A 55,594-nucleotide genomic window follows, 5' to 3' on the forward strand; every position below is an offset into this window, starting at 1 on the left:
TGATGAAGGCGATCGTCGCGGGCAATGTGAGAAAGAGAGCCAACTCCACGCCGCGATTTTGCGTTTCCATGGCCACCTGCTCCTGCCCCGTCGACAGAAGCCGGGAAATGGTCGGCAGCAATATGGTGCCAAGGCCGATCCCGATCAGTCCAAGCGGCAGTTGGTTCAACCGATCGGCGTAGTAGATATAGGTGATCGACCCGGAGGCTAGCAGCCAACCGGACAAGGCAGTGGAAATAAGCAGGTTGATCTGCGAAGCGCCAGCACCGGCGGCAGCTGGCACGATAAGACGCAGCAATTCACGCACGTCACCGTCAAGACGGGGGCGTTTGATCTTCATCGATACGCCCGCGCGACGGCAGGCCCAGACCAGCCATAAGAGTTGCAACGCTCCGCCCACAGTGACCGACATGGCCTGGACACGAGCCGTTTCATATTCGTCCGCCCCGTGAAAAAGCCACAGCCCGCCGATCATTGCGATATTAAGCAATATCGGCGCGGCGGCATTCACCCAGAATTTATCGAGCGAATTCAATATGCCGCCCAGCAACGAAGCAAGGCTTATCAGCGCGAGATAGGGCAGGGTGATGCGCGACAACAGCACCGCGAAGGCAAACTGCTCCGGCGTCGGGTTTTGGCGCGAGAAACCGCCAGACAACAGCCAGGTGATGGGGTAGGCCGCAGCAATCAGGATGACGGTGAAAAGAATAAGCACCGGCAGCAGGACGGCAAGCGCACGTTCTGCGAAATGGTAACCGTCCGCGACACCGCCCGGCCCTGCCGCCTTGCGGTTGAACATCGGAATGAAGGCTGCGGAAAAGGCGCCCTCCGCAAACAGGGCGCGAAACATGTTGGGCAGGCGAAAAGCTACGCCATTGAAGGCGTCCGACGCAAAGCCTGCACCGACATAGCGCGCGGCCAATGAGTCACGGACCAGCGCGAGCACCCTGCTGGCGAGCGTCAGCCCGCCTACCGAGCCAAGCGCCTTGACCAACTTCATGGGGTTATCTCTCCCGCCGAGCGAGGTTGGGCTGGTCCGTTCTGCCTACGGCCGAAGCGCAGGGCAGACCGCTTACTCCGCTTACCGCAAGCTTGGCGAGCCCAGCGGGAGCGGAGTGCGGCCTCATATGTGCTTCAGGCGTGACCAGCCGGTTCGCCTGCGGTTTGTGCGATCGCCTGAGCCTGCTGCTCGTAAAGTCCACCGAAATCGATCGGGTCCAGCAACAGCGGCGGGAAACCGCCATCGCGGATCGCATCGGCCAGAACGCGGCGGGCGAAGGGAAAGAGCAGGCGCGGCGCTTCTGCCAGCATGAAAGGCTGAAGCTGTTCGTCCGGCACATTGCGCATGCCGAAGAGCGCGGCGTACAGCAGTTCGACCGCAAATGCCGTGCCCTGCGGAGCGAGCGCCTTCACCTCGATTTTCAACGAAACTTCCACGACTTCATCACCGACCTTGTCAGCTCCGATGTTGAACTGAACATCGATTTGTGGCTGGTCCGGCCACTGATAGACGGCAGGCGAATTAGGGTTCTCGAACGAGAGATCCTTCACATATTGGCTGATGAGCGCGATCTGTGGGCTCGTGTCGGCGCCGTTACCCGCGCTGGTCTGGATCGTATCGGCTTCGTCGGCCATTTGAGTTCCCTGAATTTCCTGTTGGTCCGGGGGCAACCGGCCCCAAGACGTTGGCCCGTGCGCTTAGCAGGGGCGGCGGGGCAGGGCAATGCCGCCGCCGAAAGGCGCCATTTGAATATGGGCGGAAACATGCCTATGTTGATTGCGTTGTCGTTTTCAGATCTAGTCTAAAGGGTTCTTTGCCCCGTGTATGTAATCGTGATCCTCGCCCTCATCGCCGGTTTTCTGGCGTTGCGGCTCTACTCCGTACTGGGAAAGCGGACGGGGCATGAGCAGGAACCTGCGTTGCGTTCGGCTGAGGACAGGGCGAAGGTAACTGTTCTTCAGCCTCGCACGATGACGGACATGGCCGGTGATTCGGTGCGGTTGGCCGATGGCTTGATTGCCCAAGGTGGCGAAGCTGGCGTGCGTGCATTGATCGCGGCCGACCGGAATTTCGATGTCCCGCAATTTGTCGAGGGTGCAAAAGCAGCCTACAAGATGGTGCTGGAGGCATTCTGGCGGGGCGATCGTTCGGAACTGGAATGGCTGTGCGATGCAGAAGTGCTGACCTCTTTTGAGGAAGCGATCGCACAGCGTGAGGCGGCTGGTCATGTGCTCGACAACCGGCTTGTTCGCATCGAAAAGGCGCAGATCGTGGGGGCCAGCGTCGATGGACGTGTTGCCGAAGTTTCGCTTCGTTTCGAGGCCGATATTGCAGCGGTGACCAGGGACAAGGACGGCAATGTCGTCGCTGGTTCGTTGACCGATGCGGTGAGCACCAACGATATCTGGACATTCACGCGCGACCTGCGCAGCACCGATCCCAACTGGAAGCTTAGCGAAACCGACGAGGCGGCATGAACTTCAGGCAGCCGTGGGCAGCGCTGTCGGCTGCGCTGCTCTTGTCGGCATGCGCGGGCGGTGTCATCCCACCCGGAGCGACAGGTCCTGCCCCTTCGAGACCAGTGCGCGGGTCCAAGGCCCCGGTCAGCGCAGTTCCCGCGACGCCGCGCCCCGCTTTACCGTCCGCGACGCCATCGACCGAGGCTGCCGACAATTTAACTGCGGTCGCCGCCGGAGTTACGCGTGGTCCCGACATTGCGCCACTGATCCAAGCGGGAGAGCGTTCACGCAAGGCGCTGGAGGCATTTCGTCTTTCCTGCCCGTCGCTGATGAAGCGCATCGATCAGAGCGGCCTTACAAGAGGATCGGACTGGAACAATGCCTGCGCTGCCGCGTCCAGCTGGCCTGAAGCCAGCGCCAATGAATTTTTCGCCCGCTATTTCGAGGCGGTGCAGGTCGGTCCCGGCACAGCGTTCGTCACGGGATATTATGAGCCTGAAATCTCCGGGTCGCGAAATGAGCAAGCAGGCTACCAGATCCCGATCTATCGCCGTCCGCCCGAGCTGATCGACGTCAGTCTTGGCTTGTTCAGTGACAGTCTCAAGGGCAAGACCATCCGCGGCAAGGTGCAAGGGAGCAATTTCGTCCCCTTTGACGAGCGTTCCCAAATCGTCGCTGGAGCGCTGGCTGGTCGCGGACTCGAACTTGCGTGGGCGGCGGACCCGGTCGAATTCTTCTTTCTTCAGGTGCAGGGCAGTGGACGTCTGCTGCTGCCCGGTGGCGATGTCATGCGGATCGGCTATGACGGGCAGAATGGCCGCGATTATGCTGGCATCGGCAAGCTGATGAAGGATCGCGGACTGATCCAGGCGGGATCGATGCAGGATATCATGGCATGGTTGCGCGCCAACCCGGTGGAGGGCGCGCAGATCATGAATGAAAACAAGAGCTTCGTGTTTTTTCGCGAACTGGCAGGGCCGGGGCCGATTGGCGCCATGGGGGTGCCGGTGACGGCTGAGGCGACCGTCGCCGCTGATCCGCGATATGTCCCGATGGGCGCGCCGGTGCTGCTTTCGCTTGATCGCGCGGAGCCCAATGGCGTCTGGATTGCCCAGGATACGGGCGGTGCCATCAAGGGCGCCAATCGGTTCGACAGTTTCTGGGGTGCAGGTAGCCGAGCACGGTCGATCGCCGGGGGCATGTCGGCACGCGGTAGCGCGCTGATCTTGCTGCCCGTTGGATCGGCGGCGCGGCTGACGTCACAATAATTGCGGCTGGCGATGGCCCGTCGGCATCTTTCCTCTGACGAACAGGCGCTTTGGAGCGCTCTTACTCGATCCGTTCGCCCACTGCGGCCTAGTGGGCATAAAGTCGATATGACTGAGCCTGTCGCAACGGTGCCAGGCAGCCGAGCTTTGCCGCCTGTTCCTTCGCGGCCTATGGAAACACGTCCATCCCGCTCCCCGGCAGCTATTCTCGATAATGGATGGGAGCGCCGTATCCGTGGCGGGACACTGGCACCGGACGTGGCAATCGACCTCCACGGTCACACCCTCTCGAGCGCGTATGCAATGCTGAATCAGGCGCTTTCGTCCGCATTGGCCCGTGATTTGCGCATCCTGCTCGTGATTACAGGGAAGCCTCCCAAAGCTGCTGTTCCAAACCGAGAATCTCGGCGGGGCGCAATCCGGGGTGAGATCGGTCACTGGCTTGAAACCAGCCCCTTTGCAGACCGGATCGCAAGCGTCAGACAGGCCCATCCCCGCCATGGCGGCGACGGAGCTATCTACATCATATTGCGGCGCAAAAAATAGCCGTGCGAAGGTCTGCCACTGACCTTTTCTTAACCAGCATCCTCCATAAGCATCCCGATCCGTGGCTCATTATCGAGCTACGCTCTGGGCAGGAGGCACATGCAGGGCGTGACATTGAAAAGCCGCGCCACCGCCTTCGCCTGCGCCGCGGGAGCGCTGGTGTTCATCCTGTCGCTTGTGCTTGGGCAGGATCAGGCCAATGATATCCTGGGTATCGGCAGATCGCTGATCGTCGCGATCCTTTGCGGCACATTGAGTTGGGCTTCAGCGCGCCAGACGGTCGCCACGACCGCGAGCGCCATTGATGTCGCAACCGAAAGGCTGATCGCCGCTGCCCATGGTGATCTGCAATCGTCCGTACCGCCCGAGATCGCCGTCGAATTGCCCGATTTGTCGGTGGCGATGACCAGCCTGTTCAGTCAGGTCCGCACCAACCTCGACCATGTGCAAACGCTCGCATTGTTTGACCAGGTGACGGGCCTTGCCAACCGAACCAGCTTTTGCCGACAGGTTGAAAGGTTACTTGCCGAGCGGGAAGAGACCTGTGCAGCGGCGCTGTTCTTTATCGATCTCGATGGCTTCAAGGGGGTGAATGACACGCTGGGCCATGCTGCGGGCGACCAACTGCTCGCTCGTGTCGCCGGACGTCTCCGCGAAGTCGTGATGGCGCAGGTCAGTGCAGGCATGAACGATGCGGTCATCGGTCGGCTCGCGGGTGATGAGTTCACGATGTTCTTCCCCCAGTTGCCCGGACCCGAGGCTGCGAGCCGGATCGCGCGCGCTATTCAATTCGCCCTGAGCGAGCGCTTCGATCTGGGCAGCCAGCATATCGAGTTGGGCGCATCGATCGGCATCGCCTGTTACCCCGATCACGGCGATACCCTCTCTGCCCTGCTGCGATCCGCCGATATCGCCATGTATCATGCCAAGCACCGGGGCCGGAACCGGGCCGAGATGTTCACTGCCGAACTGGCGCTGGAAGCCGCCGACCGCGCTGAACTGGAGCGGGATTTGTTGCTGGCGCTGCAACGGGACGAATTTATTCTGGAGTTCCAGCCGCAGGTGGAGGCTGTGAGTGGCCGGGTCGTCACGGCCGAAGCCTTGATCCGCTGGGCACACCCCGAACGTGACATGGTCATGCCGGGCTTCTTCGTACCTGTCGCGGAGGAAAGCGGCGCCATCGTGGCGTTGGGCGATTGGGTAATGAGCCGCGTTTGCGAAACGGCGGCGCGTTGGTCGAAGGCCGAGATCGGGCAGCGCATCGCGGTCAACATCTCGTCACGGGAACTGTCCCAAGCGGATTTCTTCCTGCGGCTGCGGCACGCCATGGCGGCGCATAAGACCCCGCCGCACATGCTGGAGCTGGAAATTTCCGAATCGCTGGCGATGGGAATGGACGAGCGGGTGCGTGCGCAGTTGAAAGCGCTGCGTGAGGAAGGCGTGCGGATCGCCATCGATGATTTCGGTACTGGCTATTCCAACCTGTCCCGCCTTAAGGAGCTGCCCGTCGATCGGGTCAAGATCGACCGGAGTTTGGTGCGCGACATCGCCGTATCAGCCGAGGCACGTACGATTTGCAGTGCCGTTGTCGGCCTCATCCAGGGGCTGGGGATGGAGGTTGTGGTGGAGGGTGTCGAATCGGAAGCGCAAATGGAAATGCTGCGCGTTATCGGTTGCACGCTGTTCCAGGGATATCATTTTGCCCGACCCACCAGCGAGCAGGATTATCTGGCCCGCTTTGCACCAAAGCAGGCCATCCAGCGCCGAATGGTTTGAAGATCAGGCCGCTAGGGCCCGGCGGACAATAAGCGCGTATATGCGCGTCAGATCTTGCAGGTCCTGCACGGCCACTGCCTCATCCAGCTTGTGCATCGTCGCATTATTCAAGCCGAATTCGACTACTGGGCAGAGGCGCGACAGGAAACGCGCGTCCGAAGTGCCACCAGTAGTGGAAAGCTCCGCTTCCACCCCGGTCACTTCTCTGATCGCTCCTGCGACAAGACTGGACAAGGCTCCGGGTTCGGTCAGAAATGGTTCGCCGCTGATCTTTGCGGTGACGGTGCCGCCCTCCGCTGCGGCGATCGCGTTGATCCGTTCAATCAACTGCGCGCCACTATGTCGATCATTGAAGCGGATGGAGATGCGCGCATTCGCTGCGGCTGGAATGACATTGGTTGCGGAGTTGCCGACTTCCAGGTCGGTGATCTCGATATTGCTTGGCTGAAACCAGTCGGTGCCTTCGTCCAGCACCACGGCATCTATGGCGGCAAGAATGCGAACGAGCCGTGGCACGGGATTGTCGGCCAGATGCGGATAGGCGACATGCCCCTGCACTCCGTCAACCCGGATCCACATGTTCACCGAACCGCGTCGGCCCACTTTGATGACGTCTCCGAGCCGCTGGGATGACGTGGGTTCACCAACCAGGCAGAGATCGGGCCGTAGTCCATGCGCGGCCATGCGATCCATGAGCGCCAGCGTGCCGAAAACCGCAGGGCCTTCTTCGTCGCCAGTGATGATGAGGCTGACCGTACCCGGCAGGTCTTCCGGAATGCTGGCAAGCGCGGCGACGAATGCAGCTATCGACCCCTTCATATCGACCGCGCCGCGACCGTAGAGCAGGTCGCCGCGAAGCTCGGGCGTGAATGGGTCGCTTGTCCAGCCATCCCCGGGCGGCACTACGTCCAGATGCCCGGCGAAGGCGAAGTGCGGACCCGCTCCGGTCGTCCGCCAGGCGAGCAGATTTTCGACCGGACCGTCAGGCTCCTCCCCCACAACAAAGCGGTCTACCGTGAAGCCGAGCGGGACCAGCATCGCCTCCAGCACGGCGAAAACCTCACCCCGCGCAGGCGTTACCGAAGGACATGCAATCAGCTTTCGTGCTATGTCCACTGTGTCGGCATTGGTGCTGGTCATGCTCATGGGGCTGCGTTAGCGAAACCCGAGCGCCTTTGCCAGCGGAGGAAGAGATCATGCCCAAGATCGATCTTGCAGCCATAGAGCAGAACAACAGGACCGGTTATCCGGCACCTTATTCTGGGGCAGTCGATGGACGCTGGGTGCGAAAGCTCGGCCATGGTTGCGGGCTCGCCGATTTTGGCATCAGTCATGTGATATTGAAACCAGGCGCGGCTTCATCGCAGCGGCACTGGCATGAGGACGAAGATGAATTCGTCGTCATGCTGAGCGGGCAGGCCGTGCTGATCGAAGAAGAAGGCCGCTTTTCTATGCAGGCAGGTGACATGGCAGCTTTTCCAAAGGGAGAGCCGAATGGGCACCAGCTTATCAATGAAAGTGAGGGCGATTGCGAGTTCCTGGCTTTCGGGCGAGTGCCGCAGGGGGACGCGCATTATCCTGACATCGATCTTAGATGGTCGATGGGAGGCTATCGGCGCAAGGATGGGAGCGCTTTTTGAGCGGCTATCCGGGCTTCGACAGGCGGATGATGCTGGCGGGCATGGGGACCGCCCTGTTGGCCGCCAAGGCACCTGTTCCAACCCTCATCAAGCCGCCACGTTTGCGTCCGGGCGATGTCGTGGGGCTTGTTGAGCCTGCGGGCTTTACGGATGATATGTTCGATCTGGCTGTCGTGCGGGAAACGATATTGGCGATGGGGTTGAAGCCCAAGCCGGCCCGGCATCTGGTCGAACGACATGGCTATCTGGCGGGCAAGGACGAGGACCGGGCCGCCGATGTGAACGCGATGTTTGCCGATCCGGAGGTCCGGGCCGTGTTTGCTGTTCGAGGCGGATGGGGATGCGCGCGCATCCTGCCTCATCTGGACTTTGCAACGATTCGCGCGAACCCCAAACTGCTGATCGGATTCAGCGACATAACAGCGTTACACATGGCCTTTGCGGCGCGAGCGGGTTTTACGACGATCCATGGACCCAATGCCGCAAGCAGCTGGCCGCAATTCAGCTGGGACGCCTTTCGCGCGATTGCCTTTGAAGGTGCCACACCGACCTTGATCAACCCGCAGCCCAAGGAGGACCGGCTGGTTCCATTGGGCGGACGCATCCGGACCTTTGGCGCAGGACGTGCCAGCGGGCGATTGCTGGGCGGTAACCTGACCGTGCTGGCGGCCATGATGGGCACGGGCTGGCTGCCAGACTTTGCGGGTGCCATCCTGTTTCTGGAGGATGTGGATGAGGCACCCTACCGGATCGACCGGATGCTGACCCAGCTGTCGCAGGCAGGCATTCTCGGCAAGGTAGCGGGCGTGGTGTTTGGTCAGTGCACGAGCTGTAGCGCGCGCGAGCCGTCCTATGGCGGTTTCACCTTGTCCGAAGTGCTACAGCAGCATTTCGGCCCCCTTAGCGTTCCAGCATTTCAAGGCGCTGCCATAGGTCATGTCGCGAGCCAGTTCAGCCTGCCGTTGGGCGTGCGCGCTGAAATTGATGCTGATGCGGGGAGCATCCGTTTGCTGGAGGCGGCGGTTAGCTGAGGATTTCAGTCCGCTTCGTCTGAGGGACGGATGTACGCTCCGCGTCCATCGGGCGGGATCAGTTCGTTGCCCCGGATGGTTAGTGTCAACGTATTGAAACCGGGCTGCGGCACGTCTTTCGTCGGTTCGGCCAGCAGCCGGACGGTGTCATCCACCTCCTGCCAGCGTCCTTCGGCGAAAAGATCAAGAGCGCCGTAGACGAGATACCATTGAAACCGCCCGTCCGGCCGGAGCATGAGTTCAGATCCGGTTTCCATGACACCACGAAGATAATAATGGCCCGCACACTGAGTGGGCGAAGGCTCTGCCAAGGCTGGCGTGGCGAAGAAGGCCGCCAGCGGTAGGAATGGTGCGATCAGCCGCATGCGGGCCAAGATAACAGATTTTGGCGACGAAAACCTGTCTTACGACTAGGCCCGGCTGAAGGGGAGTAGCTCTTCATAGACATGCAGCGGCGGCTTGCCCTCCACGCGTGCGCCTTTCCGCATCAGAAACGCATGGCGGACGATCTCCGCCTGTTGTTCAAGTCCATACCCCCCGAAAGGCCGACCCTGCACAATGTCGTAACCATAGCGGCAGAAGGGATGGCGCATCAGCGGCAGATACCATTTGCCGCCCCTCTGAGCTTGCCAGACATGGGTCATCTCGTGGATGAAATGACCCTGCAAGTGCAGCCCCTGGTCGCAGAAATCCGCGCAGAAGAGGCCGCTTTTTGGATTGAACCAGAGATGGCCGTCCGGCGACATCGTCACGCGGGCGGGCTGAAATGGCCACCATTTACGATTGTGAGCCCGCACCTGATCATAGAGTATCGCATCGCCGAAGACCGAGCGGGCAAGCATGATTTCTCCCTGTGTAAGGGCGCGGCTGCTCAATGCTTGCTGGACTCCTCGGCCTTGGGCGTCGGCGCGCCAGGCTTCTGGATCGCGGCATCGACCAGCAGGCGGTCGCCATTGGCGAGGAGGAAGGTCAGCGTCATCTTGCCCCGGCTGATAGCCGTATCATTGACTCCCCAGATCATCAGATGCTTGCCGCCCGGCGCGAAGGCGACCTTCGTCTTAGCGGGAATGTCGACTGAATCGATCTTCTGCATCATCATTATGCCGTCATGATCCATGCTCTCATGCATCTCTACCTTGAGCGCGTAATCGGTAAGCACGCCGCGTAGTTGCGTCGCTGCGTCACCGCCATGCACCACGAAATATCCAGCCGATGGCGTATCCTTGTTGGGGCTCAGGCGGACCCAGGCCTGGTCGATATAGGTCGGTGCAGGATCGCCGCATGCCGCAAGCGTGAAAGGAGCGGCAAGGGCAAAGAGGCTGAAGAGTGCGCGCATCAGGAGGCTTTCGTGACTGTCTCGTTTCCGGTCGGTTGTTACGGTAATCGCCCGCGCTTCTTGTGCCAAGAAAGATCACGCCTATATCCCATCCGCAAACGGCCTTGCCTTGGCGCTTTCGTGAGGTATGGGGCCGTCAACCGCTGAATGAAATTGGGGTTTAAGAGGACAAGATGGGAAAAGTAATCGGCATTGACCTTGGCACCACCAACAGCTGCGTGGCTGTGATGGATGGCGGCAAGCCCAAGGTGATCGAAAATGCGGAAGGCGCGCGCACCACGCCGTCGATCGTGGCCTTCACCAAGGATGGCGAGCGCCTGATCGGCCAGCCTGCCAAGCGCCAGGCCGTCACCAATCCAGACAACACGATTTTCGCGGTGAAGCGCCTGATTGGCCGACGCTTCGACGATCCGACCACCAAGAAGGACATGGAGCTGGTCCCCTATCACATCGTGAAGGGCGGCAATGGCGACGCATGGGTTCAGGCGGGCGGCAAGGATTATTCGCCTTCGCAGATTTCTGCCTTCACGCTTCAAAAGATGAAGGAAACCGCCGAGAGCTACCTCGGCGAGACGGTCACGCAGGCGGTCATCACCGTTCCCGCTTACTTCAACGACGCCCAGCGTCAGGCGACCAAGGACGCCGGCCAGATCGCTGGCCTGGAAGTGCTGCGCATCATCAACGAGCCGACCGCTGCTGCACTCGCCTACGGGCTTGAGAAGCAGGACGGCAAGACGATCGCGGTTTATGACCTTGGCGGCGGCACCTTCGACATCTCGATTCTCGAAATCGGCGATGGCGTGTTTGAGGTGAAGTCGACCAACGGCGACACCTTCCTTGGCGGTGAAGATTTCGACGCCAAGCTGGTCGAATATCTGGCCGAAGGCTTCAAGAAGGATGAGGGCATCGACCTCACCAAGGACAAGCTGGCCCTTCAGCGTCTAAAGGAAGCGGCCGAGAAGGCGAAGATCGAACTGTCCTCGGCGCAGTCGACCGAAGTCAACCTGCCTTTCATCACCGCTGACCAGAATGGCCCCAAGCATCTGGTGAAGAACATCACCCGCGCCGATCTGGAGCGTCTGGTGACGGACCTCATCAAGCGCACCATGGAGCCTTGCAAGAAGGCTATGGCCGACGCTGGCATTTCCGCGAGCGAGATCAGCGAAGTCGTCCTCGTCGGCGGCATGACCCGCATGCCCAAGGTGCGCGAGGCCGTGAAGGAATTCTTCGGTAAGGAACCGCACACCGGCGTCAACCCGGACGAAGTCGTCGCCATGGGCGCGGCCATCCAGGCGGGCGTGTTGCAGGGCGACGTCAAGGATGTGCTGTTGCTCGACGTCACCCCGCTGTCGCTCGGCATCGAGACGCTGGGCGGCGTGTTCACCCGCATGATCGACCGCAACACCACCATCCCGGCCAAGAAGTCGCAGGTTTACTCGACCGCTGACGACAATCAGCAGGCGGTGACGATCCGCGTGTTCCAGGGCGAGCGTGAAATGGCGGCGGACAACAAGCTGCTCGGCCAATTCGATCTGGTGGGCATCCCGCCCGCGCCGCGCGGTGTGCCGCAGATCGAGGTCACCTTCGACATCGACGCCAACGGCCTCGTCAACGTCCATGCCAAGGACAAGGGCACGGGCAAGGAACAGCAGATCCGCATCCAGGCTTCGGGCGGCCTCAGCGACGCCGACATCGACCAGATGGTCAAGGACGCCGAACGCTTCGCCGAAGAGGACAAGAAGCGGCGTGAAGGCGCAGAGGCCAAGAACAATGCCGAAAGCCTGATCCACACCACCGAGCAGCAGCTTTCCGAACATGGCGACAAGGTGGAAGCGGCCCTTAAGTCCGAGATCGAAACCGCGATTGCCGCGACCAAATCCGCTGTCGAAGGCGGCGACGCCGAAGCGATGAAGGCCAAAGCGCAGGAACTCGCCCAGGTTGCGATGAAACTCGGCCAGGCGATCTACGAGAAGGAACAGGCTCAGGCCTCGGCTCCGGGCGCTGAAGCTCCGAAGGCTGATGACGATGTCGTGGACGCCGAATTTTCGGAAGTAGACGACAACAAGGCATAAGGCCCGATGAAACGGTTCTCGACTTCGCTCGAACCGAACGGTTATGGTAGCCGTTCGTGCCGGGCGAAGCCGAGGGACGTGCGCGCGCCGGGGGCGAGATGAGTAGCGAATTGGACTATTACGAATTGCTCGAGGTCGAGCGCACCGCCGACGCGGGCGTGATCAAGAGCGCCTATCGCAAGCTGGCGATGAAATATCACCCGGACAAGACCGGGGGATGCAGCGACGGCGAAGCGAGGTTCAAGGCGGTTTCCGAAGCCTATGAGTGCCTGAAGGACCCGCAGAAGCGCGCGGCCTACGATCGCTACGGTCACGCTGCCTATACCAATGCCCAGAATGGCGGCGGTGGCGGCTTCAACGGGCGCGGAGGCGCGGGCGGCTTTTCCGACCTCGGCGATATTTTCGAGACGATCTTCGGCCAGAGCGGCTTCGGCGGTAATGGCGGGCGTCAGGCGCAGCGGCGCGGGGCGGACCTGCGCTACGACATGGAGATCACGCTCGATGAAGCCTATCACGGCAAGAAGACCGAGATAGAAATCGAGGTCTCGGCCTCCTGCGAAAGCTGCGACGGTTCGGGCGCGCAGCCCGGCACCGGCGTCAAGGCCTGCGGCACCTGCGGCGGTCATGGCCAGGTACGGGCGCAGCAGGGTTTCTTCGTCGTCGAGCGCACTTGCCCCGGCTGTCACGGCGCGGGGCAGGTGATCGAAAGCCCCTGCCGCACCTGCCGCGGCGAAGGCCGGGTGGACAAGCCCAAGACGCTGTCCGTCAACATCCCCGCCGGCGTCGATGAAGGTACCCGCATCCGCCTCTCCGGTGAAGGCGAAGCGGGCGCACGCGGCGCACCTGCGGGCGACCTCTACATCTTCCTGCATGTGAAGCGGCATACGCTCTTTGAACGGGACGGCACGACCCTGTTCTGCCGCGCGCCGGTCAGCTTCACCACGGCGGCGCTCGGCGGTTGCATCGAAGTGCCCGGCCTCGACGGCCAGCGTCACGAGATCAAGATCCCGAGCGGCATCCAGTCCGGCAAGCAGATCCGCCAGCGCGGCGCGGGCATGCCGGTGCTGAACGGCCGGGGACAAGGCGACCTTGTGATACAGGTCGATGTCGAAACCCCGACCCGCCTCTCCGCCAAGCAGAAGGAACTGCTTGAGGCTTTCCGTGATACGGAAACCGGTGAGGAATGCCCACAGTCGACGGGCTTCTTCAGCAAGCTCAAGGAATTGTGGGGCGACTAAGCGCGCGCCGTCTCAGACCTGAAAATCAGAAGGCCGGGCGCAGCATCATCTGCCCCGGCCTTTTTGCATCAGCTGGGCAGAACTCGTTTCTCTCCCCGGTGAACGTTCGTTTCGTCGCCCGACGGTCAACCACCAATGCCAGACAGGCGGTTATTGTTGTGGTATGCTTAAGCGTTGTTCTACCATAGACAAAAATCGCTTCAGGCGCTCTTCTGCGCCCCTGTAGTGCGGGCATGGAAGCCCGATGGCGATGATATCTTCGTTGTTCAGATATTCAGTGCCGTGGCTCGCTACGATTGCGGCCCTTATCCGGTCTTGGCGTGCTTTATACTGCTGATTGTAGAGGCGTTTCGTGCGCTCAGCAGACATGCCTTTGCAGCGCATCTCGTTGAATGCGTCGTGCGACAATGCATTTCGGAAAACATCGAAATTTTGAAAAGGCGGGGCATCGACGACGGCGGGAGAAGCCAGCGAGGTCAGCAGATACATCCAACTCATGCCCGACTAATATCACGCCGCCGGAGACGGGCAACGTCCGCCAACCACCCATTTCCTGTCATCCAGCGTAAGCTGGGATCTCATGAGGCTAAGCTGTGCCCTGTCGTGAGAGATGCCAGCTTGCGCTGGCATGACGGAAGGATATCCGCTCACGACCCAATCAGAAATGCCTTTCCGCACATGAAAGGGGTAGCGGAGGGGGCCAGCGACCCGCTGCAAAGCAAGGCGAATGTCACGAAAGCCCACCCCCGGCCCCTCCGGCCAGCGGGAGGGGGGTGGCAACAAACCCAGCCATTTCGTCATCCCCACCTGTAAAGAATGAGAGTGCCTCGTTCAGGCCGCCAAAAACATGTCGGGATCGATCGCCATCAGGCTCTCGGCGCCACCCTCGATCTTCCGCCGCAGCGCGCCCGCATCCGGCATCACCCGCTCAGCAAAAAAGCGCGCCGTGACCAGCTTCGCCTCCAGATAGCGCGCATCCCCTTCGCCCGCTTCCAGCAGCGCAGCAGCTGCCTTCGCCATGCGCAGCCACATAAGGCCGGTCGAAACGATGCCCAGGATATGCATATAATGTACCGCGCCAGCCCCTGCATTATTAGGGTTCTGCATCGCATTCTGCATCAGCCACATGGTCGCCGCGCCCAGCTGCCCGCTTGCCTTCTCCAGCGCCTCGGCCACGCCAGCCAGCTTCTCATTACCCTTCGCCTGCGCGACCTCGTCCGCGACGATTTTCAGGAAAGCCTGCAGAGCCCGGCCGCCATTCATCGGCAGCTTGCGGCCGACCAGGTCCATCGCCTGCACGCCGTTGGTGCCTTCGTAGATTTGGGCAATACGGGCGTCGCGTACATATTGTTCGGCGCCATTTTCCCAGATGTAGCCATGACCGCCGAACACCTGCTGGCACATGACCGCAACGTCGAAGCCCTTGTCGGTGCCATAGCCTTTCAGCACCGGGGTCAGCAGCTGGACGAGATCGTCGGCGGCCTGCCGTTCCTCCTCCGTCGCGGCGTGCTGCGCCAGATCGACCTGCATAGTGCCCCACAACATCAGCGCGCGCAGCCCCTCGGTCAGCGCCTTCGCCTCCATCAGCATGCGCCGCACATCCGGGTGGACGAACAGCGTATCGGCTTTTTCGTCTTTGTCTTGTGGGCCGGTCAGTGCGCGGCCTTGCCGCCGGTCGCGCGCATAATGGACCGCGTTCTGGAACGCGATTTCCGCCTGGCCGAGGCCCTGCATGCCTACCCACATGCGCGCGGCGTTCATCATGATGAACATGGCGGCGAGGCCCTTATTCTCCTCGCCCACGATCCATCCCTTGGCGCCATCATAATTCATGACGCAGGTGGCGTTGCCGTGGATGCCCATTTTGTGTTCGAGCGATCCGCACGATACCGCGTTGCGCTCACCCAGTGAACCATCGTCATTCACCAACAGCTTGGGCACGACAAAGAGGGAGATGCCCTTGCTGCCTTCGGGCGCGTCCGGAGTCTTGGCGAGCACCAGGTGGATGATATTCTCGGTAAGGTCCTGCTCGCCGGAAGAAATGAAGATCTTCGTGCCGGTGATCAAATAGCTGCCGTCACCCTGCCTCACCGCCTTGGTCTTGATGAGGCCAAGGTCCGTGCCCGCATGGGGCTCGGTCAGGTTCATCGTGCCCGTCCATTTGCCAGACACCATGTTGGGGAGATATTTCTGCTTCTGCTCTTCGCTGCCCTTGGCGAGCAGAGCGGACACGGCCCCGCTGGTCAGGCCATGATACATTTCGAAGCTGTGATTGGCCGACAGCACATATTCGCCAACAGCAGACGCGACAATATTGGGCAGGCCTTGTCCACCATATTCGACCGGCGCGTGCAGCGTGGTCCATCCACCTTCCACATAGGTGTCGAATGCCTGCTTGAAGCCCGGCGGCGTCGTGACGCTGCCATCCGGGTTTCGAACGCAGCCTTCCTTGTCGCCGACGGCATTCAGCGGAAAGAGTACTTCCTCAGCAATCTTCGCGCCCTCTGTGAGGATGGCATCCACCAGATCCGGCGTCGCGCTCTCAAAGCCGGGCAGATTGGTGTAGCGATCAAGGCCCACCACATGGTCGAGTATGAAGCGGGTTTCGCGAATCGGGGCGGAATAGCTGGGCATCAATCTTCTCCGGTTATCTTTTTAGTCGCGAATGTTCAGGGCTTGTCGAGAGCTGCGACAAAGCCCGAAAGTTCCGCGATGGCAGCATCTATGTCGCTTTTCTGGCGGGTGAGCAGTTCGATGCGAGCCTTGCATTTGGCGACTGTGACGCGCCGCTGCTCCTCATGTTCCTCATCCGCATCGTAAAGGTCGATCATTTCGCGGATCTCGGCGAGGCTGAAGCCGACCCTTTTGCCACGCAGGATCCAGGCAAGCCGAGCGCGGTCACGGCGCGAATAAATGCGGGCGAGGCCGTGGCGTTCCGGTGCGATCAGCCCTTCATCCTCATAGAAACGCAGGGCGCGGGCCGTGACGCCAAACTCCTCCGACAGGTCGGTGATGGTGTAGCTTTGCCGTTCTTTGTTGTCGGGCAATTCGATGCCCGCGATGCCGCTGCGCTGATCCATGGCGTCTTAGCTAGGAAAGCTTTACGTTAACGTCAAGTGCGATCTGCGGCAATTTGCCCTGATGACAGTCGGGCCTTGGGAGGTTAAGCGGCGCCTTATGACGGGGGCAATCAGACGATCGGAAGTCGCGCGGGGCTTGCTGGCCGCGTTGGCGCTGCTTGTCCTGGCCATCCAGTTGATTACGCCTGCCGGTTTCATGCCGGTTCGTACGGATCGGGGCGTGATGGTGACGCTCTGTACGGGGCAGGGCGCGGTCAGCGTCCTGGTCGATCGCGATCAAGCGCCGGGGAAAGAACATCATTCGCAGGATGACGGCGTCCCGGTTCAACAACATTGCTCCTTCGCCGCCTCGGTTCAGCCGGTGGTTCCGCCGCTGATTTTGGCCGATCTGCCGTTGCCAGCGTGGCAGACTGTTTTCGGGCCTATCGCATTCGCGCTCAAGACGGGACTGATCGCCCGACTTGCCGCACCCCCCCCGCCATCATCCGGTCCTCCTCTGTCCTCCTGAAGCTGTCGGTTATCCTGCGCTGAGCGCGGCACGATTTTCTTGAGGATGAATTCATGTCTACATTTACCGCTTTGCGCAGCGTGTCGCTGTGCGCTCTTGCCTGTTCGCTGCTTTCCACGCCAGCTTTCGCTGATGAAGCTGGTGACCAGGGCCGTATCATCGTAACCGCCAGTCCTACAGTAGAAGATGCCGTTACCCATATAAGCCGGACGGCGGGCGGCGCCGATGTCGTTGCTGCCAAGGATTTCGAAGACAAGTTGGCCGTATCGCTGCGCGACGCGCTGGCCTTCTCCGCAGGTGTCTACACGCAACCGCGCTTTGGCCAGGAGGTGCGCATTTCGATACGCGGTTCCGGACTGTCGCGGAGCTTCCATATGCGGGGCCTGACGCTGTTGCAGGATGGCATCCCGATCAACATGGCCGACGACAACGGAGACTTTCAGGAACTGGATCCGCAGGTGTTCCAGCATCTGGAGGTCTATCGCGGCGGCAATGCGCTGCGACTTGGCGGATCGACTTTGGGTGGCGCCATAAATGCGGTGACACCGACCGGACGGACGATGCCGGGCGCGGAATTGCGCATAGATGGCGGCTCGTTCGATACGCTGCGTGCGAAGGCGGCCTATGGTTATGCCGATGCTCGTGGTGACGCTTGGGCATCCATTACCGCCGACAGGTCCGATGGGGACCGCGCTCACGGAGAGAGACGCGCTTTGCGTTTCAACGGCAATGTTGGGATCAAGCTGAACGATCGGGTGGAAACCCGTTTCTATGTCAGCGCCCAAACGATCCGGCAGAAGCTGTCGGGAGCGCTGACCGAAGCGGATGCGCTGAATGACCCGGCCAAGGGCAACTTTGCAGGTGATCAGGCGCGCAACATCGATTCCATCCGGTTTCAAAACCGTACCACGGTTGAACTGGACGGCGGTCAATTGGCCTTCGGCGCCTATTTCAATGCGAAGGCTCTAAATCATCCCATTTATCAGGTGGTCGATCAGAAATCAGAGGATCGTGGACTGTTCGCCAGCCTTGACCTTTCGGGAGAGGTGCGGGGGCTTCCGGTCGAACTAACGCTGGGGACGCAGGCACGTTTTGGCCATGGTGATTTCCGGCAGTTTGTTAATATCGACGGCAAAGCGGGCGCTCTCACGTCCATGCAAAAGGCGCGGGCGCAGACGATCAACAGCTATGTGGAGGCCAGGATCGCTCCGGTTCAGGGCTTATGGCTGATCGCAGGTGGCATCTATACGCATGGTGAGCGGCGGCTGGACAATCGCCTCGTGCCTTCACGCAGCGGCGAGGCGAAATTCGATAGCTTCGCGCCTAAAGTCGGGCTTCTGTATGCACCCTCTCAGGCGGTGCAGGTCTACGCAAATTACAGCCGGTCTGTGGAGTTGCCTGGCTTCATCGAACTGGGCCAGATTGCCGCTGGACCAAGTGGGCCACTACCCGGTTTCACGCCACTCGATGCGCAGCGGGCCTGGACGGCGGAAATTGGCACGCGTGGCAGCATGGGGCCAGCCCGTTGGGACATAAGCCTCTATCGCGCGGACCTGAAAGGCGAGTTGCTGCAATATAATGTCCAGCCGGGCATCATCCCGGCCGCGACATTCAACGCGGGCCGGACGCGGCACCAGGGCATCGAAGCTGCGCTGGACCTAACCCTCGCGCCGTGGGCGACGTTGCGCCAGGTCTACCAGTATAGCGACTTCCGTTTTCGTAATGACGCGCAATTTGGCGACAACCGCCTCCCCGTCGTGCCACGTCATTTCTACCGGGCGGAAGTTAAGCTGGGAACCGATCGCGCCAGCATCGCTCCGGCTGTGGAATGGGTGCCGCAGGGTGCTTGGGTCGATTATAGCAATAGCAAGCGGGTTGATGGCTATGCGACGTTCAACATCGGGGCGCAGGCGCAGTTGACGAAGGGCGTCAGCCTGTTCGTCGATGCACGCAATCTGACGGGTAAGCGAGCGATAGGCGATATCGGAGCGCTCGTAAGCTACAAACCGGACGATCCATCGATCCCTGGGAACCAGGCCAGTGCGGCCTTCTATCCCATCGAACGTCGGGCGGTTTACGCGGGCCTGCGCGCGCGTCTCTGAAAAGGCAGCGGCCTATCCTCATGAGGGGGTGGAGCGGGGCGGTAAATGCGGCTAGAGGCGGCGCCATGTTGCGTCTCTCCGGCCTCAAGCTGCCCCTCGACCACCCGGCCGATGCGATGCCTGCCGCCATTTGCGAGCGGCTGGGAATTGAGGCATCGGACCTCGTCCGTCACGTCATCGTGCGCCGGGGCAATGATGCCCGGCGGAAGAGTGCAATCCAGCTGGTTTATACTGTCGATGTCGAGCTGGTGGACGAGGCCGCGGTGCTTGAACGGCTTGGGGATGACCACGACGTGCGCCGTCGCCCGGACACCGACTACCGCTTCGTCACGCATGCGCCACAGGGCTGGTCGGGGAAACGCCCGGTCGTGGTGGGCGCAGGCCCATGTGGACTTTTCGCGGGACTGATCCTCGCGCAGATGGGCTTCCGGCCCATAATCCTCGACCGTGGCAAGGTTGTGCGGGAGAGGACCAAGGATACCTGGGGTCTTTGGCGGCGAGCCGAACTGAATCCCGACAGCAATGTCCAGTTCGGGGAAGGCGGCGCGGGCACCTTTTCGGATGGCAAGCTCTATTGCCGCGTGAAGGACCCGCGATTCCTGGGCCGCAAGGTGCTGGAGGAATTTGTCGCTGCGGGCGCGCCTGAAGATATTTTGACCGAAGCGCATCCCCATATTGGGACGTTTCGCCTCGTCAGCATGGTCGAAAGCCTGCGCCGCCAGATCGAGCAACTGGGCGGCGAATATCGCTGGCAGCACAAGGTCGATGAACTGGAGATGGAGCGGCAAGGCGACGGAACGCAGCGCCTGCGCGGACTGCACCTTTCCAACGGCAGCTTTATAGAGGCCGACCATGTTGTGCTTGCCGTCGGACACAGCGCCCGCCCGACTTTCGAGATGTTGCACCGGCGCGGCGTTCATATCGAAGCCAAGCCATTTTCAATCGGGGTGCGGATCGAGCATCCACAAAGCTGGATCGATCGAGCCCGCTACGGCAATTGCGCGGGTCACCCGGTACTTGGAGCGGCGGCCTACAGCCTTGCGCATCATTGCGAGAATGGCCGCACCGTTTACAGCTTCTGTATGTGTCCCGGCGGGCGCGTGGTCGCTGCCACGTCTGAAGAAGGACGTGTCGTCACCAACGGCATGAGCCAATATAGCCGTGCGGAATTCAACGCCAATTCAGGCCTGGTGGTTGGCGTAGAGCCGGAGCGGGATTTTCCGGGAGGGCCTTTGGCGGGCATCGACCTTCAGCGGCATTGGGAAAGCCAGGCCTTTGTCGCAGGCGGCTCTTCCTACTGGGCTCCAGGCCAAAAGGTCGGCGATTTCATGGCGCGGCGTCCCTCAGAAGCGCTCGGGGAGGTCATCCCTTCCTACAAGCCGGGCGTCACCATGACCGATCTGTCCCTTTGCCTGCCTGACTTTGCAATCGACGCCTTTCGCGAGGCGCTGCCCGCATTTGGCCGACAGATTGCCAATTATGATCACCCTGATGCGGTCATGACCGGTGTCGAAACCCGAACCTCATCCCCCATCCGCATCACACGAGGCAAGGATTTTCAGAGCCTGAATGTGGCCGGACTTTACCCCGCTGGCGAAGGCGCGGGCTATGCAGGCGGCATATTGTCGGCGGCCATTGATGGCATCAAGGTTGGGGAAGCCGTCGGCTTGGCGATTTCCGCCTGAGTCGTGCGGCGTTGCCGTAAGGTAAATCCATCAAAATCCAATGAGGGTAGCGGTTTAACGCTGTCTTTTGCCAAGCTAAAACAAGTTAAGCGGGTAAATTACTTTCGATCGATAAATTAAGCTCCGATGAAATAATTCTTATGCCCATGACTTCATTGGCGATAATTTGTTACCCGGCCACGCGGCTTTGCAATATATAAGCAGCCGCTGCTCTCGGCTGGTCCGACGCTGCCGCAGCGGCCTTTCAGTAAAAATTGCTAGAGAAACAGAGGAGGCCTCTATGTATGCCAAGCCTGTGATGGCGGCGCTTTGCGTCTGCTTGGCTGTGCCGATGGCGGCAGATGCTAGGCAGGGATCTGGGCAACTGACGGTGGTAGCACCCGATAAAAGCGCAATAAGCTATGAAAAGTGGACGGATCGGACAGCATCAAGATTGTCGCGGAGCATCCGCCAGGCAACTTCCCTTTATCGTGATGGAGCATCGATCGGATATTCCCGCGTGCAGTTCCGTCTGGGAGAACAAGGGCGGCCGGAGAATATTTCTCTGGCGGGCTCTTCGGCATCCCGCAGTGTCGATCGCATATCGATGCGCGCTATCCGATCGATGGGATCGCTTTACCCCTTACCGCAGGAGGTGCGCCCTGGGTCGAAGTTCGAGGCATGGGTGATTGTGGCGAATGATGCGACGGACAGGGACAACATGCTGAGCAGTTTGCGCGCTCAACACTTTGCGCAGGCGGCGGCCGATCGGCCGATCCTCCTCGCGGCGCGTTAAATAGCAGAAAAGTCGGCTCCAAGCGCGCGGCATGAAGTGTGCGTCTTGAGCTGCGTGAAACTTACCGTCAAAGGCGGCGTTCCCCATGCCATGCGCCGCCTTCATTTCGATCTTCACAATGGCACCGGCTTTACCCGCGATGACGAGGGGCGGGAGTTGGCCGAAGAGGCTGATGCCCGCGCTCTTGCCGTAAGCAGCATACGCTCGATCCTGAGCGAGGAAGTGCTGATGGGCGTCGTCGATCTGACGGGCTGGATCGACATAAGGAGTGATTCTGGCGTACAGATGGGACGAGTGTCCTTCAGCGAGGCTGTGTGTCTCCGGCTCGCCCCAGGAGACCGCGATGGTAGAGGCTCATCTCGCCAAACTTAGATTCCGTCACCCGTTATCTCCGGAAGAGGAAGAGGCCATCCGGGCGATCACGCCGCCGGGCCGTCATGTGCCTCGCAACAGCATTATCGTGCATGAGGGCGAACCTCTTGAGGCCAGCACATTGCTGCTCGAAGGGGTGATGTGCCGCTTCAAGGATTTGGCGGATGGCAAGCGGCAGATCACGCAAATCCACCTAGCGGGCGACTTTGTCGACATTCATGGCTTCACGCTGAAACGGCTGGAGCATGATGTCATGACGCTGACGGATTGCGTCGTGACCCTGGTGCCCCATGAGCAAATCCGCCAGTTGATCGAGCAGTGGCCGCGTATCGGCCGTCTGTACTGGTTCAGCACAAACCTGGATGCGTGCATGAGCCGCGAATGGGAATTGTCGCTCGGTCAGCGTTCGGCGGCGGGCCGGATGGCGGCTCTTTTTTGCGAACTATATGTCCGTCTACAGGTGATCGATCAGGCGAGCGACCGGTTCTATATCGGGATGAGCCAATCTCAGCTCGCCGACAGCCTTGGTATGACTTCGGTCCATGTAAACCGCACGCTCAGATTGCTCCGCGACCGGGGGCTTTTGAAATATCAGCGGGGCGAAGCGCAGATCCTTGATCTTGAGGGTTTGAAGGCCCTCGCGGAGTTCGACGCGCGCTATCTCTACCTCGATCCTGATCCGCTTTGACATTGCTTCTCAAGGAAGGTGTTGATTTCGTTGCAGTTAAGGTGTCGATTGGTGCCGTGATCATAAGCGGGACTTGAGGACCGATGCCAACGATGCAGGAGCGGCAGCCCAAGGATGCCCAAGGCATGAAGCCTCCCATTCCGGGGGACGAGGCCGATCGGTTGCGAGCGCTGGAACATTACCGGCTTGGCGGCATCGGTCGGGAACGCCCGTTCGACCATATAACCCAGTTCGCAGCTGACCTGTTCGATGTGCCCATGTCGCTGGTGTCGATCGTGGGATCAGACACGCAATGTTTTCGCGGCGCGTGCGGGATAGATGAAACCCATACCTCGCGGGATGTCGCCTTTTGCGCCTTCGCGATCCTGCAACCGGAGGTCATGGTGGTGCCGGATGCGACGAAGGATCCGAGGTTTAGCGGCAACCCATTGGTCACAGGGCCGCCGCACGTCCGCTTCTACGCCGGTGCGCCCTTGCGGGTGGCCAATGGCCAGCCGCTTGGGACCTTGTGCATCGTCGATTACAAGCCGCGTGATTTCAGCGAGGCACATCGGCAGCGGCTCGCCCAGCTGGCACGGACGGTGATCGACCTCATCGAATTGCGGGTCGAAGGATTTGCGGCTGACGAACATCGGCGCAAGCTTGATGACGAACGCCAGTTGCTGAAGCTAACAGTGGAAAACGTCAGTGGCGGCGTCGCGGTGGTGGATCGGGACCTGCGGCTGATGCTGTGGAACCAAGCCTTTGTCGATCTGTTCGATTATGATCCCGATAGCGTGACGGGCGGAAGGGACGCACGTGAGCTTATCCGCCTGACCGCACAGCGCGGCGAACTGGGCCCCGGTGACCCGGATCAGATCGTCGCGGGCTTCGTCGATTCTATCCGCACCAGCGACAGTCGTCGGTTGGAGATTCAGCGCCGGAACGGTCGCATCCTCGATATCCGCCGGGAATCGATCCGTGGGGGGCGGTTCATCATGACGGCGCGGGATGTGACGCAGGAACGGCAGATCAGCCGCCTGAAGGACGAACTGGTATCGACCGTCAGTCATGAATTGCGGACGCCGTTGACCGCTATCTCCGGTGCATTGGGACTAATGGCGGGTGGCGCCGCTGGCGAATTGCCTGACAGGGCCAAACAACTGGTCGCGATCGGCAGCAAGAATGCGGAGCGGCTGATCCATCTGGTCAATGACCTGCTGGACATGGACAAACTTCAGTCGGGGAAGCTGGTCTTCCATTTCGACGGGCGGGAATTGGGCTTGCTGCTGATCGAGGCGATCGAGCAGATTGAGCCATATGCCGAGCGCTTCAGTGTTAAGCTTGAATTCGACCGCCCGGCCGAAGCGGTCGTTGCGAAGGTTGATGGCAATCGCCTGTGTCAGGTGATGACCAACCTACTGTCCAACGCTTGCAAATTTTCGCCCTCGGGTGGGACGGTGCGTGTTTCCCTTGAGCGGGCGGGGGACGTCGCCCGGATCAGCGTTGCTGACAAGGGGCCGGGGATTTCGCCGGAGTTTCGCGCGCGGCTGTTCAAGCGTTTTGAGCAGGAGGACGGTGCGCATCAGCACGGCCATGCGGGCACAGGTCTCGGCCTCGCAATCAGCAAAGGCATCGTAGAGGCGCATGGCGGAAGCATCGCGATGGATTCCGCGGCGGAAACAGGGGCGACGTTTATTGTCGAATTGCCACTGTGATGCCGAATTGACAGAAAGGCCCGAGTTGACCCGCATTCTTTATGTCGATGATGAGGCAGACCTGCGGGAGATCGCGGCCATGTCGCTTGAGCTGGACCCGGAGTTCGAGGTGCGAACGGCGGCCTCGGGTGCGGAAGCGTTGGAGCAGGCGAGACAGTGGCAGCCTGCTCTCATCCTGCTTGACGTGATGATGCCGGGCATGGATGGGCCTGCGACTTTGGCGGCGTTGCAGGTTGAGCCCGCCACCGCGACAATTCCCGTCGCATTCATCACGGCCAAAACTCATCCACGGCACGTGACGAACCTCAAGGCCCTCGGTGCGCGAACCGTGCTTGCCAAGCCGTTCGATCCGATGAGCCTCGCGGGGACCGTGCGGACATTGCTGGAGCCATGAGTGATGCGGAAGCGCAAATGCAGAAGTTGCGACAGCGCTTCCATGAGCGGGCCGCGTCCGATCGGAGCGCCATCATTTCGGCGCTTGAAGCAGGGGATCGCTCCCGCCTTTTGCATCTCGCCCATGGACTGGCGGGCGTGGCCGGGATTTTTGGCTATGCCGATATTGGCGGCCATGCGTCCGCGTTGGAGGAGGCTTTGGACGCGGGCGTTGGTGATGTGGCCGTAAAGGAGTTTGGGCAGGCGCTTATAGAAGCGCTGGGGCGCGTTTAGGGTCGACTGATCCAGACGTACTCAGGCAGGCTGCTCCGCTGTATCCGTATAGAAAAGGGCGGCATCCGAAGATACCGCCCTTGTTCCAGCTGAGCTGGATCGGTGCTCCGCGCGGGGCGGAGCAAAACCGATTACTTGAGCTCGACAGTCGCGCCGGCTTCTTCCAGCTGCTTCTTGATCTTCTCGGCTTCGTCCTTGCTGGCGCCTTCCTTGACAGCCTTGGGCGCGCCTTCGACGAGCGCCTTGGCTTCGGTCAGACCCAGGCCGGTGATGGCGCGGACTTCCTTGATGACGTTGATCTTCTTGCCACCGTCGCCGGTGAGGATCACGTCGAACTCGGTCTGCTCTTCAGCAGCCGGAGCAGCGGCGCCAGCAGCCGGACCGGCGACGGCGACGGCAGCAGCGGCCGAAACGCCCCACTTTTCTTCCAGAGCCTTCGACAGCTCAGCGGCTTCGAGGACGGTGAGGGCCGAGAGCTGATCGACCAGTGCGTTGATGTCTGCCATGTTACTATATTCCCTTCTGGGCGGGGCATGAGCCCCTCAATTGAAAGTTGATAACCTGTCTTGTCGGTAGGACCGCGGCGATTAGGCCGCGTTCTTTTCCGCATAGGCGTTGAAGACCCGCGCGAGCTGCGCAGCCGGTGCCTGGGTGACGGTCGCGAGCTTGGTCGCGGGTGCAACGAGCAGCCCAACGATCTTCGCACGCAGTTCATCCAGCGACGGCAACGATGCGAGCGCCTTGACGCCCTCTACATCGAGCAGCACTTCGCCCATTGCGCCACCAACGATCTCAAGCTTGTCGTTGGTCTTGGCGAATTCGACTGCAACCTTGGCGGCGGCAACCGGATCGGCCGAGGAGGCGAGGCCGACAGGACCGGTCAGCAGGCTGCTGAGCGCGGTATAGTCGGTGCCTTCAAAGGCGATTCTGGCGAGGCGGTTCTTCGTAACCTTGTAGGTGCCACCGGCTGCACGCATCTTCTGACGCAATTGGGTCGACTGTGCGACCGTCATGCCGAGGTTGCGGGTCACGACGACCACGCCAACATCTGCCAGATGTGCGTTCAGCGCGGAAACGACCTCAGCTTTCTGATTACGATCCATGCCATTCTCCACTTCATGTTCGCTGGCGAACCAGCAAACGACTAAAACCCGCGCGAACGCGGGGCACTTAAAGTCCGAAGGGGAGAGATCGACTGGCCCGTATCCCTTGAGGAGAACAGGCAGACCCGGACAGGACACAAGGTCCGGCCGGTAAAGAGCTTTTCCCCGTCTAGGCCGGAAATTAAGAAGGGCAAATTCCCTTCACCGACTGTCTCGGACGGAAGACCCCGAAGGGTCCGCTGCGGGGGCCTCTACAGAATTGGAGGTTTGCTGTCACGCGAAAGTTGAAAGTGACGTAGGGAATGGCGGAAAAGCGCCATTTTTGTCCCGAAGTTCACACCATATGCGCGCGCGTGCCCGGGCGCGCGTGGGCGTCATGGGAAGCGGTTCGACGTTTCAAAGAGGGCTGGGAGATAGGCAGGTTGGGGCTGTGTAGGACAGCGGGAATGGGAGGGTGTGGGGGAAATAGGATGGTTTTTGCGGGGGGTGTGATGTTGGGGATACAGGTGGGGATGGCTCGCGACTGATAGGAACATTCCCTCTCCCCTTCAGGGGAGAGGGTGCCGAGCGAAGCGATGGCGGGAGAGGGGCCATAAGGAGCTGCGGCTCGTCATTCCCCTCTCCCCGGCCCTCTCCCCTGAAGGGGAGAGGGAGAAGATCCGCGGTCAGCGCTTTTGCCCGAGATGCCAGCCTTTGTTGGCGTGCTGCTTAAGAATAAGATCTTGCGTTGCGCTAGCCCACCCCCCGGCCCCCTCCCGCTTGCGGGAGGGGGAGATGCTGCTGCCCTAAACCCGGTCGGCCTGTACTACCGCGTCCAGTGCTCGCAACGCGGAGAGAATGCGGTTCAGGTGCTGGGCGTCGTTGACTTCCAGATCGATGATGTCGGTGTGGAACGGCCCTTCGCGGTTCACCAGCTGGAGGTTCAGAATGTTCGCCTTGGTCGCGCCGAACACGTTGGCGACGGCGGCAAGCGCGCCGGGCTGGTTCTTGACGATGACCTGGAGCCGCGCGGTTCCGCCCTTGGACTTGCTGTCCCAGCTGAGATCGACCCAATCGTCGTCCTGCCCGGCTTCGAGCGATCGGCAGTCAATGGTGTGCACCTCGATCGGTTCGCCCGTGCGGCGTACACCGACGATGCGGTCGCCGGGTACAGGGTGGCAGCAGTCGCCCAGATTATAGGCGATACCGGGCGTCAGGCCGCGGATCGAGACGGGCGCGTGCTGGCGCGGATGGGCTTCCTCAATCCCGTCTACGCTGGTGGAGCCGGGGATAAGAGCCTCCATCACCTCTGAATCGAGCAGGCGATGAGTAGCGATGGCCACCATCAGAGACCCGCGATCATCCAGCTTTAGCCGCTTCAGCGCGGCCTTCAGCGCCTTGTCACCCAATTCGCTCGCCAATTCGGGCGAGAAGCGGCCGATGATTTCCTCATAGAGCTTCTCACCCAGCGCAACTTCCTCGCCGCGCTGTTTCTGGCGAATATAGCGACGGATCGCTGCGCGGGCCTTGCCGGTGATCGCAAAGGTGAGCCAACCCGGCTGCGGCTCCTGCCCTTCCGATTTCAGGATTTCGACCTGATCGCCATTTTCAAGGCCGGTACGCAAGGGCACGACGCGGCCGTTTACCTTGGCGCCGACCGTCTGGTTGCCCAGCGAGGTATGGACGGCATAGGCGAAGTCCACCGGCGTGGATCCCTTGGGTAGCTGGTGCAGCTCGCCTTTGGGCGAGAAGGCGAAGATCCGGTCCTGATACATCGCCATGCGGGTATGTTCGAGCAGCTCGTCCGCATCCTGGCTCTGTTCCAGGATTTCGACCAGGTCGCGCAGCCATGCCGCATGATGATCGGCCGCGTCGCCCTTCTGCTTGTAGGCCCAGTGCGCGGCCAGGCCGAGTTCGGCGTCGTTGTGCATGTCGCGGCTGCGAATCTGCACCTCGATCCGGGCGTTATCCTGATGGATCACCGTGGTGTGCAACGAGCGATAACCGTTGCGCTTGGGCGTGGAGATGTAATCCTTGAACCGGCCCGGCACCATTTTGTAGGTCTGGTGGATGACGCCCAACGCGCGGTAGCAGTCCTCTGTCGTTTCGGTGATGACGCGGAAGGCCATGACGTCGGTCAGCTGTTCAAAGCTGATGTGCCGTTCCTGCATCTTCTTCCAGATGGAATAGGGGTGCTTTTCGCGGCCTGACACGGTGACGGACAGGTTCTTGCCGCCCAGCAGCAGTTGCAGTTCCGCGCCGATGCGATCGACCTTGCCATGGCCGCCTTCCTTCAGCTGTTCGAGCCGCTTGGTGATGCTGTCATAGGCTTCCGGCTCAAGCTCCCGGAAGGCGAGCAGCTGCATCTCGCGCATGAAATCATACATGCCGATCCGCTCCGCAAGCGGGGCGTAGATGTCCATTGTCTCGCGGGCGATGCGGCGGCGCTTCTGCTCATTCTTGATGAAGTGCAGCGTTCGCATATTGTGCAGCCGGTCGGCCAGCTTCACCAGCAGAACGCGAATATCGTCCGACATGGCGAGCAGGAATTTGCGGAGATTCTCCGCCGCCCGCTCATTTTCCGACATCGCTTCAATCTTCGACAGCTTGGTGACGCCATCGACCATCTTGGCGACGTCCTTGCCGAACGCGCTCTCAATCTCGTCATAGGTGACGAGCGTGTCCTCTATCGTATCGTGCAGCAGCGCGGTCACGATCGTCTGGTCGTCCAGGCTGAAGTCGGTAAGAATGCCCGCCACTTCGATCGGATGGCTGAAATAGGGGTCGCCGCTGGCGCGCTTCTGGGACCCGTGTTTCTGGACGGAGAAGACGTAGGCGCGGTTGATCATCGCCTCGTCCGCATCCGGATCGTAGCGCTTCACCCGCTCAACAAGTTCATATTGACGCAGCATCGTGACCCGATTGTCCGGGAAGCATCTTGCTGTGCAACAAAAAAATCCCATCTTTGGACAAAATGGCTGCTCTTTTGCATGGGCTGTGGCTTTGAGCTATCTAGACGGACGATGAAACATAATCTGGCGCAGGACCTGGAACAGTGCGCGCTCCCCAGCGCGCTGGAAGCGATGGGCGAGCGCTGGTCGTTTCTCATCCTGCGCGGCGCATTGTCGGGCATCCGGCATTTTGAAGATTTTCAATCGTCGCTCGGTATCGCGCGCAACATCCTGGCGAACCGGCTTTCGCGGCTGGTCGAGAACGGGATCATGCTGCGTCAGCCGATGCAGTGCGACCGGCGCAAGATCGAATATCGCTTGACGGAAAAGGGGCAGGAACTGGCCCCGGTCATGATCGCATTGCGTCAATGGGGCGAGAAATGGGGATGCGGATCGCCGTCTTGCCAGGTGCTGGCGGACAAGCGCGATGGCCAGCCGATTCGCCGTGTGACCATTCAGGCGCATGATGGCCGGGCGCTGGAACTAAAGGACCTTGTCTGGCTTTGCCCCGACGAGGTCACGCCGATGGATCAGGAAGCTGCTACGGCGGCGTAACTTGGGTGGCTTCACCCTGAACCTCAATTCGCCTAGGCTGACGGCGATGTCTGTTCAACCTATTCAGCCTCAGCCTTTTTTCGCTGACAAGAACCGCGCTTTCTGGAACCTGCAATCCGTCGGTTGGGCGGGTGCGTTCCTGCTGCGTGGGTCGTCCACCATCGCCAATGGGCAGCCGCTGTCCAGCCTGATCCCGGTGATGATTTCCACTGTGTCGGGCTATTCGGTGACCCTGCTGATCGCGGTCATCTTCCGATTTCTGCAACGACAGCGGCCGATCATCACCTGGGGTGCTTCGATCGTTACCGTGGTAATGGCGGCTGGACTGGTCGCCTTTATCGACGCCTGGGTTTTTTCGACCCAGAACCGGGCGAGCGAAACGGCGGGGCTGCAACTCTTCCTTGGCGCCTTTTATCTCAGCATAACGCTGCTGGGTGCCTGGTCGGCGCTTTACTATGCCATCAACTTCTACCTTCAGGTGGAGGAGCAGGCGGACCAGCTGCTGCATCTGGAAAATCAGGCGTCGAGCGCGCAACTGGCGATGTTGCGCTATCAGCTCAATCCGCATTTCCTGTTCAATACGCTGAACAGCATATCGACGCTGGTGCTTTTGAAGCAGACGGATCGCGCCAACGCGATGCTCTCACGCCTGTCGTCCTTTTTGCGCTATACCCTGATCAATGAACCCACGGCGCAGGTGACGATCGAGCAGGAGGTGGAGACGCTCAAACTCTATCTGGAGATTGAGAAGATGCGGTTCGAGGACCGCCTGCGGCCGGTATTCAACATCGATCCGGCCGTCGCGCAGTCGCGATTGCCTTCCCTGCTGCTCCAGCCGCTGGTGGAAAATGCCATCAAATATGCGGTCACCCCCAAGGAAGAAGGCGCCGAAATCTCCATCACGGCGCAGCCTGCCGGTGAAAATGTCCGGATCGTCGTATCGGATAGCGGCCCGGGATTGAACGAGGGGTTCACTCGCCCGAACATCCCAATGAGCGAGGGGACAGGCGTTGGCCTGGCGAATATCCGCGATCGCCTGATTCAAGCGTTCGGGGAACGACAGAGCTTTGAAACGCGTTCCACGCCAAGCGGCTTTTCGGTCCATATCGAAATGCCGCTTAATCTGGATGAACCATCGAAAGTGGCCGCATGACCATCAGAACAATCCTCGTCGATGACGAAAGCCTGGCTATTCAAGGCCTCAAGCTGCGTCTGGAAGCGCATGAGGATGTCGAAATTGTTGAAACCTGCTCGAATGGCCGCGAAGCCATCCGCGCGATAAAGACGCATAAACCCGACCTTGTGTTCCTCGACATTCAGATGCCGGGATTCGATGGCTTTTCCGTCGTTCAGGGCCTGATGGAGGTTGAGCCGCCGCTGTTCATTTTCTGCACCGCTTATAGCGATCATGCGATTCGTGCCTTTGAGGCGCAGGCAGTGGATTATTTGATGAAGCCGGTGGATGAAGGGCGGCTTGCCGACGCGCTGGACCGCGTGCGTCAGCGCCTGTCGGAAAAGAAGCAGGTGCAGGAAGCGGAGAAGCTGCGCGAGGTGCTGGCGGAGGTCGCGCCCGATGCCATGAACGATTTCAACGCGGATGAAGAGGCGCCATCTTCAAATCGGTTCGAGAAGCTTATCAACATCAAGGACCGGGGGCAGATTTTCCGCGTCGATGTCGATTCGATCGAGCGGATCGATGCCGCTGGCGACTATATGTGCATCTATACGGCGGACAATTCGCTCATCCTGCGGGAGACGATGAAGGATCTGGAGAAGCGGCTCGACCCGCGCAATTTCCAGCGGGTGCATCGGTCGACCATCGTCAATCTCAGCCAAGTGCGGCAGGTGAAGCCGCACACCAATGGCGAATGCTTCCTGGTGCTGGAATCAGGCGCTCAGGTGAAGGTCAGCCGGTCGTACAGGGATGTCGTCGCCCGCTTCGTCCATTGACGCGCGCCTAGCGGAACACCCATTGGCGATTGAGGCCGAACACCACTGCTGGCGTCACGAATATCATGGCCGGGATGGGCGACCATTCCGGCCATTTCATATGGGTGACGCAGAGGAAGACCCAGAGGGCGTTCAAAGCATAGCTAAGCAGGGACACGGCCACGAACTTGACGCCGCGCGCCGCATGGTTCCCGTCGCTATCCTGATCACGGAAGGTGAAGAGGCTGTGGGTGACATAGCCGATCAGGACTGCCGCCACATAACCGGTCGTGTTGGCAAGCTGCGGGTGCCATCCGGCTAGCGCCGCGAGCGTCCAGTAGATGGTGGCCTGGCAGGCTGTGATGAACAGGCCGCTGAGGCCATATCGCACGATCTGCCAGAACAGGGCCTGCCGTTCCGGCGTCAGACGTGACAGCAATTTCATGAAGGCCCCGTTGCGATTTGATGCGAACGCTCTAATCCACCGGCCATGAACTTGCAAAGCGGCTTCACCCTGCGGGAAAGATCCCGGCGCGCCCTGGTTTGGACGTCTGCATGGGCGCAGGTGCACTGGAAATGGCTGACCTTCCTGATGTGGGTCGCGGCCGTGACCTGGCTGCTCTATTCGCGCTGGCCCGCCATCCACTGGCTGACGCTCAACGATACCGACGACAATATGCGGTATTTGCAGGTCAAGGACTGGCTGGCGGGGCAGGGCTGGTATGATCTGAGGCAATATCGGCTTGATCCGCCTGCCGGGTTCAACATTCACTGGTCGCGGCTGGTCGATCTGCCGATCGCGGCGCTGATGCTGTTCTTCCGCGCGTTTCTGGAGCAGGGGCTGGCGGATCGGCTGGCCTGCGCGATTGCGCCGATGATCCCTTTGTTGCCGCTGATGCTGGGGCTGGGTTTCATTGCGCGCCGCCTCGCTGGAGGCAATGGCTGGATACTGGCCGCCCTGGCCCCCTTCGCGGCGCAGATGGGCATCAGCATGTTCCTGCCGATGCGGGTCGATCATCATGGGTGGCAGCTGGCCCTGACGGTACTGATGCTCGCGGGGCTGATCGACCGTAACTGGCTGCGCGGCGGCATCGTGGCGGGGGTGAGCAGCGCGTTGTCGATCACCATCGGTATGGAGATGATCGTCTATCTGGCGGCGGGCGGGGCGCTGATCGCGCTTCGTTGGGTATTCAAGGAAGGCGCGGCGAGGCGGATGCTGCCCTATGCGCTGAGCCTTGCTGGCTCGGTTTCCATCCTGTTCCTGCTGTTTGCAAGCTACGCAAACCGGCAGATGGTGTGCGACGCTATCTCGCCTATCTGGGTCGCCATATTCGGGGCAGTGGGCGCGGGCATGACACTGCTGGCGCTGCTGCCACTACGCAGCTGGCAGGCCCGGCTGTGCGCTGGCGTGCTGGTGGGGGGCGCCGTCGCGGCCTTTGCATGGCTCAATTGGCCGCAATGCCTGACGGGCGCCTATCAGATTTCGCCGGAACTGGAGCGGCTGTGGCTCGCCAATATTCGTGAGGCCAAGCCGATCACGGTTCAGGCGTGGAGCCTGATCGTGCCGCTGATGGCCATTCCGGTTGCGGGGCTGTTCGGACTGATCTGGGCGCTTTGGGAGTCGCGGCGTGACAGCGACCGGCTGTGGGCCTGGGCGACGGTCGGGCTGATGATGCTATTCTCGACGGCGCTTCTCTTTTGGCAGTTGCGGGCCGGACCAGCGGCGCAGCTGCTCGCCATCCCACCGGCGGCTTGGGCAGCGCACCGTGTGCTTCAGCTTATATTCTTCGGCAGGCCTCTTGCGCGTGTGGTCGGCATCGTCGGAGCCGCACTGCTTGCCGTAGCAGCGTTCGCGACGCCGCTTTATCCGCAGATCAATCAGTTGTGGGTCAGCGTGACTGGTGAGAAGCCCAAAGTACAACGCCCGGCGGCGAAGACTCGACTACAGTCGATCAGCAAGGCCAATGGCCGCTGCCGGTCGCTGCCCGCGCTGGAGGTGCTGAACCAGCTTCCTTCCGCTACCATTTTCACAATGGTGGACCTGGGGCCGCGCCTGATCGCGACCACGCATCATAGCGCGATCGCGGGTCCCTATCATCGCAATGGCACGGTTATTCTGGACCTGCACCATGCCTTCGACGGACCGGCGGACGCATTTCGGCCGATCGCCGCGCGGCATCATGCGACCTACCTGCTGATCTGCCCGGGCTTTCCGGAAGGGACGGTTTACCAATCCCGCAGCCCTCGCGGCTTTTATGCGGGGTTGATGCGGGGCGATGTTCCCGGCTGGCTGCATCCCGTGGCGTTGAAGAGCGGCTTCGCCTTGCCCTACACCCTCTATCGCATCGATTATTCAGCGGCGGGCAGCGAAAAAGTCACGCAGCAGCGCTGACGCTTCCGCTTCGCCCAGTCCGCCATAGACTTCAGGTCGGTGCAGGCATTGAGGTTGGGTGAAAAGTCGAGGCCCTTGCTCGATCGCGCCGCCTTTGGGGTCAGCAGCACCATAATATAGCCGGGCGATGCGTGCGTGGGATATGGCCCCTGCGCACATCGGGCAGGGCTCCAGCGTTACCCAAAGGTCGCAGCCGGTGAGGCGGAAATCGCCCAGCCCTTCCGCCGCAGCCCGAAGCGCAACGATCTCAGCATGGGCGGTAGGATCGCAATCGCGCCGGTTGCGATTTTCTCCTTCGCCAACGATCCGCCCGTCGAGCGTGACGACGGCGCCGATCGGCACCTCGCCCGCAAGTTCAGCCGCGCGTGCGAGTTCGAGCGCGCGGCGCATAGGTTCGGGAAGCGGAAAGGGCGGTGCCATCCGCCAGCCCTTACAGCATAGCTATCGTCTATAAAATGATCAGGGCTTCTTCACATCGACGGTCGGCACTTCGACGGTTTCGTTCCGCGTGCCCACTTCGACCTTGGCCACGTCGGCCTGGAACTTTGGCATTTGCCCGCCTTCCACGGCGATTTTGGGCAGGCTGCCCTCCTGCGTCTTTTGCAGGTCGATGAAGCCGGTCGCGATGCCAGCGGCCAGCACCAGCAAAACAATCACCAACAAGCCACCAATGAGTCGCATTGCTCCCTCCTTTCGTCTATCGGCTGCAAACGTCCGAGCCGTGGAAAGGGTTGCGAAAGCGATCCGATCTGGCCGGTGGGCGGGTTGACGGCTTTCCGGAATCCCGCTACTGGCGCCGCTTTCCGAACGAACATGAACTACAAGGTTGATTGACTATGTCGCGCATTTGCGAGCTGACCGGCAAGGGTCGCCAGGTGGGTCACAATGTTTCCCACGCCAATAACAAGACGAAGCGCGTGTTCCTGCCCAACTTGCAGAATGTGTCGCTGATTTCCGAAACGCTGGAAACCACCGTCAAGCTGCGCGTGTCGACGCATGGCCTGCGTTCGGTTGAACATAATGGCGGGCTGGACAACTGGCTGCTGAAGACCAACGACGACAAGCTGTCGCTGAAGGCGCGCCGTCTGAAGCGCGACATCGTCAAGAAGCAGGCTGCTCCGGCCGCCTGATTCGGTTCGATTCGTTTCGGCTTTAAGAAGCGGCCTGGTAACGGGCCGCTTTTTTGCGTGCCGGGAGGATGCGCCCGCGCATCATTCCCGCATGTGCGGCGCTGCCCGACACCGCTCTTTTCTCAACGAATGCGGGGCGCCCCGCGCAGCGCAAATTTCAGCAGCAGGGTGCGCTGAAAAAATTCATGATTATCGTCTGACACGATCCACACGATAGTGCGCCCGGCCTCGCGCGTGATAGCCAGTCCTTCGAAGTTATCGGCCAGCAGGGGCGGAGCGAGACGGGCGATCGTGCGGGCGGTCAACCGATCGCCGGATTCCGGATGGGACGGCAGCTCTATGAGGGCCAGAGTGGCCGTGAACAGATCGCGCAGCGTCACGCGGCGATTGAGCACCAGAATGTGACGGTCATCCAGAGCGACGGCATCCGTCGGACGATAGCCCCGTGGCGCTACATAGCGAAGGTGCATGGGCGATGCGGTGCTTTGCTCCGCCGGATCTCCGGCAAAGAGCAGCGTGTCATGGCTTCCATCCGCCGTCATTCCCATTTCCGCGATCACGAGGAAGCGCCCGTCGGGCAGGAGCGCCATGGATTCGATCGAGCCCGTTTCCGGCCAAGCCTCTATCTCCGGCCAGGTGCGGCACGTTTCAACCCGCGAAAAGCCGGGGGCGTAGCGGCAGATGCGCTGAAGCATCTCAAAGCCGACCCAGTAGCGATCCGATTCCGTATCATGCGCCATCGCCTCTGAATCCCATGCCCACCACGGCTGGGACCCGTCCTGCACCCTGATTGGCAGGGGGGCGATGAAGGGATGGCGGTTGTCGATTGCAGGTCTGACCGCGAAACCCATTAGAGTGCCGGAATCGCTCAACGCCAGCACCTGTCCTTGCTGATCTACCAGCAGGGAGGAGATGCCGCCAAATCCATGGTGGGGGCTGCTGAGTTGCCAGCCTCCCAGATAATCGAGCGCGCCGATGCCGTGAACAGCCGGATCGGACGCGTTTAGTGGCAGGGCGCGCGCGGTAACGAGCAGCGGGCCAGGCCCAAATAGTTCAGGCTTGTTCTTGTGCGGCGCCGGCAAAAGCAGGATCGCAAGCAGCAGGACGATCAGGATACGGCGCATCGCCCCGCCATAGGCAATCCCGCCTGCCGGACCAACGGCTGATTGTTCATATATGCTGTTCGCCTGCGGGACAGGGACCAGTTTTTCCATTGCGGTGATGAGCGTTCAGGTCAGGTCTTGATGAGCGGCAACCGGCTGGGGACGGTGCTTTTTTATCTGAACGGTGGCTGACACGCCCATTCAGGCTTGGCTCAATGCGAATCGGCCAAAAGGGGTGCAATCGATGGGGCGGCGGAGACGCGCCGGAGTCGGTAACGACATGATTGAGGAGCACGCCATGAAGACCAAGTTTCTGATCAATATGGGGGCCGCGCTGGCAATGGGCGTTGCTTCCTTGGCCGTAACCGCAGCGCCTGCGCAGGCCCGTGACGGCTGGGGCCGTTATGATCGCGGTGACTATTATCGCGGCGATCGGGGCTATCGCGGATACCGGGGTGACTATTATCGCGGCTATCGTGGCGACCGCTACTATCGCGACAATTATTATCGTGGCTATCGCGGCGGCTATCGCTGCCGGGACAATGGCACGGGCGGCACGATCATAGGCGCGATTGCCGGTGGCTTGCTGGGCAATGAAATCGGCAAGGGCAGTGGCCGCTACGGCCGCCGGGGTGACGGCACCACGGGCGCGATTGTCGGTGCGGGCGTGGGTGCGCTGGCTGGCCGGGCGATCGATCGGGACTGCTGATCAGTCACCCGCTGCTGGATAGAGGAGGGCTGCCCCAAAAGGGCAGCCCTTTTCATTGCAATCGCGCGGCCCAAAAGAAAAGGGCCGCTCCGTTGCCGGGCGGCCCTGTTTCCAAAAATCCCGAGAAGGGAAATTACATCGCGTTCGCGGCAGCGTTCGATGCAGCGTTGCTGGCGTTCGAAGCGGCGTTGCTGGCGTTCGAAGCAGCATTCTCGGCAGCGTTCATGGCGTTGTCAGCAGCATTCGAAGCGTTCTCAGCAGCGTTGGCCGAAGCATTGGCGGCATTGTCTTCGCCCTTCGAGCAAGCGGCGAGGCCGAGCGAAGCGGCGAGAACGAGCGAAAGAGCAATCGACTTGGACATGGGCAAACCCCTCTCAGAGATAAAAACGTCGCAGACCACTCTCGGAGAAAAGTTCACCCCCCATTGCGCCTGCGGGGCCGATTCGTAATGCCTTGGATCACTCAAGGCAATCCCCATAGTGCGACTCGCCAATTTCCGGGCTTCCACTTCCATGGCCTGTTTGAAGGGCGGCAGGGCCATTGACGTATATAAAGATTTCTTTATATGATGTGCCCATGAGCGCTGCAATCGACATATTCCGCGCCCTTGGCGATCCGACGCGGCTGCGCATCATCTATCTTCTGCGCGCCATGGAGCTTGCGGTCGGTGAAATCGCGCAGGTCGTGGGGCAGAGCCAGCCGCGCGTGTCCCGCCATGTCCGTATCCTTGCGGAGGCGGGTCTGGTCGAACGGCGCAAGGAAGGCAATTGGGTTTTCCTGCGCCTGGTCAGGGGGGAGGCCATGGCGCCCTTCCTGACGCTGTTCGATCAGCTGGTGCCGTCGGAAAGCGAAGATCTGTGGCAGAAGGCCGACCTTGCCAGGCTGGCGGCGGTTCGTGCGGATCGGTCACGGGCGGCGGAAAGCTATTTTGCCGAACATGCCGAGGAATGGGACGCGATCCGGTCGCTGCATGTGCCCGATGTGGATGTCGAAGCGGCCATGACCGCGCTTTTGAGTGCTGAATCCATCGGTCATCTGCTCGATATCGGCACGGGTACGGGCAGGATGATCGAGCTGTTCGGGCGCTCGGCGGATCAGGTTACCGCGCTTGACCGCAGCCCCGATATGTTGCGGCTGGCGCGGGCCAAGCTGCCTGCCGATGCAGGCGACAAATATGCGTTGGTGCTGGGCGATTTCGGGGCGCTGCCGCTGGAGCCGGGCAGCGTGGACACCGTGGTTCTGCATCAGGTTCTGCATTATGCGCAGGCGCCCGAAGCGGTGATTGCGGAAGCGGCGCGCGTCACCGGGGCAGGCGGCCGGGTGCTGATCGCCGATTTCGCGGCGCATGAACGGGAAGAATTGCGGCTGCGCGATCAACATGCGCGGCTTGGCTTTTCGGATGCGCAGATCGAAAGCTGGTTTGCGGACGCAGGTTTGGAGCTGGAACGGGTGGAGGTGCTGCCCGGCCAGGAATTGACGGTAGTATTATGGCTGGGCCGCCGCCGGGGCGCGCGAATCCTGCCCATCGAAGGACGAGTTTCCCTATGACCCTGAGCTTCCCATCCGTCGAAGAGGCCGCGCGGGCTTGGCAAGCGCCGCTCTACGCCGATCTGGCGGGCGACCTGAATGTGAGCTTCGAATTCTTCCCGCCCAAGACGGAGAAGATGGAAGAGCAGCTGTGGTCGGCGATCGAGACGCTGACGCCGCTCGCGCCCAAGTTCGTGTCGGTGACTTATGGTGCTGGCGGATCTACGCGGGAGCGGACGCACAATACGGTGGCGCGGATCGCGAAGGAAACGCCGTTGTCGGCTGCCGCGCACCTGACCTGTGTCGCGGCGAGCAAGGCCGAGATCGACGAGGTGGCGGACGCCTATTGGGAAGCGGGCGTGCGCCATATCGTCGCCCTGCGCGGCGATCCGCCGGAAGCGGGTACGAAGTTTCAGCCGCATCCTGAGGGTTACAAGGGCGCAGCGGAACTGGTCGAGGGCCTGCGCAAGCGTCACCCGTTCGAGATTTCGGTGGCCGCTTATCCCGAAACGCACCCGGATGCGTTCTGCGCGCAGAGCGACATCGATAACCTCAAGCGCAAGCTGGATGCGGGAGCCAGCCGAGCGATCACGCAATTCTTCTTCGAACCGGAAACCTTCTTCCGCTTTCGCGACACGGTGGCGGCTGCTGGCATCACGGCGGATATTATTCCGGGCATCATGCCGGTGAGCAATTTCGCGGCTGTCCAGCGCATGTCGGCCATGTGCAACACTGACGTGCCGGGCTGGATGGGCAAACTGTTCGAGGGGCTGGACGATCTGCCAGCGGCGCGGCAACTGGTGTCCGCGACGTTGGCGGCGGAATTGTGCCGCAAGCTCTATGCGGGCGGGGTACGCGACTTTCATTTCTATACGCTTAACCGGGCGGAATTGAGCTATGCGATCTGTCATCTGCTCGGCCTCCGCCCGCAACTGGAGAAGACGGCATGACCGCCGAGGAACGCTTCCGCGCCGTGGCAGCGGAGAAGATCATGATATTCGACGGCGGCTATGGAACGTCGATCCAGAAGCACGGGCTGACCGAAGCGGATTATCGCGGGTCGCTCGATCTCGCCAAGGATCAGAAGGGCAATAACGACCTTCTGTGCCTGACGCGGCCGGACATCGTGGAGGGCATTCACACCGCCTATCTCGACGCGGGTGCGGATATGATCGAGACGAACACCTTTTCGTCGACCAAGATCGCTATGGCCGATTATGGCTGCGAACATCTGGTGCGGGAGATCAACATCGCCGCTGCGCGGATTGCGCGCAAGGCGTGCGAGGCCGCGACGGCTAAGGATGGACGTCCGCGCTTTGTTGCGGGGTCGATCGGGCCGACGAATAAGACTTTGTCGATCTCGCCGGACGTCAATGATCCGGCCTATCGCGAGGTCGATTATGACACGCTGAAGGCCGACTATCGCGAGCAGTGCGACGCACTGATCGAGGGCGGGGTAGACTTTCTGCTGGTCGAGACCTGCTTCGACACGCTGAACGCCAAGGCGGCGGGGATGGCCGCGCGCGAGGCCGAGGCGGCGGCGGGACGGCCGGTGCCGTTGATGCTGAGCTTTACGATTACGGATATGTCGGGGCGGAATCTGTCGGGGCACACGATCAACGCCTTCTGGTATTCTCTGCGGCATTTGAAGCCGCTGACCATCGGGGTGAATTGCGCCTTTGGGGCGGATTTGCTGCGGCCTTATTTGAGCGAGCTGGCGAAGAATGCCGATACGCTGATTTTGGCCTATCCCAATGCGGGCCTGCCCAATGAGTTGGGGCAGTATGATGAGTTGCCGGAGACGACGGCGAGCCTGATCCGCCAGTGGGTGGATGAAGGCTTGGTAAACATGGTCGGCGGTTGCTGCGGCACCACGCCTGCGCATATTGGTGCTGTGGCGAAGGCGCTGGCGGGGCATAAGCCTCGGGTGGTGCCTGAGTTGCCGGTAGTGACGCGGCTTGCCGGGCTGGAGCCCATGCACATCGCGGCGTAGATCAAAATTCCCTCTCTCCTTTAGGGGAGAGGGTTAGGGAGAGGGGCCTGTAAAGGCGGCCTCTCCTCGCATTCCCCTCTCCCCGGCCCTCTCCCCTGAAGGGGAGAGGGAGAAGGTTCAGACAATGACCCAATCGACCGCCACTTTCGTCAACATCGGTGAGCGCACCAACGTCACGGGCTCCGCCAAGTTCAAGAAGCTGATCATGGCGGGCGACTATGCCGCCGCCATCGATATCGCCCGCGATCAGGTGGAGAATGGCGCGCAGATCGTCGATGTGAACATGGACGAGGGGTTGCTCGACGCGGTCGAGGCGATGACGACTTTCCTGAAACTCATGACGTCGGAGCCGGATATCAGCCGCGTTCCGGTGATGATCGACAGCTCCAAATGGGAAGTGATCGAAGCGGGGCTGAAATGCGTTTCGGGCAAGCCGATCGTGAACTCGATCAGCATGAAGGAGGGTGAGGAGGCTTTCCTGCATCATGCCCGCCTCTGCATGGCTTATGGCGCGGCCGTGGTCGTCATGGCGTTCGACGAGACGGGGCAGGCGGACACGCAGGCGCGCAAGGTCGAAATTTGCGAGCGCGCTTACAAGCTGCTGATGTCGATCGGCTTTCCGCCGGAGGATATCATCTTCGATCCTAATATTTTCGCAGTGGCGACCGGGATCGAGGAGCATAATAATTACGGCGTCGACTTCATTGAGGCGTGCCGGGAAATCAAGAAGCGCTGCCCGCATGTCCATATTTCGGGCGGCCTGTCGAACTTCAGCTTCTCCTTCCGTGGCAATGAGCCGGTGCGCCGGGCGATGCACTCGGTCTTCCTCTACCACGCCATTCCGGCGGGTCTGGACATGGCGATCGTCAATGCGGGGCAGTTGGACGTCTATGACGCCATCGACCCCGCGCTGCGCAAGGCGTGCGAGGATGTGCTGTTGAACAGCGATCCGGAAGCAGGCGATCGGCTGGTGGAGCTTGCCGAAAGCTTCAAGGGCAAGGACGCGGCGTCGGAAAAGGCGGCCGAGGAATGGCGCGGCTGGCCGGTCGCCAAGCGGCTGGAGCATGCGCTGGTCAAGGGCATCGACATGTATGTGGTCGAGGATACGGAGGAGGCCCGCCTTGCCGCCGTGAAGCCGATCGAGGTGATCGAAGGGCCGTTGATGGACGGCATGAATGTCGTCGGCGACCTGTTCGGCGCGGGCAAGATGTTCCTGCCGCAGGTGGTGAAGTCTGCGCGCGTCATGAAGAAGGCGGTGGCGCACTTACTGCCCTTCATCGAGGCGTCGAAGGAGCCGGGCGCCAAGGGCAAGGGCCGGATCATCATGGCGACGGTCAAGGGCGACGTTCATGATATCGGCAAGAACATCGTCGGCGTCGTGCTTCAGTGCAACGGCTTTGAAGTGATCGACATGGGCGTGATGGTGCCGTGGCAGGACATCATCAAGGCCGCGAACGAGAATGACGCCGACATGATCGGGCTTTCCGGCCTCATCACCCCTTCGCTGGACGAGATGGTGACGGTGGCGCAGGAAATGCAGCGCGCCAACATGACCATGCCGCTGCTGATCGGCGGCGCGACGACTTCGCGCGTGCATACCGCGCTGCGGATCGACCCGGCTTTTACGGGGCCGGTCGTCCATGTGCTGGATGCCAGCCGCGCGGTCGGCGTGGCGACGGCGCTTGTATCCGAAACGCAGAAGGCCGATTTCGTCCAGAAGACCAAGGACGATTATGAGCATGTCCGCAAGGCGCGCGAAGGCAAGGGGCAGAGCCAGCTGCTGTCGATCGAGGACGCCCGAGCCAACGCATTCGAGATGGATGAGGCGCTGAAGGCGCCCCGTCCGCTGCTGCCGGGTATCCACAGCTTCCCGGATTGGGATCTGAAAGACCTCATCAACTATATCGACTGGACGCCTTTCTTCCGCGCGTGGGAACTGGCGGGCAATTATCCGGCGATTCTTGAGGACAAGGTCGTAGGCGAAAGCGCCACCAGCCTGTTCACCGATGCACAGAAGATGCTGGACAAGATCGTCAGCGAGAAGTGGCTGACGGCGCGTGGGGTCGTGGGCCTATGGCCCTGCCGCCGCGAGGGCGATGACATCATCGTCCATGTCGAGGATGAAAAGCATGTCACGCTGCCGATGCTGCGCCAGCAGATCGCCAAGCGCGAAGGCCGGGCGAACATGTGCCTTGCCGACTTCATCAGCCCCAATGGTGACTGGATGGGCGGGTTCGCCGTATCGATCCATGGCATCGAGCCGCATCTGGCGCGCTTCAAGGCGGCGATCGATGACTATTCGGACATTCTGCTAAAGGCGCTGGCGGATCGGCTGGCTGAAGCCTTTGCCGAGCGGCTGCATCATTATGTGCGGACCGCGCTGTGGGGCTATGCGGAAGGCGAGCAATTGACGAACGAGGCGCTGATCCGCGAGCAATATCGCGGCATCCGGCCGGCTCCCGGCTATCCTGCCTGTCCCGAGCATAGCCTGAAGCCGCTGCTGTTCGACATGCTGGACGCGCATCATGCGACCGGGATCACTCTGACGGAAAGCTTTGCCATGCTGCCCACGGCGGCGGTCAGCGGCTTCTACTTCGGCCACGCGCAGGCGGAATATTTCGGCGTGGCGCGCGTCGGCCGGGACCAGCTGGAAGATTATGCGCAGCGGCGCGGGATTGACCTGGAAACCGCGGAGCGTTGGTTGCGGCCCAATCTGGATTGAGGAGCAGGGCCGGATGCGGCGGTTTTTCCAAACTTCCTTCCCTCGCTTTTTCCTGCTGGGGTTGGTCGCGGCCGTCACCGGCTGCGCGCATGACCAGAGCGTTCGGTACGATGGCGGCATTGCTCCGGGATCGGTCTATGTGGCGATGGGCAGTTCCTTCGCCGCAGGGCCGGGAATTGCGCCATCCGCGAACAGCAAACCGGCCATGTGCGCCCGCTCCGCAAACAACTATGCGCAGCAGCTTGCAAAACGGCGTGGGCTGGAGCTGGTCGATGTCAGTTGCAGCGGGGCGACGACCGGCGGCGTACTCAACGGTTGGGCAGGCATCCGCCCGCAGATCGAAGCGCTGACGGCGGAAACGCGGCTCGTCACCATCACCATTGGCGGCAATGACGTGGGCTATATCGGGGGTCTGATGGGGGCTTCCTGCCGTCAGGTGAATGCGGCGAGCGGGGTTCGCTGTCCGCCCACCCTGGCGCCCAAGGAAGAAAGATGGACGGCGCTGGACGCAGCGCTTCGCCGTATCGCGGCCGAAGTGCGGCAGCGCGCGCCCAAGGCCAGGCTGATATGGGTCGATTATCCTGTGGTGCTTCCGGGGAAAGGCCTTTGTGCCGCCACGCCGGTTTCTCCTCAAGAGGCGGAGATGGCGCGGGCCATGGCGAAACGGCTGGCGGCGCTGACGGCGCGCGTGGCGCGGGAGACCGGCTCATCCATTCTTGCGGCCTCGCGCCTTACCGTCGGTCATGACGTCTGTGCACGCGACCCGTGGATGGACGGTTATCCGGTGCAAGGCGGCAAGCCGGTCAGCGCACCCTATCATCCCACGCTGCCGGGCATGACGGCGATTGCCGCCGCGCTCGACAGGATGCTTGATCGCTAAGGCGGCGTTACCGCTTTTCGTGGTTCGCGGCCACGGCCTTTGCCACCGCCTGCATCAGTTGCCAGCGCGTCGGGATCGATTCGGTCGTGCTGCCGATCATTACCGCCACCGCATAGCTGGTCCCGTCTGGCGCCGTCATGATGCCGACATCATTGAAGCCGGTCGAGCGGGCGCCTAGTTCCTGCCCGGTCCCGGTCTTGTGCAGATAATGCCAGCCAGCGGGCACCCCGCCCTTGATACGCTGCGGCCCAGTTTTGGCTTCGCTCATGATGGACATCAGCAATTGGGCCGAAGCGGGGGAAAGCATGCTGCCTTCCTTGAGCTTGGCGAGCGCCTGCACGATCGAAGAGGGCGCGGCGCCATCAGGCGGGCTGGCGAGATAATTGTCGAGCGCCTTCGCTCGCGCCGCCATCGGCAGCTTGGCACGAGCCGCGTAGAAATTGCGGCCGATCGAATAATCCTGCCGCCACTCCAGACCCGCGGTCGTCGCCTGCAACAGTCGTTCGCCCGGCCCGAAGCGGATATCCTTGATGTAGCGCCGTGACAGATAGGATCGCACAGCCTCCGGCCCGCCAACCGCGCGCAGCAGGGTGTCGTTCGCCGTATTGTCGCTTTGCGTCATCGCGCGGCGCATCAGGTCGGAATAGGTCGTCGTCCATCCGCTGTTGCCCACCAGCGCAGCACTTGGCTGGTGGAACAGGGTCAGGTCTTTCCGCGTGATCGTCGCCGAATCAGACAGGCGAATCTTGCCGCGATCCACCGCGTCGAGGAACGTCATCGATACCCAGAGTTTCGACACGCTCTGCTGCGGGAAAAGCGAGTTGCCATTCCACGCGACCGTCCAGTCGCTGCCGATGCGGCGAACGGCGATGCCGACTTTTCCGCTGAAGCTCTGGCCCAGGTTACGAACGACGCTAACGAGCGCGGGGGGCGGTGTTTCACGCTGATCGACGTCCAGCGCCTGGAAAGGCTTTGGCGGATTGGCGACAGGCTTGATCGGAAAGGTCGATGTCGTCGGCTGCACCCGCGGCGTGGCGCGCGCATGAGGTTCCACAGGCGCGCTGACACAAGCCGAAAGCGCCGCCATCAACAAGACAAGACGGGCCGAACCGCCATAAGGACGCGTGTCGCGCCCGTCATTTCCATTCTTCATCTGCGTCCCCGCGCTCTCCCTACCTCTCTTGGTGGCGCGAGCCTTCCGACTGACAAGGTTCATGCGACGAATGATTCCACAATTGCGATGTAAGGAGTCTGAACGGAATGCTTCTTGCGCTCAGTTAAGGTTAAGCCGCGACCGGGGATGGAGACGAGATGAACATAGAGGTTTTGGACCGGCGAATGCTCCTGCTGGGCGGCGCGGCTGTGGCGGGCGCGCTGATGTTCGGCAGCACGGCTATGGCGGCTCCGTTTGCGTCGCGCAGGATCGCCGTGACGGTTCGGGGCACCGGCCGCGACGTGATATTGATAGCAGGGCTGGCGAGCGGGCCGGGGCTGTGGAGTGGCGTGATGGCGGCTTTGCCGGGCTATCGCTGGCACCTCGTCCATGTGCGCGGCTTTGCGGGATTGGCAGCCGATGCCAATGTGAGCGGTCCCCTGATTCAGCCGCTGGCGGATGAGATTGCGCGCTACATCAGTGCAGCAGGGCTGCGACGGCCAGCGGTCGTCGGGCATTCCATGGGCGGCACGCTGGCTATGATGCTGGGGCTGAAGGGCGTGGCGGGCCGATTGATGGTGGTCGATATGCTGCCCGACGGCGCGGCCATGGTGGGCGGCACGGCGCGGGGCATGGGCTATCTTGCCGATCAGCTGAGCCAATATTTTACCGGGACCAAGGCGGGACGGAGTTACCTTGCGCAGATATTGGCGCAAACTCCCGGTGCGAGGGGGAGTGACCCGGATGTCATTGCCAATGCCCTTCGCGACCTCGCCAATATCGACCTTGGGCCGCAGCTTGGCCGCATCAGCGTGCCCATGGACGTGGTCTACGCCACCGGGTCCGATGCCAGTCAGGCGGCGCAGATCGGTCGAAACTTTCGCGCGGCCTATGCTGCCAAGAAGGATTTGACGCTGACGCCGATCGGGCCGGGCGGCCATGTCATCATGGCGGATCAGCCCGCGCGGTTCAGCGCGGCGGTGAAGCAATTCCTGTCCAGTTGAGCCGCCCACCGTCAGGGCGCGAGCACCGTGTCCACGGCCTCAGGCAGCATGTCCGGATAGTCCAGTGTGTAGTGCAGGCCCCGGCTTTCCTTGCGGCGAAGCGCGGAGCGCACGACCAGTCGGGCGACTTCCAGCAGGTTGCGCAGTTCGATTAGGTCGGGCGTCACGCGGAAATGGCCGTAATATTCGTCCACTTCCTTGGCGAGCAGGTCGATGCGGTGCTGCGCGCGCTCCAGCCGCTTGGTGGTGCGGACGATGCCGACATAGTCCCACATGAAGCGGCGGATTTCCTTCCAGTTATGCTGGACGATGACCTCTTCGTCGCTATTGGTGACGCGGCTTTCGTCCCATGGCCGGATTGGCGGGGGTGCGGGCAGATCGTCCCAATGGGCGCGGATGTGCCGGGCCGCCGTCTCGCCGAACACGAAACATTCGAGCAGCGAGTTGGAGGCCAGACGGTTGGCGCCGTGGAGGCCGCTTTCGGTGACTTCGCCAGCGGCATAGAGGCCGGGCATGTCGGTGCGGCCGTCGAGATCGATGATCACGCCGCCGCAGGTATAATGTTGCGCCGGGACGACCGGGATCGGCTCCTTGGTGATGTCGATGTCGAGGTCCAGCAGCCGGGCGTAGATGGTCGGGAAGTGGTGCCTGACGAACTCCGGTTCCTTGTGACTGATGTCGAGATGGACATAATCGAGGCCGAGCCGCTTGATCTCATGGTCGATGGCGCGGGCGACGACATCGCGCGGGGCGAGTTCGGCGCGCGGGTCGAAGCGGGGCATGAAGCGCTCGCCGCCGCCTGGGACGCCGGGGGGGAGCTTCAGATGGCCGCCTTCGCCGCGCACCGCTTCGGTGATCAGGAAATTCTTGACCTCCAGATTATAGAGGCAGGTCGGGTGGAACTGGTTCATCTCCATGTTGGAGACGCGGCAGCCCGCGCGCCAGGCCATGGCGATGCCGTCGCCGGTCGCACCGCGCGGGGCGGTGGAGAAGAGGTAGGTACGACCCGCGCCGCCGGTGCAGAGGATCGTCGCTTTCCCTAGCAGCGCATCGACATGCTTGGTCCGCTTGTTGAAGGCGTAGACGCCCCAGACATGACCGTCACCCGAATAGCGCTCGCCATGGCGGGAGGTGATGAGGTCGATCGCGACCATATCCTCCAGCAGGGTGATGTTGGGATTGGCGCGGGCGGCCTTGAGCAGGGCGACCTGAACGGCGTGGCCGGTGGCGTCGTCGACGTGGACGATGCGGCGGTGGCTGTGCCCGCCCTCCCGCGTCAGGTGCCAGCGTTCGCCAAATTCCTCGCCGCCGTTGAAGGGTACGCCGAGTTTCGCCAGCCTCTCGATGGCGGCGGGGGCTTCGGATACGACCAGCTCCACCGTTTCGCGATTGTTGAGGCCAGCGCCCGCAACCATGGTGTCGTTGACATGGGCTTCGAAACTGTCGCCTGCGTCGAGGACGGCGGCGATGCCCCCTTGCGCCCAGTTGGTCGAGCCGCTGTCGAGCGCGGCTTTCGCGAGAACGATGACCTTGCGGTCTTGCGCCAGGTTGATGGCGGCGGTTAGGCCTGCCGCGCCGGAGCCGATGATGACGACGTCGTGGGTGGTGGTGGGCATGGACTTACTCGCTCCCCTCCCGCAGGCGGGAGGGGCTGGGGGTGGGCAAATGCGCAAGCGTGGTGACTATGTGGGACATCACGCCTTCCAGATTGGTCAGCACATCTGCATTGGTGAAGCGTAAAATGGAATAGCCTTGGGCGCGGCAATAGGCGTCGCGGCGCGCGTCATAATCGGTTCTGTTGTCGTGGGTGGAGCCGTCGAGTTCTATGATGAGCTTGGCTTCACGGCAGAGGAAATCGGCGAAGTAGGGGCCGATTGGGATTTGGCGGCTGAATTTGTGGCTGTTTAGCTGACGGTTGCGGAGATGTTGCCAGAGGAGGCGTTCTGGTGGGGAGGCTTGGTTGCGGAGGGACTTGGCGCGGGTGGTGTTTCGGTTTTTGAAAGGTCGCGCTGGCCCACCCCCCAGCCCCCTCCCGCCTGCGGGAGGGGGAGCAGGTTGCCCTTCCTCCTTCACGCCGCTGCCGTTAGGTTGAGGAAGACATCCTCCAGATCCGGGTCTCGCGTGACGACATCCACGATGGACAGGCCGCTTGCCTGGACGGCGCTTAGCACCTGCCCGGCGTTGGCGCGGTCTTTCATATAGGTGATGGTCAGCGTGCGCGGGTCGGATAGTTCGACCTTCTCGAAACAGGGAGCATCGGGCGCGGCGGTGATGTCGCGGTCGACCGTCACTTGCACGACCTTTTCCTGCGCCATCGCGATCAGTTCACGGGTCGGCTTGTCGGTGATCAGTCGGCCATGGTTGATGATGCCAATGCGATCGCACAGCTCTTCGGCTTCTTCGAGATAGTGCGTCGTGAGGACGATGGTCACGCCCTGCGCGTTGAGTTCGCGGACATAGGCCCAGAGCTGCTGGCGAAGCTGGACATCCACGCCTGCGGTCGGTTCGTCGAGCACGAGGATCGGCGGCGAATGGACCATCGCCTTTGCCACCAGCAGACGGCGCTTCATGCCGCCCGACAGAGTGCGGGCATAGGCGTTGGCCTTGTCCTCCAGATGGACAGCGCGCAGCAGTTCCATCGAGCGGCGGCGCTCCTTTGGCACGCCATAATAGCCCGCCTGATTCTCCAGCGTCTCGAATGGCGTGAAGAAGGGATCGAAGACGATCTCCTGCGGCACGATGCCGATGCTGTTCTTGGCATTGCGGGGGTTCTGGTCGATGTCGAAGCCCCAGATTTTCGCGGTGCCGCTGGTCTTGTTGACGAGGCCGGCGAGGATGTTGATCGTCGTCGACTTGCCCGCGCCATTGGGGCCGAGCAGGCCGTAAATCTGGCCGCGCGGAATGGTGAGGCTGATATTGTCGAGCGCGCGCTTTCCGCCCGCATAGACTTTGGTGAGGTTGGTGATCTCGATCGCGGGCATGGGGGCGGGGGCGGGGCTGTCGGTCATGGCGGCTTATGTGGAGTGGAACGGCTGAAAATGAAAGTCACCTGTTCCTGCCTGCGCGGGAACAGGTGACTTTCAAAACTCGTCAGCTACGTCCATCAGGCCCATGAGCTTCCTGGGCGCGATTTCCCGCCAGCTTTTTGCCAGCCGGTCTTCGATATGATCCCAGTCGGTGTCGCCTAGGTCGAGGCGGATGCCGACCCAGCCGTCGCCGAAATAGGCGGGGCGGAAATAGCGGGCGGGGTCGCTGTCGATCAGCATCGCCTGTTCTTCGGGCGCTGTGGTCTTGACGAGCAGGGCGGTGATGTCGTCGCGATGATGATCATGGCTGAAATAAGCGAATTTTTTGCCCTTTTCGATGCCGAAGCAGGGCATGCCGTGGGACGTTACCTCATCCGCCTGGGGAAGGGCGAGGGCGCATTCGCGGACCTTGGCGAGTAGCCATTCGGGCTGGCGCTCGCGGGTGACGAAGTCGGCGAGGGTGCGGGAATAAAGCTGATGCTCGGCGATCAGGATACGAGCAGCTAGGCTGTCGGCGGTGTCGCCGGGGAGGATGGCGACTTCCGTCTGCGCCAGCACCGGGCCGTCGTCCAGCTCGCTGGTCACGACATGGACCGAGCAGCCCGCATGGCTGTCGCACGCGTCGAGCGCCTTCTGGTGGGTGTCGAGGCCCTTATATTTGGGGAGGAGGCTGGGGTGGATGTTCAGCATCCGGCCTTCCCAGCCAGCGACGAACTCAGGTGAGAGCAGGCGCATGTACCCGGCGAGCGCGACATATTCCGCGCCAGCCTTGCGCAGCTGCGCGTCGATGATCTGGTCAAACTCGGCGCGTTTCATGCCCTTGTGGCTTTGGGCGAAGGTGGGGATGCCTTCTGCCTGCGCGAGGGTCAGGCCAGCGGCTTGCGGATCGTTGGCGGCGACCAGGACGATCTCATAGGGGCAGGAGGGGTGCTTGGCGGCGTAAAGCAGCGCTGCCATGTTGGACCCTCGCCCGGAAATGAGAACGCCGACTTTTGCCTTTTGCATCTATTCCCCGTTCAGCTGTTCAACGAGTCACTTGCCTCGTTCGAATGTCGAAGCCCTGCTCTTTCTTGAAGAAAAGTGAAGCCCTTCGACAAGCTCAGGACGAACGGCTTTCTTATCTCGACACTTTGATTTAGCCCAGATGCGTGGCGGTCCAGTCGGCCTTGGCGCTCCAGGTCTCCTGGCTTCCCTTGACGGTGCAGCCTTTTTCGCCAGCTTCGACCACGCCGACGCGGACGACGGTTTCGCCTGCGGCTTCGAGTTCTGCGGTCACGGCGTCCGCTGCGTCAGCGTCCACCGCGAGCACCATGCCGACGCCGCAGTTGAAGGTGCGGGCCATTTCTTCCGGCTCGATATGGCCCTGCGCTTGCAGGAATGCCATCAGGCGCGGCTGTTCCCAGGCGTCGGCGTCGACCACGGCATGACAGCCTTCGGGCAGGACGCGGGGGATGTTTTCGAGGAGGCCGCCGCCGGTGATGTGGGCGAGCGCGTTGATCTTGCCGTCGCGCACCAAGGGCAGAAGCGGCTTCACATAGATGCGCGTCGGCGCCATCAGCGCGTCGATCAGCAGCACTTCATTGTCGAAGATCGCCGGACGGTCGAGCTTCCAGCCCTTGTCGGCGGCGAGGCGGCGGACGAGCGAGAAGCCGTTGGAGTGGACGCCCGAGGAGGTGAGGCCCAAGAGGACGTCGCCTGCCTTCACCTTGTTGCCGGTCAGCGCCTTGCTGCGCTCTACCGCGCCGACGCAGAATCCGGCGAGGTCATAGTCGCCCGCCGCGTACATGCCCGGCATTTCGGCGGTTTCGCCACCGATGAGGGCGCAACCGGCTTGCTTGCAGCCTTCGGCGATGCCAGCGATCACGCGTTCGGCGACGCCGCTTTCCAGCTTGCCGGTGGCATAATAGTCGAGGAAGAAAAGCGGCTCGGCGCCCTGCACGATGAGGTCGTTGGCGCACATGGCGACAAGGTCGATGCCGACACCGTCATGGCGGTCATGGTCGATCGCGAGTTTCAGCTTTGTGCCGACGCCGTCATTGGCCGCGACGAGCAGCGGGTCGTCATAGCCAGCGGCCTTCAGATCGAAGAAACCGCCAAAGCCGCCGAGTTCAGCATCAGCGCCGGGGCGGCGGGTTGCCTTGGCCAAGGGGGCGATGGCGCGGACCAGTGCATTGCCCGCTGCGATATCGACGCCAGCCTTGGCGTAGCTGTAGGATTCGGTGTCGCTCATGCCCGCGCCCACTATAGCAATGATGCGGAAAACGGAACGGCAAATGGGTTGCCGCTTGGCAGATGGGGGAAATCTCGCCAAAAGGGCGCGCGTGAGCCTGTCCACTGCCTTCCAAAGCCAGATTTTCCGGCCTTCATCGCTGATCCGCCGCTTGTCGCGGCCCGTCCAGATTCTGGGCGCGATCATGCTGGGCCTCGCTGCTGCCGCCCTGTTCGCGCAGATGGAGGGCGAACGCGGCGTGCCGCCGATCGCGAGCGGGGGCGATTATCAGGTCAGCGGCATCAAGGTCGATGTGCTGGGGAAGGATGCCAATAGCGCGCGCCTAGCGGGCTGGCGGCTGGCGCAGCGGCAGGGTTGGCGGATGCTGTGGACGCGTACCCATGGCGCGGCCGGGGTGCCGACCCTTTCCGATTCGCAGCTTGAGGCGATGATCTCCGGCGTGGAGATCGAATATGAGCAGGTCGGGCCGACCCGCTACATCGCGACGCTGGGCATATTGTTCGACCGCGCGCGGACGGGGCAGGTGCTGGGCGTATCCGGCCATGTCATGCGCTCGCCGCCGCTGCTGGTCATTCCGGTGATGTGGGATGGCGGCTCGGCCGTGTCCTATGAGCGGATCAATGAGTGGCAGAAGGCCTGGGCGCGGTTCCGGACCGGGGACAGCGCGATCGATTATGTGCGGGTGAGCGGATCGATCGCTGACCCGATCCTGCTGAATGCTGGTCAGGTGGGGCGGCGCGGGCGGCTGTGGTGGCGCGTGTTGCTGGATCAATATGGCGCGGCCGATGTGGTGGTGCCGATCGCGCGGCTTCAGCGGGAATATCCGGGTGGCCCGGTAACGGGCACCTTTACGGCGCGCTATGGGCCGGACGATACGTTGATCGGCAGCTTTTCCCTGCGCGCGTCGGCCGAAAGCGCGATCCCGCAGATGATGGATGAAGCGGCGCGGCGAATCGATCAGCTGTATACCGCTGCGCTCAATGACGGCCGTTTGCGGCCCGACCCCTCGTTGATCATCGAGGAGCCGGTTGATCCGGACGCGCTCGCGATCGAGAATGGGGCCGAACAGTCATTGGAGACGACCGAAACGCTGGTGCCGTCGGCGACGACCAGCAGCGTTTCGATCCAGTTCGACACGCCCGATGTAGGATCGGTGGCGCAGGGCGAGGCGGCGGTGCGGTCTATCGTGGGTGTCAGGTCGGCGGCTACCAGCAGCTTGGCGCTAGGTGGAACTTCGGTGATGCAGGTCAGCTTCGACGGCAGTGTTGATGCGCTGCGTGCCGGGCTTCAGGCGCGGGGCTTCACCGTATCGGGTTCGGGCAATGCGTTGCGCATTCGCCGTGGCGGCGCGGCCCCTGCGGGAGCGGGTACATCGGCGCCGCAATGAGCCAGATCAGCCTGCCGTTCGAATGGCCAGGGCAGGGGACGGACGATGATTTCCTGGTCAGCGACGCCAATCATGTCGCCGTCCGCCATCTGGAAAATTGGCGCGAATGGCCTTTGGCGATCAGCGTGTTGAGTGGCCCGGCCCGGTCGGGGCGATCGATGCTGGGCCGCCGTTTCGCCGCGATGAGCGGCGGCACGGTGATCGACGATGCGCAGGGGCAGGACGACCGGCTGCTGTTCAACGCCTGGAATGATGCGCAGACGAGCGCCAAGCCGCTATTGCTGATCGGGGACAGCGCGCCGACGTTGTGGGACGTGGCTCTGCCGGACCTCCGGTCGCGCCTTGCCGCCGCGCCGCATGTCGCGATCGAACAGCCGGACGAGCCGCTGGCCCGGGCGCTTGTCGAACGGGCGCTTGGCCGCGCCGGTTCGCGTTATGCGCAGGATTTACCGGAGTGGCTGCTGCGCCGGATCGAGCGCAGCTATGCCGCGATTGCCGAGGCTGTTCGCCTGCTTAACGAGGCGGCATTGTCATCGGGACGTAAGATTTCTGTCGCTATGGCCAAAGAGAGCCTGCAAGCGGCGGGTTTCTTGCCTATAGTGGCGGACGATCCGCACCCCTCATCATAGTGAGAGAGACGTGGCCGAAGCTGATCCGTCCGCCAGCCTGACACTGCCTACCGACCGCTATTTCAACCGGGAGCTGTCCTGGCTGGCGTTCAACCAGCGCGTGCTGGAAGAGGCGATGAACCGCGCGCATCCGCTGCTGGAGCGGCTGCGTTTCCTGTCGATTTCCGGCGCGAACCTGGATGAGTTCTTCAGCGTGCGCGTGGCGGGCCTCAAAGGCCAGCAGTTGCAGGATGTCGACATGCGGTCGGCCGATGGGCTGACCCCGGCGCAGCAACTTGCTGCGATCACCGACGAAACCGCGCGGCTGATGACGGCGCAGCAGAAGGTCTGGGGCGCGCTGCATGGAGAACTGGCGCGGGTCGGGATCGAGGTCATGGGGCCTGCGAGCGAGATCGATGCGGGCAGCGAGACATGGCTGCGCGAGCATTTCCTGAGCCAGGTTTTTCCGATCCTGACGCCGCAGGCGCTGGACCCGGCGCATCCTTTCCCCTTCATTCCCAATCAGGGGTTGTCGATCGTTTTCGATCTGGAAAGGCTGTCGGACAAGCAGCCGATCCGCGAGCTGGTGATGATCCCGTCCTCGCTCGCCCGCTTTGTCCGCATGCCGGGTACGCCTGCGCGCTACATGGCTTTGGAAGCGGTGATCCGCCGCTTTTCGGGCGATCTCTTCCCCGGCTATCGAGTGCGCAACAGCGGCGTGTTCCGCATCATCCGCGACAGCGATATCGAGATTGAGGAAGAGGCGGAGGATCTGGTCCGCTATTTCCGCAGCGCCATCAAGCGCCGCCGCAGGGGCCGCGTGATCCGCATGGAGATTGAGGAGCGCATTCCCGAGCCAGTCGAGGAAATGTTGCAGGACATGCTTCAGGGGCATGAGGCGATCATTGCCGAGGTCGAGGGCTTTGTCGGCATTGGCGACTTGAGCGGCATTGTCGAGGAAGACCGGCCGGACCTGAAGTTCGAACCCTATGCGCCGCGCTTCCCCGAGCGCATTCGCGAATATGGCGGGGATTGCTTTGCGGCGATCCGGGCGAAAGATATTGTCGTCCATCACCCCTACGAAGCGTTCGACGTCGTCGTTTCGTTCCTGAAACAAGCGGCGTCCGACCCGGACTGCGTCGCGATCAAGCAGACGCTGTATCGCGCGGGCAAGCAGTCGGCGATCATCCGCGCGCTGATCGACGCGGCGGAGGCGGGCAAGTCGGTGACGGCCGTTGTCGAGCTGAAGGCGCGGTTCGACGAGGAACAGAACCTGATGTGGGCCGATGCGCTGGAACGCGCTGGCGTGCAGGTGGTCTATGGCTTCATCGACTGGAAGACGCACGCCAAGGTGTCGATGGTGGTCCGGCGCGAAGGGGAGGCGTTCCGCACCTACTGCCATTTCGGCACGGGCAATTATCACCCCGTCACCGCGCGCATCTACACCGATTTGAGCTTCTTCACCGCCGATCCCGCTTATGGCCGCGATGCCGCAGCGCTGTTCAACTATATCACCGGCTATGTCGAACCGCAGAGCCTTGAAAAGCTGGTGATGAGCCCTCGCGACCTGCGCGATCGGCTCTGTCAGCTTATCGATGCGGAGATCGAGCATGTCCGCGCTGGCCGCCCCGGCGATATCTGGGCCAAGATGAATTCGCTGGTCGATCCGGCGATCATCGAGAAGCTGTATGCCGCCAGCAATGCGGGAGTGCAGATCGACCTGATCGTGCGCGGCATCTGCTGTCTGCGGCCGGGCGTGCCGGGGATGTCGGAAAATATCCGGGTGAAGTCGGTCGTCGGCCGCTTTCTGGAACATAGCCGCATCACCGCTTTCGGTAATGGCAAGGCGCTGCCCAATAATGGCGCGAAGGTGTTCATCAGCTCGGCTGACTGGATGCCGAGGAACTTTGACCGCCGTGTCGAATTTCTGGCTCCTGTGGAGAACCCGACCGTTCACGACCAGATTCTGGACCAGGTGATGGTCGCCAACCTGATCGACACCGAACAGAGTTGGGAGCTGGACAGCGACGGCCATTATGCCCGCGTCGATTCGACGGATCGCCCGTTCAACCTGCACCGCTATTTCATGACCAACCCGTCTTTGTCAGGCCGGGGTGCGTCGCTGGATAGTGGGGCGGTGCCGACATTGCGCCTGCGCGGACGGGCCTGAACGGTCATGAATTCGATGCTGAGCCAGGTGCGCGCCATCGCTGAAACGATGGTGACCTCACCTGCCCATGCCAAGGCGCGCACGGCCATCATCGACATCGGGT

56 protein-coding genes (2 of these 56 only partly in view) are annotated in these 55,594 nt (G+C 61.7%); 33 read left to right on the forward strand and 23 right to left on the reverse strand.

What is annotated here, in order from left to right:
- Both murJ and secB read right to left on the reverse strand, forming a co-directional pair.
- Window positions 1-1,000, reverse strand: the 5' portion of a protein-coding gene (gene murJ / locus ACYU81_RS09095) for a murein biosynthesis integral membrane protein MurJ (protein WP_460987334.1). Its footprint begins 593 nt before the window's first position; 1,000 of the gene's 1,593 nt are visible here — the first part of the coding sequence; it begins with the start codon at window positions 998-1,000; its stop codon lies off the left edge, out of view.
- Between the two features lie 134 nt (window positions 1,001-1,134).
- Window positions 1,135-1,635, reverse strand: a complete 501-nt coding sequence (gene secB / locus ACYU81_RS09100) for a protein-export chaperone SecB (protein WP_460987336.1) — start codon at window positions 1,633-1,635, stop codon at window positions 1,135-1,137.
- A 186-nt stretch (window positions 1,636-1,821) separates the two neighbouring features.
- Between secB and ACYU81_RS09105 the strand changes: the two genes are divergently transcribed.
- From ACYU81_RS09105 to ACYU81_RS09120, 4 genes are all read left to right on the forward strand, one after another.
- Entirely contained in the window at window positions 1,822-2,478 is a 657-nt protein-coding gene (locus ACYU81_RS09105) for a Tim44/TimA family putative adaptor protein (protein WP_460987338.1), read from the forward strand.
- A complete protein-coding gene (gene mltA / locus ACYU81_RS09110; protein ID WP_460987340.1) occupies window positions 2,475-3,728 on the forward strand; it encodes a murein transglycosylase A in 1,254 nt (417 codons plus the stop codon). The genes ACYU81_RS09105 and mltA overlap by 4 nt, the downstream gene beginning before the upstream one ends.
- 12 nt (window positions 3,729-3,740) lie before the next feature.
- The gene (locus ACYU81_RS09115; protein ID WP_460988151.1) at window positions 3,741-4,274 is read left to right on the forward strand and encodes a Smr/MutS family protein; all 534 of its coding nucleotides are present in this window, start codon (window positions 3,741-3,743) and stop codon (window positions 4,272-4,274) included.
- A gap of 99 nt (window positions 4,275-4,373) precedes the next feature.
- Window positions 4,374-6,050 (forward strand): putative bifunctional diguanylate cyclase/phosphodiesterase, encoded by a 1,677-nt coding sequence (locus ACYU81_RS09120; RefSeq protein WP_460987342.1) that lies wholly within the window; start codon window positions 4,374-4,376, stop codon window positions 6,048-6,050.
- A gap of 3 nt (window positions 6,051-6,053) precedes the next feature.
- Here ACYU81_RS09120 and dapE read toward each other — a convergent pair whose 3' ends face one another.
- On the reverse strand, window positions 6,054-7,196 hold the full coding sequence (gene dapE / locus ACYU81_RS09125) for a succinyl-diaminopimelate desuccinylase (protein ID WP_460987344.1): 1,143 nt from the start codon (window positions 7,194-7,196) through the stop codon (window positions 6,054-6,056).
- Window positions 7,197-7,246: 50 nt separating this feature from the next.
- On the opposite strand from dapE, the gene ACYU81_RS09130 reads away from it, so the two are divergent.
- Together ACYU81_RS09130 and ACYU81_RS09135 are read left to right on the forward strand one after the other, a co-directional pair.
- Window positions 7,247-7,690, forward strand: coding sequence for a cupin domain-containing protein (locus ACYU81_RS09130; RefSeq protein ID WP_460987346.1), 444 nt, complete (start codon window positions 7,247-7,249; stop codon window positions 7,688-7,690).
- Window positions 7,691-7,716: 26 nt separating this feature from the next.
- Window positions 7,717-8,721, forward strand: coding sequence for a S66 peptidase family protein (locus ACYU81_RS09135; RefSeq protein WP_460988152.1), 1,005 nt, complete (start codon window positions 7,717-7,719; stop codon window positions 8,719-8,721).
- A 5-nt stretch (window positions 8,722-8,726) separates the two neighbouring features.
- Here the strand turns inward: ACYU81_RS09135 and ACYU81_RS09140 are convergent, their stop codons facing one another.
- From ACYU81_RS09140 to ACYU81_RS09150, 3 genes are read right to left on the reverse strand one after another with little or no spacing between them, the layout of a single operon-like run.
- The gene (locus ACYU81_RS09140; protein WP_460987348.1) at window positions 8,727-9,086 is read right to left on the reverse strand and encodes a hypothetical protein; all 360 of its coding nucleotides are present in this window, start codon (window positions 9,084-9,086) and stop codon (window positions 8,727-8,729) included.
- Between the two features lie 45 nt (window positions 9,087-9,131).
- The gene (locus ACYU81_RS09145) at window positions 9,132-9,596 is read right to left on the reverse strand and encodes a vgr related protein (RefSeq protein WP_460987350.1); all 465 of its coding nucleotides are present in this window, start codon (window positions 9,594-9,596) and stop codon (window positions 9,132-9,134) included.
- A complete protein-coding gene (locus ACYU81_RS09150; protein ID WP_460987352.1) occupies window positions 9,593-10,057 on the reverse strand; it encodes a copper chaperone PCu(A)C in 465 nt (154 codons plus the stop codon). Before ACYU81_RS09150 ends, ACYU81_RS09145 begins: the two co-directional genes overlap by 4 nt.
- Before the next feature lie 173 nt (window positions 10,058-10,230).
- Between ACYU81_RS09150 and dnaK the strand changes: the two genes are divergently transcribed.
- Together dnaK and dnaJ are read left to right on the forward strand one after the other, a co-directional pair.
- Window positions 10,231-12,129, forward strand: coding sequence for a molecular chaperone DnaK (gene dnaK / locus ACYU81_RS09155; RefSeq protein WP_460987354.1), 1,899 nt, complete (start codon window positions 10,231-10,233; stop codon window positions 12,127-12,129).
- 98 nt (window positions 12,130-12,227) lie between these two features.
- Window positions 12,228-13,367 (forward strand): molecular chaperone DnaJ, encoded by a 1,140-nt coding sequence (gene dnaJ, locus ACYU81_RS09160; RefSeq protein ID WP_449470996.1) that lies wholly within the window; start codon window positions 12,228-12,230, stop codon window positions 13,365-13,367.
- A gap of 150 nt (window positions 13,368-13,517) precedes the next feature.
- Here the strand turns inward: dnaJ and ACYU81_RS09165 are convergent, their stop codons facing one another.
- The 3 genes from ACYU81_RS09165 to ACYU81_RS09175 all read right to left on the reverse strand — a co-directional run bounded on the left by ACYU81_RS09165 (window position 13,518) and on the right by ACYU81_RS09175 (window position 16,447).
- Window positions 13,518-13,856, reverse strand: coding sequence for a hypothetical protein (locus tag ACYU81_RS09165; RefSeq protein ID WP_449470998.1), 339 nt, complete (start codon window positions 13,854-13,856; stop codon window positions 13,518-13,520).
- A gap of 342 nt (window positions 13,857-14,198) precedes the next feature.
- Window positions 14,199-16,001 carry an acyl-CoA dehydrogenase C-terminal domain-containing protein gene (locus ACYU81_RS09170; protein ID WP_460987356.1) on the reverse strand — a complete coding sequence of 601 codons (1,803 nt, stop codon included), beginning with the start codon at window positions 15,999-16,001 and terminating at the stop codon, window positions 14,199-14,201.
- Between the two features lie 35 nt (window positions 16,002-16,036).
- Window positions 16,037-16,447 (reverse strand): MerR family transcriptional regulator, encoded by a 411-nt coding sequence (locus tag ACYU81_RS09175; protein WP_449471002.1) that lies wholly within the window; start codon window positions 16,445-16,447, stop codon window positions 16,037-16,039.
- Window positions 16,448-16,544: 97 nt separating this feature from the next.
- Between ACYU81_RS09175 and ACYU81_RS09180 the strand changes: the two genes are divergently transcribed.
- The 9 genes from ACYU81_RS09180 to ACYU81_RS09220 all read left to right on the forward strand — a co-directional run bounded on the left by ACYU81_RS09180 (window position 16,545) and on the right by ACYU81_RS09220 (window position 24,940).
- Entirely contained in the window at window positions 16,545-16,955 is a 411-nt protein-coding gene (locus ACYU81_RS09180; RefSeq protein ID WP_460987358.1) for a DUF2946 family protein, read from the forward strand.
- Window positions 16,956-17,008: 53 nt separating this feature from the next.
- On the forward strand, window positions 17,009-19,057 hold the full coding sequence (locus tag ACYU81_RS09185; protein WP_460987360.1) for a TonB-dependent receptor family protein: 2,049 nt from the start codon (window positions 17,009-17,011) through the stop codon (window positions 19,055-19,057).
- Window positions 19,058-19,122: 65 nt separating this feature from the next.
- Window positions 19,123-20,742 carry an NAD(P)/FAD-dependent oxidoreductase gene (locus tag ACYU81_RS09190; protein ID WP_460987362.1) on the forward strand — a complete coding sequence of 540 codons (1,620 nt, stop codon included), beginning with the start codon at window positions 19,123-19,125 and terminating at the stop codon, window positions 20,740-20,742.
- A 499-nt stretch (window positions 20,743-21,241) separates the two neighbouring features.
- Window positions 21,242-21,517, forward strand: coding sequence for an energy transducer TonB family protein (locus ACYU81_RS09195; protein ID WP_460987364.1), 276 nt, complete (start codon window positions 21,242-21,244; stop codon window positions 21,515-21,517).
- 54 nt (window positions 21,518-21,571) lie between these two features.
- Entirely contained in the window at window positions 21,572-21,889 is a 318-nt protein-coding gene (locus ACYU81_RS09200) for a DUF6894 family protein (protein WP_460988153.1), read from the forward strand.
- Window positions 21,861-22,577, forward strand: a complete 717-nt coding sequence (locus ACYU81_RS09205) for a Crp/Fnr family transcriptional regulator (RefSeq protein ID WP_460987366.1) — start codon at window positions 21,861-21,863, stop codon at window positions 22,575-22,577. The genes ACYU81_RS09200 and ACYU81_RS09205 overlap by 29 nt, the downstream gene beginning before the upstream one ends.
- A 125-nt stretch (window positions 22,578-22,702) precedes the next feature.
- Entirely contained in the window at window positions 22,703-24,274 is a 1,572-nt protein-coding gene (locus tag ACYU81_RS09210) for a GAF domain-containing sensor histidine kinase (RefSeq protein ID WP_460987368.1), read from the forward strand.
- A 25-nt stretch (window positions 24,275-24,299) separates the two neighbouring features.
- Window positions 24,300-24,668: a response regulator gene (locus tag ACYU81_RS09215; RefSeq protein ID WP_449471016.1), complete on the forward strand. Its 369-nt coding sequence runs from the start codon at window positions 24,300-24,302 to the stop codon at window positions 24,666-24,668.
- Complete coding sequence (locus ACYU81_RS09220; protein ID WP_460987370.1) at window positions 24,665-24,940, forward strand: Hpt domain-containing protein; 276 nt, start codon at window positions 24,665-24,667, stop codon at window positions 24,938-24,940. The genes ACYU81_RS09215 and ACYU81_RS09220 overlap by 4 nt, the downstream gene beginning before the upstream one ends.
- 131 nt (window positions 24,941-25,071) lie before the next feature.
- On the opposite strand, the gene rplL is transcribed toward ACYU81_RS09220, so the two are convergent.
- The 3 genes from rplL to ACYU81_RS09235 all read right to left on the reverse strand — a co-directional run bounded on the left by rplL (window position 25,072) and on the right by ACYU81_RS09235 (window position 28,934).
- Window positions 25,072-25,446: a 50S ribosomal protein L7/L12 gene (gene rplL / locus ACYU81_RS09225; RefSeq protein ID WP_449471019.1), complete on the reverse strand. Its 375-nt coding sequence runs from the start codon at window positions 25,444-25,446 to the stop codon at window positions 25,072-25,074.
- A gap of 81 nt (window positions 25,447-25,527) precedes the next feature.
- Window positions 25,528-26,043 carry a 50S ribosomal protein L10 gene (gene rplJ / locus ACYU81_RS09230; RefSeq protein WP_449471020.1) on the reverse strand — a complete coding sequence of 172 codons (516 nt, stop codon included), beginning with the start codon at window positions 26,041-26,043 and terminating at the stop codon, window positions 25,528-25,530.
- Between the two features lie 785 nt (window positions 26,044-26,828).
- A complete protein-coding gene (locus ACYU81_RS09235) occupies window positions 26,829-28,934 on the reverse strand; it encodes a RelA/SpoT family protein (protein WP_460987373.1) in 2,106 nt (701 codons plus the stop codon).
- Window positions 28,935-29,045: 111 nt separating this feature from the next.
- Here ACYU81_RS09235 and ACYU81_RS09240 point away from each other — a divergent pair, with 111 nt between their 5' ends.
- From ACYU81_RS09240 to ACYU81_RS09250, 3 genes are read left to right on the forward strand one after another with little or no spacing between them, the layout of a single operon-like run.
- Complete coding sequence (locus ACYU81_RS09240; RefSeq protein ID WP_460987375.1) at window positions 29,046-29,528, forward strand: winged helix-turn-helix transcriptional regulator; 483 nt, start codon at window positions 29,046-29,048, stop codon at window positions 29,526-29,528.
- A 46-nt stretch (window positions 29,529-29,574) separates the two neighbouring features.
- A complete protein-coding gene (locus ACYU81_RS09245) occupies window positions 29,575-30,681 on the forward strand; it encodes a sensor histidine kinase (protein ID WP_196225242.1) in 1,107 nt (368 codons plus the stop codon).
- A complete protein-coding gene (locus ACYU81_RS09250) occupies window positions 30,678-31,478 on the forward strand; it encodes a LytR/AlgR family response regulator transcription factor (protein WP_196225243.1) in 801 nt (266 codons plus the stop codon). The genes ACYU81_RS09245 and ACYU81_RS09250 overlap by 4 nt, the downstream gene beginning before the upstream one ends.
- 7 nt (window positions 31,479-31,485) lie before the next feature.
- Here ACYU81_RS09250 and ACYU81_RS09255 read toward each other — a convergent pair whose 3' ends face one another.
- Window positions 31,486-31,902 (reverse strand): GtrA family protein, encoded by a 417-nt coding sequence (locus ACYU81_RS09255; protein WP_460987378.1) that lies wholly within the window; start codon window positions 31,900-31,902, stop codon window positions 31,486-31,488.
- Between the two features lie 45 nt (window positions 31,903-31,947).
- Here ACYU81_RS09255 and ACYU81_RS09260 point away from each other — a divergent pair, with 45 nt between their 5' ends.
- Window positions 31,948-33,849 carry a hypothetical protein gene (locus ACYU81_RS09260; RefSeq protein WP_460987380.1) on the forward strand — a complete coding sequence of 634 codons (1,902 nt, stop codon included), beginning with the start codon at window positions 31,948-31,950 and terminating at the stop codon, window positions 33,847-33,849.
- Here ACYU81_RS09260 and ACYU81_RS09265 read toward each other — a convergent pair.
- Both ACYU81_RS09265 and ACYU81_RS09270 read right to left on the reverse strand, forming a co-directional pair.
- Entirely contained in the window at window positions 33,811-34,269 is a 459-nt protein-coding gene (locus tag ACYU81_RS09265; protein WP_460987382.1) for a nucleoside deaminase, read from the reverse strand. The genes ACYU81_RS09260 and ACYU81_RS09265 overlap by 39 nt on opposite strands.
- Window positions 34,270-34,308: 39 nt before the next feature.
- Entirely contained in the window at window positions 34,309-34,530 is a 222-nt protein-coding gene (locus ACYU81_RS09270) for a hypothetical protein (protein ID WP_196225247.1), read from the reverse strand.
- A 155-nt stretch (window positions 34,531-34,685) separates the two neighbouring features.
- On the opposite strand from ACYU81_RS09270, the gene rpmB reads away from it, so the two are divergent.
- Complete coding sequence (rpmB, locus tag ACYU81_RS09275) at window positions 34,686-34,979, forward strand: 50S ribosomal protein L28 (protein WP_196225248.1); 294 nt, start codon at window positions 34,686-34,688, stop codon at window positions 34,977-34,979.
- Window positions 34,980-35,101: 122 nt separating this feature from the next.
- On the opposite strand, the gene ACYU81_RS09280 is transcribed toward rpmB, so the two are convergent.
- The gene (locus tag ACYU81_RS09280; RefSeq protein WP_460988154.1) at window positions 35,102-36,103 is read right to left on the reverse strand and encodes an esterase-like activity of phytase family protein; all 1,002 of its coding nucleotides are present in this window, start codon (window positions 36,101-36,103) and stop codon (window positions 35,102-35,104) included.
- 277 nt (window positions 36,104-36,380) lie between these two features.
- On the opposite strand from ACYU81_RS09280, the gene ACYU81_RS09285 reads away from it, so the two are divergent.
- Window positions 36,381-36,791: a glycine zipper 2TM domain-containing protein gene (locus ACYU81_RS09285; RefSeq protein WP_460987385.1), complete on the forward strand. Its 411-nt coding sequence runs from the start codon at window positions 36,381-36,383 to the stop codon at window positions 36,789-36,791.
- A gap of 133 nt (window positions 36,792-36,924) precedes the next feature.
- On the opposite strand, the gene ACYU81_RS09290 is transcribed toward ACYU81_RS09285, so the two are convergent.
- Entirely contained in the window at window positions 36,925-37,152 is a 228-nt protein-coding gene (locus ACYU81_RS09290) for a circumsporozoite protein (RefSeq protein WP_460988155.1), read from the reverse strand.
- Between the two features lie 215 nt (window positions 37,153-37,367).
- Between ACYU81_RS09290 and ACYU81_RS09295 the strand changes: the two genes are divergently transcribed.
- The 5 genes from ACYU81_RS09295 (at window position 37,368) to ACYU81_RS09315 (ending at window position 43,913) form a co-directional block, all read left to right on the forward strand.
- On the forward strand, window positions 37,368-38,339 hold the full coding sequence (locus tag ACYU81_RS09295) for an ArsR/SmtB family transcription factor (RefSeq protein ID WP_460987387.1): 972 nt from the start codon (window positions 37,368-37,370) through the stop codon (window positions 38,337-38,339).
- Complete coding sequence (gene metF, locus ACYU81_RS09300) at window positions 38,336-39,268, forward strand: methylenetetrahydrofolate reductase (RefSeq protein WP_449471036.1); 933 nt, start codon at window positions 38,336-38,338, stop codon at window positions 39,266-39,268. Before ACYU81_RS09295 ends, metF begins: the two co-directional genes overlap by 4 nt.
- The gene (locus ACYU81_RS09305; RefSeq protein ID WP_460987389.1) at window positions 39,265-40,311 is read left to right on the forward strand and encodes a homocysteine S-methyltransferase family protein; all 1,047 of its coding nucleotides are present in this window, start codon (window positions 39,265-39,267) and stop codon (window positions 40,309-40,311) included. The genes metF and ACYU81_RS09305 overlap by 4 nt, the downstream gene beginning before the upstream one ends.
- Before the next feature lie 124 nt (window positions 40,312-40,435).
- Window positions 40,436-43,033, forward strand: a complete 2,598-nt coding sequence (gene metH / locus ACYU81_RS09310) for a methionine synthase (protein WP_460987391.1) — start codon at window positions 40,436-40,438, stop codon at window positions 43,031-43,033.
- Window positions 43,034-43,046: 13 nt separating this feature from the next.
- Complete coding sequence (locus ACYU81_RS09315; protein WP_460987393.1) at window positions 43,047-43,913, forward strand: SGNH/GDSL hydrolase family protein; 867 nt, start codon at window positions 43,047-43,049, stop codon at window positions 43,911-43,913.
- 7 nt (window positions 43,914-43,920) lie between these two features.
- On the opposite strand, the gene ACYU81_RS09320 is transcribed toward ACYU81_RS09315, so the two are convergent.
- A complete protein-coding gene (locus tag ACYU81_RS09320; RefSeq protein WP_460987395.1) occupies window positions 43,921-45,066 on the reverse strand; it encodes a serine hydrolase in 1,146 nt (381 codons plus the stop codon).
- A gap of 185 nt (window positions 45,067-45,251) precedes the next feature.
- Between ACYU81_RS09320 and ACYU81_RS09325 the strand changes: the two genes are divergently transcribed.
- Complete coding sequence (locus ACYU81_RS09325; protein WP_460988156.1) at window positions 45,252-46,070, forward strand: alpha/beta fold hydrolase; 819 nt, start codon at window positions 45,252-45,254, stop codon at window positions 46,068-46,070.
- Between the two features lie 11 nt (window positions 46,071-46,081).
- Here ACYU81_RS09325 and nadB read toward each other — a convergent pair whose 3' ends face one another.
- The 5 genes from nadB to purM all read right to left on the reverse strand — a co-directional run bounded on the left by nadB (window position 46,082) and on the right by purM (window position 51,326).
- Window positions 46,082-47,686 (reverse strand): L-aspartate oxidase, encoded by a 1,605-nt coding sequence (gene nadB / locus ACYU81_RS09330; protein ID WP_460987397.1) that lies wholly within the window; start codon window positions 47,684-47,686, stop codon window positions 46,082-46,084.
- Window positions 47,687-47,690: 4 nt separating this feature from the next.
- Window positions 47,691-48,143 (reverse strand): endonuclease domain-containing protein, encoded by a 453-nt coding sequence (locus ACYU81_RS09335; protein WP_460987399.1) that lies wholly within the window; start codon window positions 48,141-48,143, stop codon window positions 47,691-47,693.
- The gene (locus ACYU81_RS09340; RefSeq protein ID WP_460987400.1) at window positions 48,140-49,078 is read right to left on the reverse strand and encodes an ABC transporter ATP-binding protein; all 939 of its coding nucleotides are present in this window, start codon (window positions 49,076-49,078) and stop codon (window positions 48,140-48,142) included. The genes ACYU81_RS09335 and ACYU81_RS09340 overlap by 4 nt, the downstream gene beginning before the upstream one ends.
- Before the next feature lie 72 nt (window positions 49,079-49,150).
- Window positions 49,151-50,101 (reverse strand): phosphoribosylglycinamide formyltransferase, encoded by a 951-nt coding sequence (purN, locus tag ACYU81_RS09345; protein WP_460987401.1) that lies wholly within the window; start codon window positions 50,099-50,101, stop codon window positions 49,151-49,153.
- Between the two features lie 130 nt (window positions 50,102-50,231).
- A complete protein-coding gene (purM, locus tag ACYU81_RS09350) occupies window positions 50,232-51,326 on the reverse strand; it encodes a phosphoribosylformylglycinamidine cyclo-ligase (protein WP_460987402.1) in 1,095 nt (364 codons plus the stop codon).
- Window positions 51,327-51,510: 184 nt separating this feature from the next.
- Between purM and ACYU81_RS09355 the strand changes: the two genes are divergently transcribed.
- The 4 genes in view from ACYU81_RS09355 to ACYU81_RS09370 are tightly spaced (at most 10 nt apart) and all read left to right on the forward strand, a layout consistent with a single transcriptional unit that may run on beyond the window.
- Window positions 51,511-52,713, forward strand: a complete 1,203-nt coding sequence (locus ACYU81_RS09355) for a heavy-metal-associated domain-containing protein (protein ID WP_460988157.1) — start codon at window positions 51,511-51,513, stop codon at window positions 52,711-52,713.
- Window positions 52,710-53,342, forward strand: coding sequence for a P-loop NTPase family protein (locus ACYU81_RS09360; protein WP_460987403.1), 633 nt, complete (start codon window positions 52,710-52,712; stop codon window positions 53,340-53,342). Before ACYU81_RS09355 ends, ACYU81_RS09360 begins: the two co-directional genes overlap by 4 nt.
- A gap of 10 nt (window positions 53,343-53,352) precedes the next feature.
- Window positions 53,353-55,491: an RNA degradosome polyphosphate kinase gene (locus ACYU81_RS09365; RefSeq protein WP_460987404.1), complete on the forward strand. Its 2,139-nt coding sequence runs from the start codon at window positions 53,353-53,355 to the stop codon at window positions 55,489-55,491.
- A gap of 6 nt (window positions 55,492-55,497) precedes the next feature.
- Window positions 55,498-55,594 carry the beginning of a Ppx/GppA phosphatase family protein gene (locus ACYU81_RS09370; protein WP_460987405.1) on the forward strand. 1,418 nt of this gene lie beyond the right edge of the window, so the window shows 97 of its 1,515 coding nt (coding positions 1-97); it begins with the start codon at window positions 55,498-55,500; its stop codon lies off the right edge, out of view.

It is taken from the genome of Sphingobium sp. TomTYG75, from assembly GCF_054771635.1.

Bases quoted from the DNA above. Each gene is read 5' to 3' on its own strand.
- ACYU81_RS09295 (WP_460987387.1), top strand. From the start codon at position 37,368: ATGAGCGCTGCAATCGACATATTCCGCGCCCTTGGCGATCCGACGCGG.
- ACYU81_RS09210 (WP_460987368.1), top strand. From the start codon at position 22,703: ATGAAGCCTCCCATTCCGGGGGACGAGGCCGATCGGTTGCGAGCGCTG.
- ACYU81_RS09170 (WP_460987356.1), bottom strand. From the start codon at position 16,001: ATGCCCAGCTATTCCGCCCCGATTCGCGAAACCCGCTTCATACTCGAC.
- nadB (WP_460987397.1), bottom strand. From the start codon at position 47,686: ATGCCCACCACCACCCACGACGTCGTCATCATCGGCTCCGGCGCGGCA.
- rpmB (WP_196225248.1), top strand. From the start codon at position 34,686: ATGTCGCGCATTTGCGAGCTGACCGGCAAGGGTCGCCAGGTGGGTCAC.
- ACYU81_RS09315 (WP_460987393.1), top strand. From the start codon at position 43,047: ATGCGGCGGTTTTTCCAAACTTCCTTCCCTCGCTTTTTCCTGCTGGGG.
- ACYU81_RS09240 (WP_460987375.1), top strand. From the start codon at position 29,046: ATGAAACATAATCTGGCGCAGGACCTGGAACAGTGCGCGCTCCCCAGC.
- ACYU81_RS09260 (WP_460987380.1), top strand. From the start codon at position 31,948: ATGAACTTGCAAAGCGGCTTCACCCTGCGGGAAAGATCCCGGCGCGCC.
- dnaK (WP_460987354.1), top strand. From the start codon at position 10,231: ATGGGAAAAGTAATCGGCATTGACCTTGGCACCACCAACAGCTGCGTG.
- metH (WP_460987391.1), top strand. From the start codon at position 40,436: ATGACCCAATCGACCGCCACTTTCGTCAACATCGGTGAGCGCACCAAC.
- ACYU81_RS09280 (WP_460988154.1), bottom strand. From the start codon at position 36,103: ATGCGCCGTATCCTGATCGTCCTGCTGCTTGCGATCCTGCTTTTGCCG.
- ACYU81_RS09135 (WP_460988152.1), top strand. From the start codon at position 7,717: ATGATGCTGGCGGGCATGGGGACCGCCCTGTTGGCCGCCAAGGCACCT.
- ACYU81_RS09250 (WP_196225243.1), top strand. From the start codon at position 30,678: ATGACCATCAGAACAATCCTCGTCGATGACGAAAGCCTGGCTATTCAA.
- dnaJ (WP_449470996.1), top strand. From the start codon at position 12,228: ATGAGTAGCGAATTGGACTATTACGAATTGCTCGAGGTCGAGCGCACC.
- ACYU81_RS09235 (WP_460987373.1), bottom strand. From the start codon at position 28,934: ATGCTGCGTCAATATGAACTTGTTGAGCGGGTGAAGCGCTACGATCCG.
- ACYU81_RS09325 (WP_460988156.1), top strand. From the start codon at position 45,252: ATGCTCCTGCTGGGCGGCGCGGCTGTGGCGGGCGCGCTGATGTTCGGC.
- purN (WP_460987401.1), bottom strand. From the start codon at position 50,101: ATGCAAAAGGCAAAAGTCGGCGTTCTCATTTCCGGGCGAGGGTCCAAC.
- ACYU81_RS09220 (WP_460987370.1), top strand. From the start codon at position 24,665: ATGAGTGATGCGGAAGCGCAAATGCAGAAGTTGCGACAGCGCTTCCAT.
- ACYU81_RS09340 (WP_460987400.1), bottom strand. From the start codon at position 49,078: ATGACCGACAGCCCCGCCCCCGCCCCCATGCCCGCGATCGAGATCACC.
- dapE (WP_460987344.1), bottom strand. From the start codon at position 7,196: ATGAGCATGACCAGCACCAATGCCGACACAGTGGACATAGCACGAAAG.
- ACYU81_RS09270 (WP_196225247.1), bottom strand. From the start codon at position 34,530: ATGCGACTCATTGGTGGCTTGTTGGTGATTGTTTTGCTGGTGCTGGCC.
- ACYU81_RS09150 (WP_460987352.1), bottom strand. From the start codon at position 10,057: ATGCGCGCACTCTTCAGCCTCTTTGCCCTTGCCGCTCCTTTCACGCTT.
- ACYU81_RS09305 (WP_460987389.1), top strand. From the start codon at position 39,265: ATGACCGCCGAGGAACGCTTCCGCGCCGTGGCAGCGGAGAAGATCATG.
- purM (WP_460987402.1), bottom strand. From the start codon at position 51,326: ATGAGCGACACCGAATCCTACAGCTACGCCAAGGCTGGCGTCGATATC.
- ACYU81_RS09190 (WP_460987362.1), top strand. From the start codon at position 19,123: ATGTTGCGTCTCTCCGGCCTCAAGCTGCCCCTCGACCACCCGGCCGAT.
- ACYU81_RS09255 (WP_460987378.1), bottom strand. From the start codon at position 31,902: ATGAAATTGCTGTCACGTCTGACGCCGGAACGGCAGGCCCTGTTCTGG.
- ACYU81_RS09175 (WP_449471002.1), bottom strand. From the start codon at position 16,447: ATGGATCAGCGCAGCGGCATCGCGGGCATCGAATTGCCCGACAACAAA.
- metF (WP_449471036.1), top strand. From the start codon at position 38,336: ATGACCCTGAGCTTCCCATCCGTCGAAGAGGCCGCGCGGGCTTGGCAA.
- ACYU81_RS09140 (WP_460987348.1), bottom strand. From the start codon at position 9,086: ATGCGGCTGATCGCACCATTCCTACCGCTGGCGGCCTTCTTCGCCACG.
- ACYU81_RS09165 (WP_449470998.1), bottom strand. From the start codon at position 13,856: ATGTATCTGCTGACCTCGCTGGCTTCTCCCGCCGTCGTCGATGCCCCG.
- ACYU81_RS09265 (WP_460987382.1), bottom strand. From the start codon at position 34,269: ATGGCACCGCCCTTTCCGCTTCCCGAACCTATGCGCCGCGCGCTCGAA.
- ACYU81_RS09205 (WP_460987366.1), top strand. From the start codon at position 21,861: ATGGTAGAGGCTCATCTCGCCAAACTTAGATTCCGTCACCCGTTATCT.
- rplJ (WP_449471020.1), bottom strand. From the start codon at position 26,043: ATGGATCGTAATCAGAAAGCTGAGGTCGTTTCCGCGCTGAACGCACAT.
- ACYU81_RS09285 (WP_460987385.1), top strand. From the start codon at position 36,381: ATGAAGACCAAGTTTCTGATCAATATGGGGGCCGCGCTGGCAATGGGC.
- rplL (WP_449471019.1), bottom strand. From the start codon at position 25,446: ATGGCAGACATCAACGCACTGGTCGATCAGCTCTCGGCCCTCACCGTC.
- mltA (WP_460987340.1), top strand. From the start codon at position 2,475: ATGAACTTCAGGCAGCCGTGGGCAGCGCTGTCGGCTGCGCTGCTCTTG.
- secB (WP_460987336.1), bottom strand. From the start codon at position 1,635: ATGGCCGACGAAGCCGATACGATCCAGACCAGCGCGGGTAACGGCGCC.
- ACYU81_RS09360 (WP_460987403.1), top strand. From the start codon at position 52,710: ATGAGCCAGATCAGCCTGCCGTTCGAATGGCCAGGGCAGGGGACGGAC.
- ACYU81_RS09320 (WP_460987395.1), bottom strand. From the start codon at position 45,066: ATGAAGAATGGAAATGACGGGCGCGACACGCGTCCTTATGGCGGTTCG.
- ACYU81_RS09180 (WP_460987358.1), top strand. From the start codon at position 16,545: ATGACGGGGGCAATCAGACGATCGGAAGTCGCGCGGGGCTTGCTGGCC.
- ACYU81_RS09245 (WP_196225242.1), top strand. From the start codon at position 29,575: ATGTCTGTTCAACCTATTCAGCCTCAGCCTTTTTTCGCTGACAAGAAC.
- ACYU81_RS09185 (WP_460987360.1), top strand. From the start codon at position 17,009: ATGTCTACATTTACCGCTTTGCGCAGCGTGTCGCTGTGCGCTCTTGCC.
- ACYU81_RS09130 (WP_460987346.1), top strand. From the start codon at position 7,247: ATGCCCAAGATCGATCTTGCAGCCATAGAGCAGAACAACAGGACCGGT.
- ACYU81_RS09290 (WP_460988155.1), bottom strand. From the start codon at position 37,152: ATGTCCAAGTCGATTGCTCTTTCGCTCGTTCTCGCCGCTTCGCTCGGC.
- ACYU81_RS09115 (WP_460988151.1), top strand. From the start codon at position 3,741: ATGGCCCGTCGGCATCTTTCCTCTGACGAACAGGCGCTTTGGAGCGCT.
- ACYU81_RS09120 (WP_460987342.1), top strand. From the start codon at position 4,374: ATGCAGGGCGTGACATTGAAAAGCCGCGCCACCGCCTTCGCCTGCGCC.
- ACYU81_RS09355 (WP_460988157.1), top strand. From the start codon at position 51,511: ATGCTGGGCCTCGCTGCTGCCGCCCTGTTCGCGCAGATGGAGGGCGAA.